The sequence below is a fragment of the Pseudochryseolinea flava genome (assembly GCF_003286915.1).
Lineage (GTDB): Bacteria > Bacteroidota > Bacteroidia > Cytophagales > Cyclobacteriaceae > Ohtaekwangia > Ohtaekwangia flava.
Window position 1 is genome coordinate 1 of sequence record NZ_QMFY01000020.1, and the last position, 57,671, is coordinate 57,671.

Sequence of the window (57,671 nt, forward strand, 5' to 3'; positions counted from 1 at the left end):
TTAAAGACTACTTTTGTTTTAGTACACACAAGCAAGATAACGACTTGCAACTAGAAGAGGACTCACGTTCTCTTCTTTTTTTTTATCCATACACAAAAGAAGAGGCTGCCCTTTTGAGACAGCCTCGGGTTCCAATAGTTATCGAACATGTAGCATTAACGCCTTATTCTTTCAGCACCTTTTCTTTTTTAAGGACACCATTTGTCTGTTCGATGACAGCAATATGAAGACCTGGTCTGAGTGCCTGTACTGAAATTGATCTACCGGGATTTTCAACAGCAATCATTTCTTGACCTTGCACATTGAAAATTTTCACCCGCTTCACTTTCTCATGACCGCCGATGAATAACACATCACGCACTGGATTAGGCGACAAAGTGTACCCCTGCTCTTCTGCTGCTATCTCGATGGTTGTCTGTGCTTCTCTTGCCGAAAGGTTGTTGGTAATGGTGAAGTAGTTGATGTTAAAGCCACCTGTTGATGTCGCAATGCCGATTGAATAAGCACCTGCAGGAAGTGTTACATTGTGCGAAACGTTAGTCCAATTCTGCCATCCGCCGGTATTCGGAATCGTAACACTACCGAGTTGTGTTGTTCCGGCATCTTTCTCCAAACGCAGCGTTGTGTTCGCATTTGGACTTGCTACGCGGTAGATCACTTTGTACGTGCCTGCCGCCGGAATATTTACGTTGTACGCCATCCAATCACCAGCTTCTATCCAGCCAACATTTTGTCCACCGCCAGCGTCTGTTGTTGCTTCCAATTGTACACCTGCCATGGAGATATAACTTTCGGCTTCGACCTTAGACGAGAACGTAGCTGAATTGCTCGCCACGCGAATGGATGTCGCTCTATCATTCCAGCTATTTGCTACCAAGCAAGAATTATCAGCCGTCAACACGAGTGACGCACCTGTGAAGTTGTCATTTTCATACAGGGTTACTCTGTAACCAGAGTTGATTCGAAGTGATGAAATGTCGTCATTCAAAATGCCACGTGAATTTAACGCAGACAAGTTGTAATCACCGACTGGAAGTCCAACTGCAGATCCAGCATAGTTACAATCTTTATACATCGTGGCAACACCAGACGGTGTAGTGCCAGCATATCCACCAACGGCAATAGTCGCTCTAATTGGCGATGGCGCATTGATTGTTGAAGATTTATCGAACACATCATCATAGCAAAAAGCGTATGTCAAACCGTTGTGACTGATATCCGTCTGATGCCAGAACTTGCAATACCAATTGAATGGCGATGCGATGTAGTACCTAGCATCGCTCGCAAAATCCTGCGTCGCGCCGCCGGCAAGATTCAAATCAATTGCATGGCGGTTAATAGCAGCACAAATCTGCGCTTGTACTACTTTATCCCATTGCCCACCTGCGGCGAGTACACCACTTCCTTCCATTGTTTCGATCGTCGTGGGCTTGCGTGAAATGGTTGCTACTTGTCCATCTGAAGTGCGCGTGAATGTAAATACTTGTCCTGATACACGGCCTCTCCAAGTTCCAGCATCACCTGCGTTGAACACGAGGTCAGCACTTGAATACTTCGACCAGATTTGATCGATGTAACCGCCGAAATAATTTGCTTGCGCACCTCCAGCAAGGAACGCTGATGTTTTTGAAGGAAACTTGATAATACCCTTCGCCGCATCAAGACATCCGGCAAAGGCAGCAGGTGCTTGTGATTGCCACTGTGATATGATCTGCGCATGTGTTTTCAGTTCACCAACTTTTTTATAGAAGCCAGAATTTCCCCACACTTCAAGTCCCATCGGATATTGATACGAGTCTACGCGAGTCGTGTTTGCCCATAGACCATTCGCAGCATTCGTGAGTTCGATCATCTCGAAGCGAATACCTTGGTTCGGATCATTTGGATTGGCCAAGTTCGGCGCCGCATATCCACCCGTAGCGCCGAAGAAGTACAGCCACAATTGTGAGTTGAAAGAGATTAAAATCCGGCATCCAGCTATGCCTGGAATGTTAATCGTCTTGTTGGGAATCTCGCTTAAGCGTGCGAAGCAATTGGCATATCGTCCGTTGCCACCAGGACCTTGGTCGCCATTGACCACCGGACCTTGAACAGTATTGTCCCCGGTACTCATTACTCTCACAGCGCTCGTTCTGGTATCGATCCACACGTGATTACCGTTTTGGATACCTACCACGGCCACAAAAATATTCGCATCTGTGTACGTTGAATTATTCGTCAGTGTAAACGGAACGGTAGGTTGACTCCACGCCATCGACGACAATAAAGTGAGTGCGAACAACATCGCCACGGATCGGCCCCGCAAGAGACCTTGAACACGGAACAGTGTAATTGTTTTCATTCGGATTAAGGTTTGGGTTTGATTAAGTTGTTGTAGTTATTGGTTTATCTCAGTAACAATGAGGCTTACCTCGTTGCAATTGATTCATCGTTAGATCATTTTTTTCATAGCAGTATCACTCTCCCGTCTGTTAAACACTCGGGTGATGGGATAATTTTGCTTTCTTTTTTGGCTGTGTGTGGACTTAACTTACTGAATTGGGGATTTCAATAAGACAAATGAAATTTCACATCAAACGATTGAAAAGGCAAATTAAAAGGCTCTGGAACCTCATAAATCGTATACATCAAAACTACATCGGTCGCCATACATCAAGAATACATCGATACTAGTACACGACGGCAAGATGTTACAAATGAATGTTAGCCACATGAAAAAAGCCGCATATTACATTGTCAGGATTTACACACGGCTAACGGAGAAAGACTGCACTCCTCTCCGACTGGTAACGTTAGTCGCCAACGGTATCGCTACAGGTAGGGCGGGCGATGCCAAGAACGAAAAAAGGGCTCACCGCAAAGTGAACCCTTTCGAAAAGGAAACTAACGAGCTCTAAAAATTATAGGCAAGGCCAGCACGCACTACGCGTCCTGTCCACTGGGCATCATATTCAGTTTGTCCACCAAAAGGACCAGAGTAATTTTTCTGATCGAACAAGTTATAGACATTAACATTTGCACTAAGTCCCTTGTAGATGTTTACGCTGCCGTAGAAATTCAAACGAACAAAACCATCAGCATTTGTTTTGTCTTGCACTTGCGCAGGCACATCCGATTGATAATCGCCGGGTGTTTTACGATCCGAGAAATATTGTCCGCTAAAATTAATGCGGGCACGGTTTCCGAAATTATACGTTACGGCAAAATTACCCGTGAAGGAACTCATGAAGAGTAGATCGCGTTTTGAGAAATCAATTTCTTGCGATGTATAAACGGTTTGATCTTTCAATCCAAAACCTCCGAGCTTCTCGGTCGCGTTTAACTTATAAGAAAGTCCCACCAAGAAATGAAGTTTAGATGTTGGCTTCAATACCGCATTCAATTCTAAGCCTGTAATACTTCTGCTATCGAAATTAAATGATACCTCGTCATCAATGATTCTCATTTCGCTTGGTGTTTGAATAGAATCAACAACGACTTCACTAATAAAATCTGTATAGTTATTATTGTACAAAGTCAGGTTCACATCCATTTTTTTCGACACATATCCGAACTGAACTTCCAATGTCTTCAGGTGTTCAGGTTTCAAATCATCATTATACGATGCAGCATCTAAATATTCGCGATATGCAGGAATACGGTAGGCCGTTCCATACAAAAGCTTTCCATACCAATTCTCCGTGAAAGAACCGGTGAGACCAACACGGTAGTTGAACTGATTATCGAAGTTCGACAAGATATCATAACGAATACCCGTAGTAAGATTGAAAATCTTAGAAAGCGTGTAAGTATCTTGTAAGAATAGACCGACCGTGCTTCTTGTAAAGCTAGATTTATTGTTCGCGATCATTGACTCTTCAATATTTACGCTCGTGCCGGCTTCCTCCGTGACCACAGAGCGAATATCATTGGCATGATCATTCAGTAGACTGATTCCGCCTACGATTTCATTCTTAGCAGACTTGTGATAAAATTCGACATCTGCGCCATAGAGTGTTGAGTTCAGATACTCGGTTGCAAGTTCCTTCACCGCTGTGCTGGTGGCATCAACATATTTCGTTTTGTCAATTTCGAATCCAAAGTGATTGTAAAACCCGCGGAACTTCAAGCTTGCATTATCGGAAAGGTCGAGGCTATAAGATGCCGCACCGTATACGGGTGTTCTTTTAAAATTATACTCACCCTTTGCGTCACGATACTTGTATGGATATTCGTAATTGGTGTAGCTACCAATTAGCTGAAGTCCTTTGTATTCATACGATGCGAGAAACGATTGATTGGTTGCCGTTTGGTCATGAGAGCGAACCTTACCGTCTGAATTCAAATCGGGAGAGAATCCATCCGTTTTGAAAACATTTGCATTGGCAAAGAGTCCTTTATAGTCAAACTGCGCGTTGGCTGAATAAGAGTTAAACGTTCCTCCGTCTACTGAGATAGACTTTCCTTGACGTTTCGTAGTAACACTTACAACACCAGAAAAACTATTCGTTCCGTACAGCACAGAACCTGGGCCATTGATAATCTCAACGCGCTCAATGATTTCCACGGGAATCATCTCATCGATGTTAAAATTTCCATAGTAGCTGTCACGCATCGGCACTCCGTCGATCAACAAGAGCACCTTATTATTATAGCGTGATTGTACGCCGCGTACCCACGTAAGTTGGTGACCGGCGCGATATTCTTGAATTTCAAATCCAGGCACTTGGTCGAGCACCTCACGAAGCGTTTGAAATCCATTTTGTTTGATGTCTTCTTTAGTAAAGAGTCGAATAACAGAAGGGGCTTTTTGAATGCTCATTTCCGTTTTCGTAGAAGAGACTACCGTAATGCTCATCAATTCTTCCAAGGATAGCGCGTAAATGTCGGTGGAATCACCTTTGACATCTGTTTGCGCAAATCCACTTGACGCGATACCGGAGAGCGCGATAATGCCAAGTAATCTTTTAATGTTCATGAGGGAAAAGGGTTAAAAAATGTTGTTGATAAAAAATAAACAGCGACATCGTCCAGAATGTGTTCGCACAAATCTTCTCCTCGCTCTGGTAAAAACTGCCTACGACAAAGATGGCTGTCGTATACTGTTGTTTTTCTTGATTTCGAACAATAGCGTCTCACGTGTAAGCCAGACTGTCGTTTTTCGAAAGTTGGAACGATGATACCGGAAAAATCAGGTCGGTATATTTACAACGGTATGGCTACTGCCGATCGCTTACACAAGCTTTTCCGACGGTTTACCCTGAAGAAACTTTTTTAACAAGGATGAAACTACGTAAGCGTTTACATGTAAGGTTTACGCGTAAACCGTTTGTTTAACCAAATGTCAAAATCGAAAAAGCTGAGAATTGGACGCACCTACCGGAACAATCCGGTACAACGGAACGCCTATACGCCAATTGGCGCATCGATTCACGCTCGTTTACACCGGATTTTTCCGGTACAACGTACAGGCTATCCGCGCATTTTCCCCTCGGCTTTTATCTTACATGATAAACGTGCACCTACGTAAACAAAAGTTTCTCAGTGAGGAGCACATGCATATCTTGGCGTAGTCGTTAAAACAAATATCATCCTATGAAGAAAAATTTCACACACGCTTTAATCCTTAGCGCCTTGCTTTTTGGTGCTTGCGGACCAGGTCCTGGACCTGCACCTGGCTCCTATTTTAAAGAGGTCGATGAGATCCAATTAGTCGGTGGTGCTACAGCTGCCGAGATTTCAGCATTCGATCCAAAAACAAAAAGACTATTCGTGATCAACGCGGTAAAGGCCGCCATCGACGTGATTGACATGCGTGATCCGCTAAATCTCGTCTACGAACGGGAGATCAGCATCAGCGCTTATGGACATGGCGTAAATAGCCTTTCTGTTAAAAATGGTCTTCTCGCTGCCGCCGTAGAGTCTAGTCCAAAGACAGCTTTAGGAAAGGTTGTTATTTGGGAAACTACTACGCTCAACGAGAAGGATGTTGTTACCGTTGGATCACTTCCAGACATGCTCAGCTTCAGCCATGACGGTCGTTACATCGTTGTTGCTAACGAAGGCGAACCGAATGAAGACTATACTGTCGACCCAAATGGTTCAGTGTCGATCATCACCGTGCACGGCGGAAGCTTCCAAGTTGTTACAACTGACTTCTCTTCTTTTAATAGTCAAGCCTCGGCGTTAACCAGCAAAGGCTATCGGATTGCTGGCCCTGTAGGTACAACATTAGCCGCCGACACTGAGCCTGAGTATGTTACCATTTCAGACGACGATAAAACAGCATGGGTAACACTACAAGAAAACAACGGTATCGCTAGGGTAAATCTCCTGACAAAGAAAATTGAAAGAATATTCCCACTCGGATTCAAGGACCACAGTGCTCCAGGCAACGAACTTGACGGATCAGACAAAGACGGTGGTGTAAATTTTGCAAACTATCCCGTTCGTGGCATGTATATGCCTGACGGTATTGCGTCGTTCAGCGCCTATGGAACACCGTTGCTCGTAACTGTTAACGAAGGCGATAGCCGGATCAGACCTACTAGCGACGATGCTTTGCCTCCTTATGGTGAAGGTGATCTATTTAATGAAGAAGCACGTATTGCCGATGTAACGTTGGACTCGATCAAGTTTCCTAACTTTGCTTTACTCCAAAGTTCAGCAAAACTTGGACGTTTAAAAATTACCAACCGCATGGGTGATACCGATGGAGACGGTGACTACGATGCATTGTACACTTTCGGTGCGCGTTCGTTCTCGATCTGGAATGGTCATACAGGCGCACAAGTTTTCGATAGCGGAAGCGACCTCGAACAATTCTTAATATCACAGCGTCCTTCTGGTTACGACGATGCACGCAGCGACGACAAAGGTGTAGAACCTGAAAACGTTGCCATCGGTCAGATCGGTCCACGTACACTTGCGTTCGTCGGATTAGAGCGTGCTGACGCAATTGCTGTTGTCGATGTGACAAATCCGCAAGCGCCAAAGTATTTGCAAATCCTTGCAACAGGTGACGCACCTGAGGGTGTTCTCTTCATCAATGGTAAGGATAGTCCAAACGGTATCCCTACGGTAGTAGCAAGCTGCGAGGGCGACGGTAGAATAAATGTCTATCAGCTTAGTGTTACAGAACAATACGAATAAACTGAGTTAAACGGCGAAATTGTTAAACAAATTCGCTCCGACTTGAAAACAAATGGAAGGTGGCAAACGTCACCTTCTTTTTTTGCCTGATTCCGTCAGCGCGATTAGTCGATTGTCGGTTGCCACGAAACCAAAAACGTCCCAATTTGTTATATTTTCAATATATTAGTTAAACGAGGAATGCGAATAGACGCAGTTTCGGATTGTCTAAACTTTTGAATGTGAAAACAGCTCCAATACCACATAACGAAGCTGCGCGTCTGCAAGCGCTACGGCATCTGCAAATTATGGATAGTGAAGCCGAGCAAGACTTCGATGAAATGGTAAAGCTCGCCTCTATCATTTGTGAAACACCAATCTCACTGATTAGTTTGATCGACGAAAACCGTCAATGGTTTAAAGCAAAGATCGGACTTGACACACGTGAGACGCATCGCGATCTAGCTTTCTGTGCGCATGCTCTCGACAGCGACGACATTCTTGAAGTTAACGACGCAACAAAAGACGACCGATTTTTTGATAATCCGTTAGTAACTGGTGATCCGGAGATAAGATTTTACGCTGGCGCCCCACTTACGACTTCGACCGGATTAAAATTAGGCACGATCTGCGTGATCGATCGCAAAGCCAAACAACTCAACGCCGCCCAACAATTTGGTCTGAAAGTACTCAGTAAGCAACTTGTCAAGATGATGGAGTTTCGCTTGAAAATGATTGAGCTGAAAAATCTAAATCAAGCGCTTGAAGAAAAAGAAGCTAAACTTACCGCTAGTGAAAAATTACACAGGCTACTAACAGAAAATCAGCAAGACATTGTCGCCGTGTTCGATCTCGACAACAAATTTCAATACGTATCACCTTCGATAAAAACTGTTCTGGGGTATGATCCGTCGGAACTCATTGGCACTGTTGGTCGCGATATCGTTCACCCTGACGACTTTGCCGGACTTGAAGATCCACGACAAATTGCGAAAAATGGCATTAAGCGAACTCATCCACAATTTAGACTACGGGCAAAAACCGGCGACTACGTTTGGATCGAAGCGAGGTCAAATCCGATTGCTAATGAAAACGGAGAAATCATCGGTATTCAGACTGTGAATAGAGATATTTCAGAACGGATTGCCGCGGAAGAGATATTGATGGAAGCGCAGTCGCGTTATCGTCTCGTATCAGAAAACTCAAGAGACTTCATTGCACTTCATACGCCTGAGGGTTTGTACTCTTATGTATCGCCCTCTGTCAAAGATCTTCTTGGATACGAAGAAAGAGAATTGCTCGGCACGTCGGGATTTGAACTGATTCATCCTGATGACATGCAAACTATTGTCGAACACGCAAAAGAAGATGCGTTGAAGGGGAAAATCGTTGCGAATGCACAATTCCGCATGCGCCGTAAGGATGGAAATTATATTTGGGTCGAGTCGTATACGAAACCAATTTTAGATGATGCTGGAAATGTAACGGCAGTCCAAACGTCGGCGCGCGACATCACTGTTAGAAAAAAATCAGAACTCCAGCTTATAGACGCGAAAGAAAAAGCAGAAGAAGCAACGAAAGCGAAGTCGACATTTCTATCGATGATGAGCCACGAGATTCGAACGCCACTCAATGCCATCATTGGATTAACCAATTTGCTCCTGGAAGAAGATCCTTCAGAAACACAAGTTGAAAGTCTTAGACTATTACGCTTCTCTGGTGAAAACCTTCTCACGATTATTAACGACATTCTCGACTTCAGCAAGATCGAAGCCAACAAACTTACCCTTGAGTATGTCGATGTAAATCTGAAAGATCTGCTTACCAATATCACCCAAATGTTATCGCAACGTGCAGCAGAGAAAAACATCCAAATACATTTCGACTTTGACAAAAAAATACCGCCGCACTTAAAGGCGGACAAGGTTAGACTTGGTCAAGTGATACTCAATCTATTGAGCAATGCGGTAAAGTTTACAGAAAAAGGGGCGGTTGATTTTTCCGTGAGACAAATTACGAGTTCGAAAGGAAATCACACGTTAGATTTTCGCGTAAAGGACACAGGAATTGGTATTCCGAGAGAAAAGCTCGACATCATATTCGAAAGTTTCTCACAAGCAAACCTCGACACGACGAGAAAATTTGGTGGAACGGGGCTGGGACTCTCGATCACAAAAAAATTACTCGACCTCATGGGCACAACGATCCGTGTTGATAGCGAACTTGGCTATGGCACAACATTCGCCTTTACGCTCACGATGGAAGTAGGCGAAGGTGAAAGGCAGGCGACACAAAAAAGTGCGTCGGATATTCATGACAAATTCAAGCAAGAAGTTGTGCGTGTACTAATCGTCGACGACAACCGCGTTAACCAAGTGGTCGCTGGGAATTGGTTAAAGAAATGGGGAATTGAAATCGACATTGCCGACGATGGATTCCAAGCGTTGGAAAAAATCAAAGACAAATCTTTCCATTTGGTATTGATGGATCTTCAGATGCCGGGCATTGATGGATTTGAAACCTCACGGCGATTACGGCAAATCAATCACGATAGTTATTTCAAAGAAATACCCATTATAGCGCTCAGCGCTTCCGCCATGAGTGAAATTAAAGGGCAAGTGACCGAAAGCGGTATGAACGATTTTATAAGCAAACCTTTTCAACCTGATGAACTTCAGGAAATCATTGGCAAGTATGCATTCAAGAAGATCGAAAATAACAACCTGGCACCAAAAACGTCAAAACTCGATTTGTACACCAGTGGCGATCTTGATTTCAAGCGACAACTTTCGTTGCTGATCATGAAAAACATTATCGAACTAAACGAGTCTCTTGCTACCTTCTTGAAAGAGCATGACGGGAAAATATTTCTAAACGCTGTTCACAAAGCAAAGACAGCAATCAAGATGCTAGACGATGATGAATACATCGCAATGATCGATAAGATTAGCAAAAGTATCGAGGCCAATCAGCAACCATCGTCACCTGACGTAGAACTGTTTGATAAATTATCGCGCAAGACAATCGAAGGACTAAAAGAGATTAGTATCGCTGTGATTTGACGACGAGATGGATATTATTGTCGGTAAGAAAAAAAGCCATCTCCTTTCGGAGACAGCCCTTCCTAAACAACTATCCCAAAAAATTATTCTAACGTTACCGTATACTCGCCAACACCTTCCGTTCTTCCGCCAATGGACGCTAGCTCGAAAGTAACTTTCACACTTGTTGGCGCATCCAAGTTTGGCAGTACTTGAACATTGGTGAGCCGCGTTGTAAATGCATGATTGAGTTTGATTGTACCAATACCAGCACCATCCCAATTCCAGGTTGCACCAGGATCACTTGCGAGTGCCTCCACCCCATCCGACTCAAAACTTGCAGGCGCGATGTCAACACCACTCCCGGTAGTTCCAAATGAAAATTCCAGTCCGTCTAATGCTTCCGCGTCTGCACCGTCAGGCTTAGCATCAACAGATACCACAGCCCATGGACTTCCATCCTTTAAAGCCTTCGCTGCCTTTTGTTGATCCGTAATCGTCGCTGGATCATCGCTATCAGAACCCCCACAGTTCACGAATACAAAACCAAGCACGACTAAACTGAGAATAGCATATATATTTTTCATTGTAATAATTTTAATATAGATAATAAGACTTTACAGAAAGGTTATTTCACCAGAATTTTCGCATAGGTCGTTCTTCGATCATCTTGTGCTTTTACGATAAGCATACTTTTTCCAAAAGTTGAAGTTTCTATACGATGCTCACCAACGGAAAGATTCCGCTTGTACAAAAGTTGCCCCGTCGAATTATAGATCGTTAGTTTTACACGCTCAGGTGCTGCGATCAGGATGTATTCAGTGGCAGGATTAGGATGCACCGTTATTAAAGCAATGTCTTTCTCTGTATTAAGCACAGGCCCCAATCCCCGATACTCAAATGCACCGGCCGTGATGGATGAAGCAGTAAGATTCCGCGCTTCACCTGTTTGGTCTGTGTTACTGTATAGTCTCAATAAGTTGGGATTACCAAGACCCACCGCAGCGCTGCGCCATGTTGTAACTTCATGCCACACAATACCTTCTTCAACATTGAGTTCCGCTAATAATAAATCACCCTCGTGAATATTTTTTGTACCGCCATTCACGGTAAGTCCCTCTGGCAATGTTGGAAAATATGAATTCGTAATGGCTAACGTTGCTGGTGTTTCGGCAGACGAAATGGTTACGCCTTCATGTTCCGTAAAAACACTATTACGAATATCGTATTGCGTAGTGGTATGGTTCATAAATAACGCATCGCCATTTCCTGCGCTATTACCATAGAAAGTGCAATTCACTAGCGTTGTGGTACATGCTGCTGCGGAATTGTACATCCAAAAAACACCACCATTGTCGACTGTCGTATTTCCGGAAAAAGTACAATTCACAAATATCGGAGAAACGGATTCCAAACCGATTACACCACCATGATTAGAACTTGTGTTATTGATGAATGCCGAGTTCTTCACGATATGATCTTTCATATTTGAACCATACGCATAAAACAACGCGCCACCCTTCGCATCCAAGGAATTCGCGCCTGCTTTATTATTCAGAAAAACACATTTATCAAAAAGCGTTTCGGTATTCCCCGCTTCAATAAATGCCACCCCACCATTTTGATTTGCCTCATTATCCATGAAGACTGTGGCGTATGCCTCGACTGTAGCGCCACTCGTAATTCGCATGGCGCCCGCGTGTGCATTGGTTTTAGCGCCGCGCAATGTATCGTTTCGCAGAATCAAAGTTGGACCGTTAAACAACGTTAGCATCGCACCCCAATCTTCATGAGCTTGATCGGCGCCAATTAGCGTGAGGTCTTCGAACACCGTTTCGCCAGCTGCTTCAAGAATAAAACGTGCGCCAGTAGCCAAAGTGATGCTCGCGTCAGCTGTCGTGCCCTTAAATGTTTTTACGCCTGTAGCATGTGCCAGTCCCACCTGTTCTGTTAATACAACAGGGCCTGAAATTTCAATCACATCGCCACTTACAGACGCACCGATTGCATCGGTCAGTAAATCATAGGTTGTATCACCGATTTTTATCTGTGCGAAAACACAAATCGGTAGTAGGTGAACCACTACAAAGAGTAGTAACTTTTTCATATTGAATTGGGTTAAGGTTATTAGTAATACGATAAGCTTGATATGCTACTGAACCATGACCTTTCTAATAATGGTCTTGTCTTTCACACGAACGTGAAGCATGTATAATCCAGGCTTGAGTCCATCAATCGAAATTTCCGTTTCCCGAGCAACGAGTTTTTGCTTTTTTATCAAAACACCCGACGAGTCGTAAAGCTTCAAGGAGGTGCTTCTCTTTATGTCTTCTTCAAAGGCAATCGTAATTTTATCAGCCACTGGGTTTGGATACACTTTGAAAACGTTTCCGTCCTCTTCCGTGGCCAAGACAATTTCTTTTGCTTTGATGTTGAGATGATTGATGTTGAACGCACCATCACCCATGAGCAATCGCATGATATGCGTTCCTTGTGGAAGCGTAACTTCCTTTGAAATCGTTTGGTATGATTGCCAACCATTCGTATTGGGCACAACCATCTTCCCTGTAACATCCTCGGTACCGAATTCAACACGCACAGAGCTTCCTGTTGCATTCGCCGACGCAACGCGAATTTCTAGAACATACGTCCCTGCTATCGACACATTCACTGTATACTCTAGCCACTCACCGCCGCTTATCCACCCAACATTAAATCCGCCTTCACCGCAGTTTTCAATATCGACAAATTCATCAGGTCTGTATTTTCCACCGTTGTTCGAACTATCACTGTCGCTATATGCAATGATTTGCCCACCGTTGTCGAAATCCTCAGCTTGAATAATCCCAGGTATAGGCCAGGCGTTGTTTCCATACGGCGTGCCATGGCCTTTCGTAGGCGTGACTTTTTGAATGGTACCGTCTTCATTGTAGAAAAGTTTATCAACACACACCGACCGTAGCCAATCGTTTCCTGATAGCGCACTATTGTGATAGAACGAATACCACTGCCCTTTATACTCAACGATCGATCCATGATTCGTATAACTATCAGTTGGATCCATGTAGACACCACGCGCTGTCCAGGGTCCTAATGGACTTGTACTCGTCGCATAACGCATTCGATTATGTTTGATGCCATCGTCATTATTATCCGAATGCGACAAGTAGTAAATCCCATTGCGTTTGTGAACCCACGTTGCTTCGTGAAAATCTTCCAGCCCTTCCATGGCTTTCATTTCGCCGTCAATCTCCATCATGTTGGATTTCAATTTTCCGCCTTTACAGGTTCCTCCACCGCCGTAGTAGAAGTACGCTTGTCCATCGTCGTCAATAAACACGCACGGGTCGATATGAGACTCCAAGTTCGGAATGTAGCCTTGCACCGTAAATCCGCTGGCAGGACTCGTGCTGGTTGCCACACCGATCTTCCAGGTTGTATTCCATGAGGTGCCACTTGGATGAGGGAAGTAGAAGTAGTAAACACCATCTTTATAAGCACAATCTGGTGCCCACATAAAACCTCCCTCCGGTCGCCCCCAAGACACGTCGGAAGAACGAAGTATTTCGCCGTGGTCAGTCCAATGAGTCATATCATCGGTGGAAAACACATGGTATTGATCCATGAGATCCGCGCCTCTTGGCGGTGCGATGTCATGTGAAGGATACAGGTATAATCTTCCATCTTGCCAAACGTGCGCAGAAGGATCTGCAGTAAACATGTGTGTAATGAAAGGATTAGGCGGAACATCATTTTGGGCCACGATCGTCCGCGGCAGAATACTCATCACCAACATTTGAATGGCGATGAACAGATACCCACTCCGTTGTAATTCAGAAGTTATTTTCTTCATAATCATTTAGCGTGATGGTTTTTTGATTCCGTATATACCCTCTCCATGAAACCAATGTGCACCTTGCCCCGTAAGCCATAAATAGTAGTCGGTGCCAAGGCTATCTTCAATGCCGACAAACTTTAACCCGCTGTCACCATTGAGCGGCACATTGCTTTCGTTGTTCACTTTGTAGATCGCGGTGCCTTCATCTATTTCATCGAACATCGCTACGTAAAGGGCTTGGGCACCTTCCGTCTTTGCACCAGCAATCTGTCTCCACAAGAAATCACCTGCCAGTCTTGGAATCGAATTATAAAGACTAGGATCGTTGTGCATATTTGCCCAACTGAACCCCGGAAAGACTAAAGGAACGTAATCAACGCGATTGGCCTTACACCACTTTACATCTTCGGCAACATTGTTTGGATTATAGTTAGCCATGCCATATCTGCCAACAGCCCAAGGCATGATAATGTCTGCCTTCCGGATCATATCGTGCAGCAAGGAATTACTTTGCGTGTCGCTGCCGAACGTTCTCCAATAATATGGCACCCCCAACATAATCGATACTTTTTTTGTAGCGATGAGTTTGTCCATCAATGCGTTTACATCGGATAGGCTATACGCACGATTATCATTAAACCCAACACCCCAAATCGTCACAAGCGGCTTTCCATTGTGTTGTAGGTAAGTCGGATTTTCTTTGCTATCAAGAAGATCGAAGGTTTCTACAAGCTCGTTCCAATCCGTTTCGAGATAGGCCACATCGGAGGAAGAACAACCACTAAGATCGTACATCACACTGATGGCACGTTCATACTTCTTCGCGGCTTTCAATGCATTGGCGAGAACTTGATTGAAGTGTCGCTTTCCCTTCGTGTTGGTGGGCTTGATTTCGCCGACAAAGCGTTGCATGTGAACACCATCAAGACCATAGTCCTTCATCCATTTAAAATGGACATCAACCGTGGATTCATCGTAGGGGCTATACACGTATGCACTCGCTCCATCGGGGTACTTAAAAGAAGTCTCATAAGTGATGCTATATTCCGATACATCAGGCCACAGGTCAACGTTGGTGCACCCTGGAAAAAATCCACAACCGTTTTTTTGATAGTGGTACCAACCGCGTTTAGATTCGTCTCCTTCGGCGGCATGCCATCCTTGGTATCCTGCCATGACAAGTTTGTGGTAGCTTTGATACTTCGCGTTTGGATCTGGTGTAATTGTGCTGTCTTCTGGTTCCGGTGGCGTTACACCGTTATCATCGGAACACCCCGAACAACAAGCGATCATCGGAAACAGCAGAATGTAAATCAGTTTTATCATTTTCATTGAAATACTTTTTCGTTTTGTTTTTCAAAAGGACGTAGGTTTCCATCACTCAACATTTCAATGCAGAGCTAGCGTCAAAATCTCCGTCTCATTTAGAGTTTAATACTTACCGCGGCTGCGTAGTTAAATTTCGCTTCGGGGACATCGATCAATGCACCGACACGAAAGAAGATCAACTTGCCTTCTCGTAAGTCGGGATCCGAAAAAGTATCCAACTCAATTTGAAATACTTCATTTGGATCAACGATCTCATTCACGTTGACTTCTTTGCGCGCAAGATGCATTGGCTCACCGACATTTGGATCCGGATGTGCATACAACCCGACTTTCAACACATTACTCACGCTGGTTTGTTCTAGCCTAAACGTTGCACGAATGATATTGCCATCTTTCTCGATGTCCAGGTCTTTAATCCTGATGTAGGGTGTCACGCGAAAGTCGAGCGTTGTCTGTCCTTTGACATTCACTTCCTGCGGGTCAACAACTTTGAAATTGCCGCGCTTCGGTTGCACCGTGTAGCTGTTTGCAAATAATCGCGTATTCGCATACGTCCCATCATTTTTTAAAACAAGGTATTGTGGCGTTACATATCCGTTCTCAACAATTTCAATGACGCCGCCGCGAATAATATCTTGTTGAACCAACTCACCTGTTTCATCATCGACAATGCGACCCGACAACCCTGCGTCAGGCTGATCATAATTATCAAGGTCATTCAGCCCACATGACGACAAGAGCACGATCAAAGCGAATAGTAAAATAATCGATGTTATATTCTTTGTACTCATACTTTCTATATTCAGTTAATGGTCGAAATCAATATTGTGGATTTTGCACCAATCCATTCTCACCGATACCTTGCACAGGTCTATAGTAATCTTTCGGCTGAAAAGTTTGTGGATTAAAATTTGGCGCAGCCACACGAATGAAAATGTACTTCGGTGGACTTTCCCGCAGATCTAACACTGGAAGAAGCGCATACTTCGGCCGGTTGTTAAAGTCAACATGATACTCCCTTCTGCGCATCAAATCCCAGAATCGTTTGTTCTCGAAGGCAAGCTCTACGGCTCTCTCGCGTTGGACATTTTCTACCGTCAATGGAATATCTGTAGTATGTGCTGCGCGTCTTCGGGTTGCATTCAAGGCCGCTTCGGCAGTGGCCATATCCCCTAAGCCACTTTCCACAACAGCTTCCGCGTAGTTCAACAAGACTTCGGCGTAACGGAACTCTAGCCAGTCCGTTGTGCTGCTATTCCATTGCGGCAATACAGGATTCGTACTCATAAACTTCTTAAAAGAAAAACCGGTCTTCGTATTATTACCGCCATAAGGATCGAAACCAGAATACAAGTTTGGTGTGGCACCACCATAAGTATGATAGACTGTCCCACTTACATTAATATTCGCTTTGGACAGCAACGTTGCTACGCCATTAGGAGCGACATAGCCAGCTTGAATAATAATCGTCTTATCTTTCCATGTAGAGCCTGGCAATACAACGGTTGCTGCAAGCCTCGCATCTTTACCTTCAAAGATGTCAAGCGGAGAATCAAACTTGCGATACTCTTTCGACGAATTGTATCCGTTGTAGTCACCCACTTGTCCATCGGTTGTCGTCACAATCGTTCCGTCTTCGCCTGGATTATCATAGTATTCAAATTTATCAACGAGATCCAATGTTGGGTTCATTCTTCCTGGATGAGGCCAGCCATTGGCAACTTGCGCGGGCTGATACCAGATGTCGTAATTGTGACCATAGTCTGTTCCCACCAGCGTACGCCCTTTAATTAAAATGGCTTCCGTCCCTACCGTTTGGTTTGGATCACCGAACATGGCACGATAATTTTCCGTTGCCTCTTCCGCATTGGCTGGTGTTCCTCTGAACAGCGAAAACAATCCCGATTCCATAATTGCTTCCGCTGCATCAATCGCTTGTTGATAATAACCTTCTGCTAACGAGGCATCCAAACCCACGAGACGTTGATCAACCGCAATACCAGACAATGGTGCCGTGTTACCGAATTTGGCTATCGACGCCGCGTGAAGCGCTACTCTACATTTCAATGCATAGGCAGACCATTTCGAAGCACGTCGCGCGTCAAAATCTTCACTGAGCTTATCGATCGCTACATCACATTCCGCCAAAACAAAATTCCATGTATCCACTTCTGTGCTACGCGGTACTTTCAAGGCTTCAACATCGCCATCAAATTGCTGCGCCACGGTGATCAGGGGAACACCACCATACCGTTTTGCTAACGTGAAATAGCAGAACGCGCGAAGAAAAGATGCTTCACCCAAATAAGCATCTCGTTCGCTCTCTGAGATATTCAACGTTGGAATTACTTCAAACAATAAATTGATGTCCCTGATCACACGATAGCCTTGATCTTTTCCATCTTGACTATCCCACCAACGTAAATCTTCATTGTTAATAAAATCACCACGTTCCGAATGCAAAGCTTCATCTGTCAACATTGCCCCTACAAATCCGCCGTTGTTCGGATCTTGCACATTATAGTTGAATCCTTGCTTCGGCGAATAGGTAAAATCTTCCATCGGCAATTGATAGTACAAGTTTGCCATGTACAACTTTGTTCCCTCGGGATCGGAAAATAAATCTTCAGCAGTAATTCTGTCTAAGGGTTTTAAGTCGAGCACATCGCTGCAACGTGTAGACGAAAATGCCAATAGTACAAGAAATAGTATTTTGATATTTTTCATTTTGATGCTGATTAGAAGCTAAGATTAAGACCTACGTTATAAGATTTGATAACCGGGTAGGTGAAGCCAGCTCTATTACCACCACTACCCTCCAGTTTTTCAGGATCGAAAGGTTTTACAAAAGAATCGGCGAATGTGTGTAGGTTGAATCCACTCACATACAATCGAAGACTTTGAATGCCCACTTTTGAAATAAAGCTATGACGGAGCGTATATCCGAGCTCCACACTCTTTATTCTTAAGTACGATGCATCCTTTCTCCACTTGGAACTTTCGGCGTACATTCTCCCAACCGTTTCAACAGTCCTTGATGCTGGCCATTCACCTTTCACCCATTCGCTGTCTGGATCATAAGGATCAGCCTTGTGCCAACGATCGTAGAAGTAAGCAGGCGTATTTCCCCGGAACGCAAACAATTCGGCGTATACTTCAGAGAAGTACAAAGTATATTTTGCAGCACCCTGCAAAAGAATATTCAAATCAAAACCTTTCCATGCTGCATTTACGTTGAGACCGAAATGAATTTTAGGTGTGCCGTCATAAAATATCGGTGCTTCATCCTGTCCATCGATAACGCCATCGTTGTTGAGATCTTTGTAACGAAAATCACCTGGTAACTCTTTACGAATATTTCCTTGATCGCCATTTTGCATAGGCGCATAAAGCAGTTCTTCTTCATTTTGAAATTGCCCCGTGTACGTGTATCCCCATTCAATATCATTCCAACGATCGGCCTGCCCATTCCGATAACGATCCCAGCTATTGAGGAATCCACCACGCTCAACATGCAAATTTTTTGTGCGTGCATAATTGAAATTTCCAGATACGCTATACGTCAACTCATCAAATCGATTTTTATACGTAAGCGTGAATTCAATTCCTCGCGTGAGCTGACTGTTGATATTCTCTTCCGGCAGTTCACTACCGAAGGTGTTGGGTAAAGAAACATTTCTTCGCGTAGGAATACCTTCAAGCTTTCTATTGTACCAGTCGAATTCAAAAACAATTTTGTCATCGAATAATCCCACATCGTAGCCTAAGTCAAATTGCTTGGATGTTATCCAACTTAAATTTTCATTCACAATGGGCGGCGCACCTACCCCAGTGGTGAGTGTACCATCTGCAAATTCGTAAGAACCACCGCTACCAATAACATATCCAGGCACGAATTGAAATGGAATACCGCCTCCTGAACCAACCATCCCGTATGAGCTACGCAACTTAAGATTCGATATGAAAGCGAAGCGCTCCATAAATTTTTCTCCGGTAACACGCCAACCTACCGAAGCGACGGGGTGAAATCCCCAACGGTTACTTGGGCCATAAGCATAGCTTCCCATGTAACGCCCGGCGAGCTCTAAAAGATATTTACCCTTGAAATCATAATTCAAGCGACCAATGTAGGATAGCGATGCCGATTGATTTTCCAGTCCATCGTTTTCCATACGCTGACGATCAGCAAAACGAATTTGATCCTTCGTATAAAATCCTGCATAGTATCGCGTGAGATTCGACCAACGATCGTTCCACTGATTCTGTTCAACAACAAACACAGCGTTTACGTGATGCTTTCCAAAAAAATTATTATCATAATTAATATACCCCTGAAGCGTTACAGCATTGTTGTTACTATTGTAATTTCCAAGATTACCTGTTCCCAATCTCTGCGGCACGGGAACATATGGGTTTGACTCGTTCTCATCATACGTATAAAGATTGTAAGGCTTGAATAGCGACTTACCTTGATAATTGTTCGCATCATAGGAAGCAACACCCTTCAGCGATAGTCCTTTCACAAAGGGTACCTTATACTGAAGCGAAAATGAAGATTGCAAATTACGCGTCATGCCTTCTCCATAGCCAGTCAGATCTCTTTCCGACAACGCCAGTGGATTTTGAGTCGACAACACCGGCGCATAAAAACCAGGCGTGTTATTGGCATATGGCTTTTCAATTGGCAAGGTCACACGTGTTCCTTTAAAGATGTTAAAGAAATTTTCGCCAGGTTCCCAACGTTCATCAAATCTACCGGCAACGAGGAACTGACCTTCTAAATTCTTGGCGAGATTCATCGTAACGTTCGCGCGAATATTGTATCGCTTGTAGCCCATGTCTTCACTTTTTAAAAGTCCTTGTTCGTTCACATAACCTAGGCCGATGAAGTATCGCATAAAATCATTTCCGCCTGAAGCCGAAAGATTATGCTGAATCTGCGTAGCATATTTTTTCATGGTAAGATCATACCAATCTGTACTCTCATAACCTGGTGCGCCGTCGATATATTTTTGAATTTCCTCTTTCGGCAAATAAGGTTGTCCTCCTGGACGAAAGAGTTGTGCGTCGTTATACATTTGAACATACTGCGCAGCATTTGCCATCTTTGGCATGTCCGTTGGCGTCATCGCACCGGCAACTACGCTGTAATTGAAAGTTGGTCTACCAGAACCTTTTTTTGTGGTGATCAGAATTACACCATTCGATGCACCAAGACCGTAAATCGCCGCCGATGCATCTTTGAGTACGGTGATACTTTCAATATCGTTTGGATTGAGTCGTTGAAATTCATTTCCACCTTCACGACGGATACCATCAATTACATAGATAGGCTCACCAAATCCACGAATGTTGATGGAACTATTGAAGTCTCCAGGTTGCCCTGAATTTTGTCGGATGTTAACAGCGGCTAACTTCCCTTGAAGTTTCTGCGCCAAACTGGTATGCGTTGTGGTTTGAATTTCTTTTGTTGAAATGGTACTGATGGCTCCGGTGAGACTTTCTCTTTTTTGTTCCGCATAACCGACAACAACCACCTCATTGAGTGTTGCTACATCGGCTTCGAGTCTTACATCGATAACCGTTTTTCCATCGACGACAATTTCTTGCGTTACATACCCGATAAAAGAAAACACAAGTGTCGATGATTGGTCCGCTACGGTCAGCGAAAACTTACCTTCGCTATCGGTTACCGTTCCATTCGTTGTTCCTTTCTCGATAACGTTAACACCAGGCATGCCAGCACCAGCGGCCTCTGTTACTGTTCCACTTACAGAAATTGCATGGGAAGAGCTAAGCACATTCCCTGGTGGCGATTGTGTTGAATGATGCCCTTCAATGTTCAGATCGTTCGCACCTGTTTGCGCTTGTAAGAACGATCCGACACCAATCATGAAGAGCAAAAACATGGAGATTTTACGCATGGTTTGATTTGGGTTTATGGTTTAATTATTCATTGGATTTTTCTTGGCTTCATCTTATTTGCTATCAATCAGCCTTAACATTTTCCGTCGGTTTGTGAACCATTTCAAATTCAAGTGTCCCTCCTTTTAAGAGGTCTTGATATTGAATGAATGGTTTTGACAGCGTCGTGCCGTTGAATTTCACTTTCTTCACGTATTTATGAGAAGGACTATTGTTGATGGCTTTGATTGAAAGGCGTTTCCCATTTTGAAGATTGATTGTCACTTCGTCAAACAGTGGTCTACCCAATGTAAATGTTGGATCACCAGGCGCTACTTGATAAAGTCCCATACTGCTCAGAATAAACCAAGACGACATTTGGCCACAGTCTTCGTTGCCTGATAATCCATTGGGATCATTGAAATAAAGTGTTGTTAGAATTTGATCAACTAGTTGTTGTGTCTTCCATGGTTGCGAGACGAAATTGTAGAGATAAGTGATGTGATGACTCGGTTCATTGCCATGTGCATATTGACCAATCAACCCAGAGATATCAGCCGAAGAATTATTACCATCGACAGAAGAGCTTGTTGAAAATAAGCTATCAAGCTTCACTGCAAATTTCTTTTCACCACCATAAAGTGATATAAGGCCTGGAACATCATGAGGAACAAACCAAGACCACTGCCAAGCATTCCCTTCTACATATTCATCTTTTCTATGATTAGAATATCGCGGATTGAATGGCGACTTCCATGTTCCATCTTCGTTCACACCACGCATGAAACCTACCTGTTTATCGAAATACTTCTGATATCGTTTTGATCGCGCATAAAATTTCTTGTAATCTTCTTCCTTGCCCAATGCTTTTGCCATCGTGGCAATACACCAGTCGTTGTAAGCGAACTCCAACGCTTTCGACACGGATTCATTTTCCTTGTCGGCTGGAATAAATCCCAGCTTCTCATTGTAGAATTTCGCTTTCGGCATTAACCCCTCTTGCACTTCATGATCTGCAAAAGCAATTGACGTATCATAAGTAGACGCGTGAACGATAGCTTCGTAAGCTTTGTCTATATCAAAATTGCTATGGCCTTTCATGTAGGAATCGACAATGACCGGAACGGCATGATATCCAATCATCGTTCCTGTTTCATTGGCGGCAAGTTCCCACATAGGCAACGCTCCGCTCTCGTCATATTTTTGTAGTAGCGAGCGAATCCAGGCTTCGTTTTGAGAAGGATTGATGATGGTCATGAGTGGATGAAATGCGCGAAAAGTATCCCACAACGAAAACACGGTGTAATTTGAATTACTCCCGCTACTGCGGTGTATTTGCTTATCCATCCCACGGTAATGACCATCATAATCCATAAAGAGATTGGGACTGATCGCCACGTGATAGAGTGCAGTAAAAAATATCTTCTGTTGATCTTTTGTTCCGCCTTTGATTGAGATTCGATCAAGCCACAGCTTCCATGCTTGTGCTGCATTTTCTTTAATCTGATCAAAACTCCAGTTCGGAATTTCCTTTAGTACATTTTCTTTTGCGCCATCAAAACCTACCGCTGAAATACCAACCTTCACCAACACTTCACGCTTACTGAGATGATTGAATTTCAAGAGTGCCTTTGCGCCTGTATTGCTGATTTTACTGTCAGTAGAAGCGAGCACTTCTCCATTTGCTAATTGAAAGGAGAACGATTCAGAAAAAACCGCATGAAAATATACATGGTGCTCGCGTGCCCAACCTTTTGTCAGTTTATATCCTCTGATCTCATGATCGTTAATGATCTCAATTTGATTGATTTCGTTGCGATGGCTTTGCAACGTGTGGGCTACATCAACAATGATCCCTGCATCATTTATGTTATTGAATGTATAGCGATGAAATCCTGCGTGCGTTGTTGCGGTGAGTTCCGCTTTCACGTCATAATCTTTGAGCACCACGGAATAGTATCCGGGCGTTGCGACTTCTGTACCTGTTACCTTTAATGATGCATAACCATGATCTGGATTTTCAGCTGTGCCTTGCGTGAGTTCCTGTTTCCCAACCGTCGGCATGAAAAGAATGTCGCCATAATCGCCAATACCGGTACCGCTAAGGTGTGTGTGTGAAAAACCTAAGATAGCAGGATCGGAAATATGATACCCAGAGCAAGCATCCCAACCGTTGAGTCGAGTATCAGGACTCAGTTGCACCATTCCATACGGAACAGTCGCCCCTGGAAAAGTGTGACCATGACCACCCGTTCCGATGAATGGATTCACGAGAGAAAGCTTGTCCGTTTGTCCAAATGTTTGAACGACACTAAAAAAGAAAAGAGATAACGAAAGAAGTTTGTGCATTGCCGTTGATTAAAATACTGGCGTAAACCTATCGGCAGGTGCTTAAAATCGAATTAATATCTGCTTAACGAGGAAATTCAAACGATTTTTTAAAGCAATTCTTCAATATTTTAGATAATTTGGTAAAAAAGTGGTGGCGTGTTGCGAACACTATATGCGAAGTTTTTTCTTTCTCATAGTCTTCCTGAATCTTCCTTACCTCCTTCAAGCACAACAACAACGGATCGATCCCCAATATGGTCTCGCGTTTGCCTCGCATGAAGTGACTAAAGATCATCGAACGGGCTTAAATCTTAATCCCGACACTCCTTATATTATAGAGCAAGATTTTTCACTCTCGTTCGACTTTACATTGCAACGGCTTACCAATGCTTACGGCTACATCGTGCGCATCATCGCAAATGACACACTTAATATCGATTTGATGTGTACACCAGAGCACGATGATGAATTCAACGATCTCACAATGGTAATCAACAATAAGCCAATGCCACTCCGTTACGAATTTGCGGATGTAGGATTCCAACCCAATCAATGGACAACCTTCGACCTACACTTCTCATTTAAAAAGAATACGATTACAATTCTCTGGAAAGGCAAATCGCAGTCATATCCGTGCAACCTGCAACATCTCAACGCATTTCGTTTCTATTTCGGTGTGAATGATTACGCAAAGTTCAGTACATCCGACGCACCACCAATGGTCATCAAAAACATAACGTTGAAAGAAAATAATACACTCAACAAAAAGTGGTTGTTGCAGAAACACAATCACTTAGAGGTATACGATAGCGTTGCGAATTCCACCGCAACTGTTGTCAATCCAAGGTGGCTCATTGACAAACAAACAAAATGGGTACATCGCAAAAGTTTTAACATTGGAAAATATCCGTCTATTGCATTCAATAACGAAGCAGGCATTCTTTATGCAACAGATGAACGTAATCTTTATCAATATGATCTTCGCAACGGATCTGTTGATATCAAGCAAAACAAAAAAGGACATGTTGTATTTACTGACGCTAATCAACTACTCTATGTTAATAACACACACGCCCTGGTGAACTACGACGTGTTCAGTAACAAAATTGCAACGTATGATTTCACCACCAACACATGGGGCCATGCCGACACAACGTATCTTGAACCTAACTATTGGCACAATAACAAATTTTATAATGCTGTAAATAAATCTTTATATGTATTCGGTGGTTATGGACACTTCACCTATAAAAACAATTTCTTTCGCTACGACGAAAAGTCAAACCAATGGGAAACGGTAAAAACTTCTGGTTCAATTCCACCGCGTTATCTTTCCGCAGCCGGCATTCGTGAATCAACTGGCGATGTACTGATCTTTGGCGGTTACGGAAGCATGAGCGGTAAGCAAGAGCTTTCACCACAAAGTTTCTACGATCTGTACAAATTCAACCTCACCTCACATGCAATCGAAAAAATACGTTCTTATGCGCCAGCCGAAGCAAGGGAAGACATCGTATTTTCCAATTCGCTCATTATAAATGAAGAGAAAAAATGTTTCTATACATTATCCTATCCTAAAAACAAATACGACAGTTACGTTCAATTGCGACAATACGCGTTAGAGAATGGAGAATCAAAAATCGTGGCAGACTCGATTCCGTTCCGATTCCACGACGAAGATTCATTTTGTGATCTTTTCCTCTCCCCTGCTACAAATGAATTGATTGCGGTGCTCGTATACGAAGATGAAGGTCAGTATCAAGTGAATGTTCATGCTATACAATATCCGCCAATGCAAGCTGGCGATGTGCTCCAAGCACCAACGAACAAAAACAGTTCTTCCTTGGTGTTTGCAACATTATTCCTGTTACCTACTGCCATCGTCGGATACGTCGTTTGGAAGCGTCGACAAAGGGTAACCGTTCGTAATACAGTTGCCCCAATTCCATCGGAACATACAACAACGGCAACACTACCGCTGCGAGACGAAAGTAAAATCACTTCCGCGATTCTATTGCTTGGCGGCTTTCAAGTCTTGGACAAGAAGGGCGTCGATATCTCATCGAAATTCACGATGACACTGAAGGAACTTTTTACAATCATCCTCTTACACTCCATTCGACATGAAAAAGGAATTTCGGCTACTGAAATTCAAGAACATCTATGGCCCGAAAAGGACGAAGTGAGCGCTCGCAATAACCGTAATGTAAATATCAAAAAGCTTCGGGCCCTCCTGGATGATATCGGTGGTATATCGGTCGAGAACAACAACGCTTATCTTAACCTCACCATTGACGATTTTGTTTTTTGTGACTATCAAACTGTCTATCGATTACTCCACGACAACAATCCTGCTTTGGCAGAAGGCGATAAAATAAACATTCTCATCAGGCATGTAACGCGGGGAAGCTTACTACCAAACATGCAATCAAATTGGCTTGACAACTTCAAATCAGAAATTTCAAATCAAATTATTGATGCGTTATTAGAATACTCTCAAAAACTAGATCCGAAGACAAACGATAAACTCCTGCTCGAAATCGCCGACGCCATTTTTGCATACGATACCATTAACCAAGAGGCGTTGGTTATCAAATGTTCTGTGCTGAACAAGAAAGGAAAATATTCACTAGCAAAAACATGGTACGACCATTTCGTGAAAGAATATAAAAACTTATACGCAGAGAACTATCCTAAAAGTTTTGATGAAGTTATTTCGTAGCCGCTAACCTCGCCAGTCTCTAAAATCGTTATCACTACCCGTTACTACATATTCTTTATTTCGATATTCAATTCCCGTATTCATTAATTCGTTATTAAGTATAAATTAATGCAGTCAGTTTATGTTTGTCGGTATCATCATGTGATTCTATGTTAAAATGTATTGCTATTACGATCTTCTTCGCGTCGCTTGTAACCGAAATTCAAGCTCAACAACATCAGCTCTGGTACGACAAACCGGCCGCCAACTGGAATGAAGCGCTTCCCATCGGAAACGGGCGTATTGCTGCAATGATCTTCGGTGGTCCTGGTCAAGAAAGATTGCAACTCAATGAAGAAACGGTTTGGGCAGGCGAACCAGGCAATAACATTCCATCGACTGCTTTTTATGAATCGCTACGTACGATACAAAAATCAATCTTCGATGGAGACTACCAATCAGCACACGATCGAGCGATGACAGTCGTACCACGGCATGCTCCCTCTGACAATAACTACGGAATGCCCTATCAGCCCGTGTGCGATGTACTGATAACCTTCCCCGGACACGATAACTTCAAACAATACAAACGGACATTAGACATTGGCCAAGCCGTGAGTACGACAACCTACGAGGTTAATGATGTTATGTTCACACGTGAAATTTTCAGCTCATTCACAGATCAAGTTTTTATTGTGCGCATGTCCGCGAGCGAGAAAAATAAGATCACATGTAAAATATCTTTAACATCGCCACATGAAAAATACTCAATACGTTCGTCTGTAGACAATATAATTTTAACTGGAACATCTGGATCACACGCCAACAAAAAGGGCAGCGTATTATTTACAACAATTGCGAAAGCAATTAATGTTGATGGACAAATTTCTACTATCGACAATAGTATCGTCATTGAAGGCGCATCAACCGTCACGTTATTTATTTCGATCGGAACAAACTTCAAAAGTTATAACAACGTCAGTGGTGATCAACTCAAGAAAGCTACTGACTACATATCATCTGCGACACAGAAAAAATATAGCGATCTTAAGTACAGTCATATAAAATATTACAAAAAGTTTTATGATCGTGTTTCGCTATCGCTTGGCAGTAGCGAACCTGCGCGTAAGCCAACCAATATTCAGCTGGAAGAATTCAAAGACACAGAAGATCCAACACTTGTTGCGCTCTACTATCAGTTTGGAAGATATCTGTTGATTTGCTCTTCTCAACCAGGAACGCAGCCCGCGAACTTGCAAGGAAAGTGGAACAACTCACTGTCACCACCGTGGGACAGTAAGTATACGATCAATATCAACACAGAGATGAATTATTGGCCAGCGGAAGTCACCAATTTATCAGAGCTTCATCAACCACTCTTCATGATGTTGAAAGACTTGGAGCAAACGGGAAAAGTAGCCGCTGAAAAATTATATCGAGCACGTGGATGGGTTGTACATCATAACACAGACTTATGGAGAATAGCAGGGCCAGTGGATGGTTCGTACTACGGATTGTGGCCCATGGGTAGTGCATGGCTTTCCCAACATATTTGGCAACATTATTTATTCACAGGCGATAAAAACCATCTTCAAAAATATTACACAACACTGAAAGGCGCGGCGTTGTTTTATCACGACATTCTCGTTGAAGAGCCGAAAAACAAATGGTTAGTGGTGTCGCCATCGATGTCGCCAGAGAATGAACATCGTCGCGGAATCTCTATCGCAGCGGGCACAACGATGGACAACCAATTGGTATTTGATGTTTTCTCCAATTTCATTGACGCGTCAACAATACTAACACAAGATGAAGCACTACGAGATTCAATTATTCAAAAGCGGAATCGTCTTGCGCCCATGCAAGTTGGGCAATTTGGTCAACTCCAAGAATGGTTAGAGGATTGGGACCGCGCCGACGACAAACATCGCCACGTGTCGCACCTTTATGGGCTTTATCCTTCAAATCAAATTTCAGTCTTTAGACATCCATCGCTTTTTCAAGCAGCACGCACATCATTGATCCACCGCGGCGACCATTCCACCGGATGGTCGATGGGATGGAAAGTAAATTTATGGGCACGACTACTCGACGGCGAAAGAGCGTATCAACTTATTAAGGCACAACTCACGCCTGTACACGAGGGAGAATCTCACGGCGGAACGTATTTGAATCTCCTTGACGCACATCCACCATTTCAAATCGATGGAAACTTCGGATGTACATCAGGAATCACAGAGATGCTGGTACAAAGTCATGATGGTGCAATTCATCTCCTTCCTGCACTTCCAGCACGTTGGTCTTCCGGATCTGTAAGCGGGATCAGAACCCGGGGTGGTTTTGAAATTGATCTCTCATGGAATCATGGCCGCACACGCGAATTAAAAGTAACTTCTACCATTGGTGGCATCTGTAGGATACGAAGTACAATTCCGTTACACGATGATCGATTGAAAAAGGTCGACTTGAAAAACACAAACGAATTACTTCGCGTAAATGAAATCAAGCAACCTGTCATTTTAAAACTTACAACGGAACAATCCTTTGTGGCGCCCGTCGTATATGAATACGACTTTACTACAGAAAGAGGAAAAGTATACGCTTTTGTTGTAGCAGAATAAGCTTAGCTTGTAGTACGATAGGAATTCGCAAATGAAAACAGTGAAATTTAAAATATCCGCAGGAACAAACGACCTTTCCTCATTTGTGACGGGACACGAATTGTTTTTGATCATTAAAATTAATTCTAGCTATTTCTGCTATACAATGGTGATAGACTAGAAGAAGGAAGACCTTATGCGATCATTTATCCGTTTCACATTATACTACCGGTAAAATATCTTCGAAAGGAAATCATCGTCGAGGCAAAACTCATTTAACAGAGTTTTCCTCAGATGCTAAACTGTAAGGCAACTTTCGGTATTTGATTGAACAGTTGGTTGCGCAATGCATTTGCCTCTTCTATCGCGCGTTTACCTGTCGCCGTCAATAAAAATATTCGTTTACGACGTCCCCCGCGTTCATTGGTTGGGTCACCAAGTTTAGACGACACTAATCCTTTATCTTCTAATCGCGTGAGCACAGCATGTACGGCACTGATGTTGAGTGATCGTCCCGTTTGTCTTTCAACTTCATCCATCACCGCAACACCGTAAGCTTGTTTGTATAAAATTCCTACCGTGAGCAAAATAAGCTCTTCCAATTCACCTAAATATTCACCCTTCATAAATCAATCGTTCTTTAATACAGTAGCTGGGTTTGTTCGTGTTGCTTTCCATGCCTGAAACGCAATGGTGGCAAAGGCTATTCCCAACGCAGCAAAACCGACCAATACAAAAATCACAAAATCGATGTCTACTTGATATGCAAACGTCGACAACCACTGTTTCATCAATACATAGGCCAGTGGAAATGCAATCACAATGGCGATCAATATCAACACAAAGAATCGTTTTGTGAAAAGTAAAAATATTTCCGCATCCGAACTTCCTAACACCTTACGGATACTCATTTCCTTTTTACGTTGCTCCACGGTGTGTGTCGACAACCCGAACAATCCCAAACATGCTACTAAAATAGAAAGCGCAGAAAAAATGATCGTGATCTTGCTCAATTTACTTTCCGCTTTATATAGGCTTTCCAAACTGCTGTCGAGGAAAAAATATTCGAAAGGCCATCCTGGATATTGCTCCTCCCACTTTGATTCCAAAAAAGAAATCGTACTATTCATATCATCCGGAGACACTCTAACCGCCATATATTTAATAAAAAGATTAAATGCTCGAGGATTTAAATTCAAATCAATGACCAACGGTTTTATCGGTTGATGACGTGAAGCGAAATTAAAATCTTTGACAACCCCAACGATCTGTTTATTCAGCCGTCCATTAAAAGATTTACCGATCGCGGTTTCGTTGGTCCATCCCATTTGTTTTACCAACTGCTCATTCACCAACAATGCGAGACTGTCGTCTGTGTAGATCTCTTCAGAATAATCTCTGCCAGCGACCAGGGGAATATCGAATGTTTTCAAGAAATCATGACGTACGTTGAGCCTCGGTATAGGGCGCGTTTTTTCCATTACATCAAAACTATAGTTCCCCACTTGATGCTTAGCACCAAGCACATCTTCCACCGCAGTAACTTCAAGTACGTTCTTGTTGCTTTTAAATTCAGCTTTAATGGCTTCGAAAGTTTGTGCAACCGGCGTGCGGAGTGTTTGAATCATGATCACATTTTCTTGCTGAAAGCCAGTATCATTTTTCTGAAGCATCATCAACTGATCCATCGAAATTCCCGTACCGACTAGCAAAATAATCGACAAAGAAAATTGCACGACAACCAACACTTTTCTAAACATCAATCCCTTCTCTCCGCTGGATGCAGATTTCAAAGCGGTAATTGGTTGAAACGATGACAATACAAATGCTGGATAAAGGCCTGCAAATATTCCCACAACCAACGGAAGCAAGATGAGTACTGCAACAAAGAACGGGTCCAACAATGTTGAAAAAGGTATATCCTTCTCGGCGAATGTATTAAAGAATGGTAATGCGGCTATAACGATCCCTACTGCGACAACGGCAGCCAACGCACATACGGCTACCGACTCAAATAAGAATTGCGTTATCAATTGCCCTTTGTAGCTGCCAAGTGTCTTTCGCATGCCGACTTCCTTCGCTCGTTTAATTGCGCGCGCCGTACTTAGATTGATAAAATTTATCCCGGCAATCAATACAACAAAAAATGCTACGCATCCAAAAATATACAGCGTCGACATCGATCCGTTGGGTTGAATCTCATAGTCGTGATTCGATTGTAGATGTATATCAGCAAGCGGAAATAAAGTTAGCGTAACATCATTGATAATCTCCTCGGGGAAATACTTACGAATGAACGCAGGCATTTTCGCTTCCAGTACGGGCGCGTCGCTTGGGTTGCGTAGGAGTAAATAAGTCCAACAAGGATTCCAATACCAGCCCGGCCAACTTGTGCCGTAATAATGTGTGAGTGTCGAAAAGGAGATCAGAAAATCAAATTGAAAATGTGTGCTTTGCGGAACATCTTCGAGAACTCCCGTAACGAGTAAATTATGTTCACCTTGGAAAACCAAATACTTTCCCATCGGATTTGTATCACCGAAATACTTCTTGGCCATGCTTTGCGTAATGATAACCGAGTTGGTATGATCGAGTGCAGTTGCCTTACTACCTGTGATGAGATTAAAATCAAATACATCGAAAAAAGTGGAGTCCGTAAAAAATGCACGTGACTCGTAGAACTCTTTTTCATGATCGATGGTGGACATCGCCAATGCCGGCGATTGAAAATTAAAGAATCGAACGTATTGCTCTACCTGATCCGGAAAGTCCACTTGCAACGCTTCGGCTACTGGAAACGGAAGACTTGCTGATCGCTCACCGACACCTTCGCTTTCAAGAATTTCATGCATGCGAAAAATTCGATCAGACTTTGTATGCATGCGATCAAAACTCATTTCATCTCTTATATATAAAGAGATCAACACAAAACAGGCGAGGCCGATTGCAAGCCCAAAAATATTGAGTGCTGCATAAGCTTTCTGACGAAGCAAGTTTCGCTTGAAAACTTGAAAGTAGTTTTTGTACATCATAGCAGGACGATATGGTGAGGTACGACGTTTAAGGTTTGACCACCGGAAGAAGCGAAGCACATTCCAACCAAAGGCCAGGTCCGCGCGAAATTTCCCTTTCGACTTGCATTGGCGTTCATATAGTTCATACGCATCCCCTTGAATCTCTTCAAGAAGATCCGTACGGCAGTACCAACACAAAAATCGATCAGCCCACTTTGGCGGTGTAGGATGGTGCATATTAATTCTACAAACGTGAAAGTAATTAATATGTTTCACATTTGTAGAATATTAACCGAAATAAACCAGATAGGTTAGCCGAAGTGAAAAAAGTATCACGGTTTTAACTGGATACTTCATCAGATGCTACATCACGACATCAGCGCTTCGAAGACCAAAATTTATCTTCATCAAGCGATTCGATGTAAAGCGCTTCGACCTTTTCTCTCGCCCAGGGTGTTTTACGAAGGAAGGCTAAACTTGATTTGATACTCGGGTCGAAATTAAAACAACGTATGTTGATGCGCTTGCCGAGCTCCTCCCAGCCGTAATATTCCACAAGGTGTTCGAGAATCATCTGCAGCGTTTTTCCATGCAAAGGGTTATTCGGTTGTTCCATTATTCAGCGTCAATTATCTCTTGAACTCTTCCGATTTGACCATCTTCAAGGCGCACCTTGATGCCACGGTGATGCTTGGGTGCACTCGTTAGAATATCTTTTACAAATCCCTCAGTGAGTGTTCCCGTCCTTTGATCTTTTTTTAATACGATCATCACGTGCGTTCCTTTTTTAATGTTGGCGCGAATTGTGCCGTTCATAGCATTATATTAGCCCGCAAAGATACATGTGCGAAATTTACCAACAGCAATAGAACGAATCCCTTCGATGATTTTTACCCTCGTTTAGTCGGACAAATAGCAACCACGGCGACCAATTTTCTATTTTACTGAACCGTCAAGCTTCGGCGTAGCGCCCACTACCTGCACTATTCGTGCACCCTCCTTGCGCGATCACTGTGTAGATGAAGTCTGCTTCACTAGGTAGCGAAGCCACCAACACCGCCCGGATCTTACGAGTTTTTCGTTGTCTATTCGATGGAGAAAATGTTGATGTCATCAGATTTTCTTGTCCCTTGTTTTAACGCGTCCATCATATTAGTGTATGTTTCAACACTTAAAAAAATCATGCCCTTTGCGCGTCAGATCCTCAACATTTGTTCGTGAAACGTGCGGACAATCGATTACATAAAACATATTGACACACGCGCACACTTACCACGCTTGTCGTGTGAGTGCACGGCGTTTTTTTTGTTGCGTCGATGGTTTTTTATATTTTGGTCGAAGCCACCGAGCTATACAAGTTCCCTTTCAATATTGACAATGCGTGATTTCTCTTCATATTCTGATTTAGAAATCTGGTCTTCATTTCGGGCCGGTGATGAAGATGCATTCGCTTACATTTACCAACATCAAGCCTCATCGTTACTCAAATACGGTTACCAAATCGGAAAAGATAAAGCGCTTGTTGAGGATTGCGTTCACGATTTATTTATTCATCTCTCCTTACATCGTGCGACAATCAACGACACCACTTCAATTAAATATTACTTATTCAAAAGCTTGCGTCGAAAAATCATCGAAGCTTTAGATCGGCAACAAACTGGCGAACGCCATCTGAAAACATATTTCTATTGGACGGAAAAAAAATCAAAATCGTTCGAAGAGAATTTGATTGCCGAACAGACTACTGAAACACAAGTTCAAAATCTTGCGCGTCATTTGAAGGACCTCCCTCCGCGTCAACAAGAAGCGTTATACTTAGTGTACTACTCAAACTTAAGCTACGAAGAAATCGCATCGATCATGTCGCTGCAGGTTCGTACCGTTTACAACCACGTGCACACGGGCCTAGAAACATTGCGATCCAAAATGAAAGAACCTGGTTTTGAACGAATCATCCCATTGCTCATCCTCGCCCTAGCTTTGCAGTATTCTGCTCATTAAAAATTTCAAAAAATAATTTTCAATAGACTGGTAAAAAGCGAGGGCACGCCCCTTTGCATTAGTGTATGGAAGAAAGATATAATCAATATACAGTAGCAGACTTTGCTGCTGACGAAGACTTTATTCGCTGGGTGAAAAATCCATCGCAAGCAGATATTGTTTTCTGGGAACAGTGGATCAGCCAACATCCGACCAAAGCTTCTTCCGTAAAAGATGCGCGAATTCTTATTGAAGCGGTGCAATTTCCTGAATATCCGAACTTAAAAAATTCTATTGATCAAGTATGGCGTCGCATCGAAAACTCACGTCAATACTCCACAAGACCTTTACCGACAACATTTGAGGAAGAAGAGGTGCATCCATCAAGCTCGGTGTGGTGGAAAATTGCTGCGACATTCACCGGATTATTGATGATGGCCGGCATCGCGTATTATTTTGTCCTTCCGAAGAATCAAATTTATCAAACAGCCTATGGTGAAACACGACGCGTTGTTTTACCGGATGGATCCATTGCTACGCTAAACGGAAACTCATCGCTTGAACTTGGTAAATGGGAAGATCAGCGCGAAGTATGGCTTGAAGGTGAAGCATACTTCTCGGTACAGAAACGTGAGGATGAAAAAACAAAAACGCCAATCAAATTTATCGTTCACACCAGCGATGTTGATGTGAATGTATTGGGCACACAATTCACCGTTTCTGACCACCAGCAAACACGCGTGGTCTTAAATGAAGGCAAAATTGAGTTGATGTTGATCGACAAAAAAGAACGTATTGTAATGCAACCTGGTGATCTTATTGAAATCGACAAAGGTGACAAGCAACTTGTAAAACGCACGGTAAATCCGGTGGTATACAGTTCTTGGAAAGATAATGAATGGATTCTAGATGGTATCTCGCTTAAAGAAATTGCCAAGCGACTCGAAGACACGTATGGTCTAAAAGTGGTTGTCAAAAAAGACCCTGACCCAGCAGTAAAAGTTACCGGTGTTGTTCCGACGGATGATCTCGACAAACTACTCATTGCATTGTCGACAGTTTTTAATATGGAATTTAAACGCCAAGGAAACGAAGTGATCATTGAATAACGTAAACAGGCTCTCTATGAAAATAAACGTGTACAACAAGATGAATTCAATTGGAAGCAGCGACCCTTTTCAAACAGGGTAAACAAAGGACAACTCCTACTCCCAATTAACCAATAGCATATATTTTATCGAACAACGCATAGGCGCGACACTAGGCCACTCACCTAAGCTCGCGTTATGGAATGATTTTGTCTCAACCCTAACCTAACTAACAATGAAAAAACAACTATTCATCAGCGTGCTCTTGCTCGTGCTTATGAGAATCAGCCCTCATGTTGTGCATGGTCAAGAACTATATGCGTCTGTAACTGCGCCAACCCAACGCAGCACGAGTCACTTCAAGTCGCTGAAGAAAGTAATGGATGAACTTCGTGCCCAACATGGAATTTACTTCATGTTCAACAGCAAAGACCTTCCATTGCTCGAAGTCGATACACGTGTGAACATGTCGGCTCCTGTAGAAGACGTGCTTCGTCAACTGCTCACACCAATTGGTTTGACCTACAAGAAAGTTGATAAGATCTACATCATCGTGGAAAGCAAAACCTCAGAGATTGGTGCGCGGATCAAAGAAAAAATAATTACAGCACCAGCAACGAAAGGAAAACTTGCGCCCTATCTGTCGACTGAAAAAGAAGCCCATGCAGAAACCATGGCGCAAATTTCAGCATTCGCGATTTCAGGCAAGATCACCAATGAAACAAACGAATCGATGCCAGGCGTGAACGTACTGGTGAAAGGTACGACGATTGGTACGGTAACGGATGCTGAAGGAAGTTACAACCTTGATGCCCCAGATGGAAACGGTACACTCGTGTTCTCTTTCATCGGTTATACAACGCAAGAAATTTCCATTTCCCAACGTGCGACAATCGATGTACAATTACTTCCAGATATTAAGTCGTTAAATGAAGTAGTTGTTGTTGGTTACGGAACACAAAAACGTTCAGAAGTAACCTCTGCTGTTACATCGGTAAAGGCAGCAGATTTCCGTCAAAGCGGTGCGCGTAACGCGATGGACCTTTTGCAGGGAAAAGTTGCCGGTTTAAGTATCACGCGTACAGGTGGAACCAACCCTAACAGTGGCGTTGTAATGCAATTAAGAGGTGTGGTATCACTCACGGGGGCAACCTCACCATTGATTGTTGTTGACGGAATGCCAGGCGCTAACCTTGACCTTCTTCAGCAAGATGACATCGAGTCAATCGACATTTTGAAAGATGGATCAGCCGCCGCAATCTATGGAACGCAAGCAAATGGTGGCGTGATTTTAATTACTACCAAAAAAGGCACAGGTGGCGCTCCGCGGATCGATTACAATACCTATTTCAGAAAAGAATATATTCAGAGACGTCCTGACTTTTTAACCGCGAGTGAATTTCGTCAGAAAGTAAACGATGGCACGATCGACGCTGATGATTACGGTAACACCATCGATCAATTCGATCAACTTGTAAACCATGACAATGTTTCGCAATACCATAACATCGCCATGTCAGGAGGAAGCGAAAATGCTACCTATCGTGCAAGTGTGTTTTATCAAGATCTCCAAGGTATAGCGCTAGAAAATCGTCGTGAGCAATACGGTCTTCGTCTTTCTATGCAACAGCGCGGCCTTCAAGACAAATTCACCGCGTTAATCAACTTGGCAACAAACTTTAACGATGCTAACCTTCTTGGCGGTGGCGGTTGGGAAAGTCAGCTTATTCGCAATCCGACTTTGCCGATTAAAAATCCTGATGGAACCTACTATTTTGAAGGTACCAGTACAAACGAAGTTGCGCGACTAGCGCAAGAAACTTATCACAGGAAACAACAAACAACATCGATTGACGCTAAGGCTAGCTTAGAATTTATCCCTGGCTTGAAGGGCTCTATTTTTGGATCCGTTCAGCGGAATAGTTGGATTGACGGATCTTATCGATTAAAAGCTTCAGAGTCATCTGTAGAAAGTGGAACACCGGAAGGAAAAAATGGTGGATACGCTTACCGTGGTACGATGCTGGAGCGTCGATATGCTTTCGAGCCTACCCTTGAATTTGTTCGCAATATCGACAACAACCACAACGTAACAGCTATTGCCGGATATAGCTGGCGCTATGAAGTATTCGAAGGTTTTGATCAAAGCAATACTGGATTCATCAACGATATTTTCGAAGAGAACAATATTGGCGCAGGTACCGCTTTAGGACTTGGACGCGCCGGCATGGGCAGCTATAAAAACGACAACACATTGATCGCTTTCTTCGGACGTATCAATTACGCATTCAATGAAAAGTACATGGCACAGTTTATTCTCCGTCGTGAAGGTTCATCACGATTTGGAAGAAACTACAAGTGGGCAATGTTCCCTGCAGTCTCCGCGGGTTGGAATATCACGCGCGAATCATTCATGGATCAATTCGATTTCATCGATAATTTGAAATTGCGTGCCGGCTATGGTTGGACGGGGAACTCAGGTATTGGTAATCTGCTTTCTTTAGTGACCATGGGTACGGGCGGAAATTATATCAATCCAGACGGCGTTTGGAGACAAACTTACGGTCCGAATAGAAACCCGAATCCAAATCTACGCTGGGAAACGAAAAAAGAATTTAACGTCGGTATTGACTTCGGTTTATTCAATAATAGACTTGGTGGTGCGATCGAATTTTATTCGCGCCGTACCGAAGACTTATTGGAGACCTATACATCGCAACAACCACCTTTCGTTCGCGATAATATCTACACCAACGTTGGTACCATTGGCACTGACGGCGTGGAAATAACCCTCAATGGTGTAGTAATGTCTAAAAACGACTTCACTTGGAGAATGGATGTGGTTGGAAGCACCGCGAAAAACAAGATGATCAGTTTCTCTAACGAAGTATACAAAGCTGACTTCAAAGATTACGGCGGCATCGGCGGTTATGGTGCACTCGGAAATGCAATTCGAACTTTTGAAGGTGGTGACCTCGGAAACTTTTACGGAAAACGTTTCGCTGGATTTGATGAAAACGGAAAATGGTTGTTCTATAAACGCGACGGAAGCAAAGTACCTTTCGACCAAATCAATAATTCAATCGATCCGAAATTATCTGACCACGTAGTTATTGGAAACGCTATTCCGAAATTCTATCTCGGATGGACAAACTCGTTTACCTACAAAAACTTCGACCTCCGAATCTTTATGCGTGGACGCTTTGGTTACGACATCTTAAACACGATGGAGATTTCTTACGGAAACAAAGTGTCTAAAACAAATCTTCTGAACAGTGCTTTCGACGAACATAACGAGTTGAACGACACTTACCAGTACTCTGATTACTACCTTGAAAAGGGCGGATTCTTAAAGCTCGACGAAGTGACTTTCGGTTATACGTTCAAGAACATTGCGCCATCATACATCAAAAATCTGCGCCTGTATGTGAACGGATCGAACCTTGCCATCTTCACAAAATATAAAGGAAACGATCCTGACTTTGTGAACGACATCGGCCTCGGTCCTGGTGTTGATGGACGCGGTCCATACCCAAGCACACGAACATTCTTAATTGGATTAAATGTCGGATTCTAAAATCGACTCAACTATGAAATACATCAGATATTATTTTGTCTTCGGTTTGATTCTTTTAGGCGCAAATGCCTGTACAGATATATCCGAAAACGCCTACGATCAGTTGATCGCAGACAACTTCTACAATAACAAGAATGAAGTTGTATCGGCAGTACTAAGACCTTACACACACGCTAACGCATGGACAACACCAGGACAAGACGGGTGGTGGCGCATTAGCGAACTCTCCGCCGATCAGCTCGCATGGCCTGTGAAGGGACGACACGGGCAAGATGGTGGTAAGTGGCTTCGTTTGCACTATCACACATGGACCGTCGATGATGGTTTTATCCAGAATCCTTGGGTACTGATGTGGTGGGGACTCGGATTGTGCACTGACCCTATTGAAAACTTAGAGAAGCGTCCAGTAGAATCAATGGGCCTCACGCAAGAAGAAAAAGACTCCTTCATTGCAGAGCTTAAACTTCTACGCGCATTTCACTACTTAAAATTGATGGACCTATACGGAAATATTCCGATCGTGACAAAAATCGGCGAGCCGCTGAGCCCTGCAACGGAGCCCCGTATCAACGTTTTCAATTTCATCGAAAAGGAAATTAAAGACAATATTGACAAAGCACCAAAGCTATCGAAAGCAATGTTGGGTAGAATGTCGCAAGCCGGTGGTTATGCAATGTTGGTGGAGCTTTACTTAAACGCTGAAGTTTGGACAGGCACACCACGTTGGGATGACTGTATCGCAGCAGCGAACAAGTTGATCAACGGAGAGGCTGGTGGTCAATTCGATCAAGTCATGGCATTGGATCCAAACATCACTGATCCATTTAAAACAGGAAACCATACGTCGAGAGAAACGATCTTCTCGATTGCTTATGAATTTCAAGTATCGAACTTCCAACCTCAATGGCCTGGTGACTTCTTCCACTTTAATCAACGCGATATCTACGGCGGTGGTAGAAACGGTAACGACGGCGTCGTATTGATCCCCGGCGTGTATACTACCTATGATGATGCTGATCTTCGAAAATCAAACTGGCTCCTCATCGGTGAGCAACGTCGATTCGATAACCCAGATGCAACGGTGAAAGGTGGCAGTGGAAACGAATACGATGGTCAACCGCTTGTATTCGTAGACAACATTCGACAAAATAAAAAGGCAGCCAACGAAGGAACAGATCCAGAACTTCTTCCATCAAACATGAATTTGGGTGAAGAGAACAGTGGTGTTCGCTTCAACAAATACAAACTTGGTCCACTTACAGATCCAAGCTACAACAGCACCGATTGGAACGTGTACCGACTCACATGGGTGTACTTTGCAAAAGCGGAGGCTATTATGCGCAAGAATGCAGGCGTAGCAACTGCTGAAGCTGTACAGTTAATTAACGATTGTAAAAAGCGCGCTTTTGATCCGGCGGATTGGCCAACATTCGAATACAACACCACAACGTTGACATTAGATGAACTGTTAGCGGAACGTGGAAGAGAATTTATCTTCGAAGGATTCCGTCGTCAAGACTTAATTCGTTGGGACAAATTTACGACGGCCTCATGGTGGGATCATCAACCAACAGCAGCGACAAAGTCATTGTTCCCAATCCCTCAAAGACAACGTTTGCTCAATCCTAACCTTGAGCAAAACGACGGTTACAATTAATTTTCGTTAGCGTATTTTATATCTTGGGTTTATTGAAAAAGCTGCTTCCTTACGGGGCAGCTTTTTTTTATGAGCCTCTGCCGCGCATATCCAATTCCATCTTGATATCAGCCGTGACAAATGGTGAATCTTCTACCGCTACATACTTGAATCCGAATTTCTCATACAACTTCAACGCCGCCGCTAACTTATGGCTGGAGAAAAGAATAACCTTCCTTGCTTTCAATTCCGCGGCACGCTGCATACAATGTTCAACCAACGCTTGGGCTATTCCTCGACCACGATGCGAGGGGGCCACACACATCTTCGCCAATTCATAAATACCATCGTGCTCCTTGAGCAACGCAGCCGACCCAACAATTTCGTTATTAACACGCACCAAGAAAAGCTCTCCACCAGGATCAAGAATATATTTCTCCGGCTCCGATAGCATGTCGCGATCAAGTTGCTCCGCCAAACCGTTACCTTCAAGCCATTCAAGATTTAATGATTCGAACTGCGGACGATATTGTTTTTCGTAAGTTATAATTTCAAATGCCATTGATCTCATTTTTAATGCTTGGATTCTATTTCGTCAGTGCGTCAACTACACAGCATCATCGAGCGCAGATTTTGTATGTTGATAAAACGCGCCCCATTTTTCCAATTCTAAAATCATGACTTGCGTCGATTTACCCAAGTCCGTTAAGCTGTACTCAACAGTAGGTGGTACCGTCGCGTATACTTCGCGTTTTACCAACCTGGCGGATTCTAACATGCGAAGCTGCGCAGTCAACACCGTTGGTGTTATCCCCGTAATCTCGCGTTCGAGTTCTTTAAATCGCTTAGGACTATTTTTAACAAGCGCGTGAATAATTGGTAACTTCCATTTTCCTCCCAATAGCTCGACAGCAACTTCTACTGGGCATCTTTTTTCAATGTTCTCCATTTTTTATCCTGTTGATGTTCACCATTACTAGCGTAAACCATAGTAACTCCTATTAGACTGACTACTTGTGCAAATATACAATCACGCCGTATTTGCACGAAAAAGGCATGAATACAAGGTTCTATATATTGATCACCATCATCTTACTCACCATGGACATCGCACAATCACAAAATACGCCCACCACACTAACGCCATCGTTAGTGGACAAACTCATTTCTGGCAGAGATTTCTTTGACGGCTTGGGCAAAATATATCCGCCATCATCGAACGTAACGACTGCGTCAGAAAACATCAATGGTATCAGCACATACTGGTTTGCCCCTTCTCAAACGGTCAACAATAATATTATTGTCTTCCTACATGGCGGTGGTTACGCTTGGGGCTCCATCACATCACACCGAGCGATGGTTAGTCACATTGCTGAATCGCTCGCAATAAAAACATTACTGATTGAATATGCTTTGTCGCCAGAGCGCCCCTACCCTCATGGATTAAACGACGTCGTTACCGTATATCGGGCATTGTTAAAAAAATTTCCGTCAACATCATTTATACTCATCGGTGACAGTGCCGGTGCCGGTTTGTCTATTGCCACGATCGATAAGCTACAACAAGAAAAACTTCCACTACCCATCGCAACAATACTGATATCTCCCTGGATAAACCTAGAAGCGAATACGGCGTCATATACTACACATGCTGACATTGATCCCATTTTATCAAGAGAGAGTGTATTGGAGTACGCTGCTGCCTACAACCCCAATCACAGGCAAGACGCCAATACAGCGAACCTGAAATTCACCTCTTTTCCGCCTACGCTTATACTGGTTGGTACACGCGAAATACTTCTTGATGATAGCAAGATATTTTTTGAAAAGATCAAGCTTATCCAGAGAAATGCAGCGCTTCAAGTTTACGACGGAGAAACACACGTGTGGCCACTATCGGATATCAACAGTAAATCATCGCAGAAGGCTTTAAGACAAATGCGTGAGTTTTTAAATAGGTTATGAAGGTCAATCACACATCTGATAGAATACCCGAAAAATTCCTTTTGCTAGCTTAAGGATTTTCTAGCATCATACCGTCATCATTTAAGATCGGCATACTTTGCTTTGACACTCCCACAAAGAAAGTCGCTGAACGCCCGTATCATTTCGTCACTGACCCATTAAGGTGAATAGTCAGATTGGGCATGTTGTATTTCGTTTGTCGCACACTTAAACCAACATGTTAAACCTAGGGGTAACAGTAGGCTGTTGCCACCATTCAAACCATTCACCTATGAGTTACAAACTTAAACCCATGCTCAAGTTTGCTGCGTTGCTATTGCTCTTGCTGCAGCTTTCATTTTCATCGATCGCACAGATTACATGGCCATCGAATCAACTTCTTCCTACGTTCCCGGCGCCAACACAAACACAAGATCTCATCATCTTGAGAGAGACGTCCACACGATGGGAAGCTGAAGGTTCCGCGCTCAGTCACGGCACTGGACGATTAGAAACCGATGGCTGGCTTTGTCAAACGGGCATCGATGCAGCAAATCAACACATGGTCTATGGTCCCTATGTGAACACCATTCCCGCAGGTCCCAATGTAGCGGAGTTTCGCATGAAAGTAGATAACAACACGGCTAACAATGATCCTATCGTTGACATTGATGTACGCAACGCAACTACGGGACAGATACTGGCTTCGCAGATCATCACACGGCAACAGTTTCCGATCGCTGGTGACTATACCAATTTTACACTCCCTTTCAACATGCCGGCAGAAAATCAATCTTTAGAGTTACGCATCTATTGGAGAGGCACGTCTTACACCAAGGTTGACTGGATTGCCGTTCAACAAAACAGTTCTTCCGCCGAGATGTATTTGTTTGCATCGCTTAAAGGAATCGTTAACAGGACACAGCCTAGAATATTTTCGTATGAAGGTGACGCATTCGCCGAAGGTCAATACACATGGCTGCAGTCGTTGGGATTAAATTGGAATGAACCTGCAGATAAGTGGAGCCTCATCACAAAATATCGCAGTGAACTTTCCGGCGTTATTGTATATGATCCCGCACAAATTCACACCGTCAATCTTGCCACTGTACTCGCAAAAGATCGTAAGGCATTGATAGCTTCGCCTTCTCTCCTTGCGAAACTTACTGCGGCGCCTTACAATTTGCCGATCTTGCTCGATCTGCGTGGTCAGTTCACAAGTAAAATGCAAGTGTATCAAACCCTATACAATACCTATTGGCCGACGTTGGATAAACGTGTGTTGGTTGGGCTGAATCCAGAAATACACAAAGCAGCACTGCGCGAATATGCTACTTCTATGGGCCTCGCTACCATTTGGCTCGACCCTAACATCGCGAACGAAAGTACATTGCTGAACAGTTTTCTATCATCCATGCCTGCGGGAGCGAACTTCATGGGATGGTGGCCAGAAGAAGGCCCTGGTGTTCAACGCGCTTCTACCTATGGCATCTCTACAATTGCCAGCGACTGGGCCACCAATCTCACCATGCATAGTGGAACATCGCGTACCGTGAATGTAAAACCGATGCCAGCAAAACCTGCGCTCCAAAATAAATTGTATGTCGCCTTCATTTTAAGTGATGGTGACAACTTGCAATATGTGGAACACTTGATGCGTAAGCTTTGGAATAATCCTGATCGTGGTACTGTTCCGATGGGCTGGACATTATCGCCAGCAATGCTCGACGCCATGCCAGGTGCGCTCAACTACTACTATCAAACCGCTACCAACAACGACAACTTAATTTCCGGTCCCTCTGGATATGGATACGCATATCCTAATAGTTGGCCAAACCAAACTGCACTCAACCAATTTGTTTCTAAGACGGAAGATTACAATCGTCGTGCAGGCTTCAGAGTGATTACGGTCTGGAATACGATCACGGGAGGCATCAACCAAAATGTAGGACAAAGTTTCGCGACGTATGCGCCTACAACGCTTGGGCTAACAGGACAAAACACAGGTGGCGGTTTAACCATCTACAATCAAAGTTTACCGGGCATGGCACTGTCGTGCAATTACTGCACGAATGAACAAGCGATGAAAGATCACATTGCTTCTGCTGCGGCGGGATGGAATGGCGCTTCACCCCGGTTTATTGTTATTCAAGCACAACCATGGCAAGGTGTCACGCCAACTAGCTTTAAGAATGTCGCTACTTCATTAAATGCAAACTATGTCGTTGTCCGACCTGATCACATTTTTCAATTGATACGTGAAGCAAATGGTCTTCCGATTGATCCCGGAAGTAGTCCCACTGGACAAGACATCACCAACCTCTCCGGAACATTAACGGCGCAATACCAAACCGGCTCTCCGGCTGGAGAAGACTACATGAAGTTGATCGACAACAACGTCAACACAAAGTATCTTACCTTCAATGCTTCCGGATGGATACAATACCAAACGACTTCGAGCTACGCCGTAACGAGCTATTCGATAACATCTGCCAACGACGCTGCAGAACGCGATCCGCTCAACTGGACCTTGCAAGGTTCAAATAACGGCAGCACATGGACGACGATCGACACGCGATCGAATGAAGATTTTCCAAACAGATTTCAAAAGAGAATGTTTACATTTACAAATACCACAAGCTACAATTACTATCGCTTAAATCTCACCAACAACAGCGGAACAATTCTTCAACTTGCAGAAGTAGAATTATTTGGAACAAGTGCGTCGGCCTGGTCAACACAAATTGAAGCGGAAAATTTTGCGACCATGAGCGGCGTGCAAAATGAAACTTGCACCGAAGGTGGCACAAATGTAGGATGGATTGATACTGGTGATTGGATTGTATGGGATGTGAACATTCCAAGTGCAGGAACCTATACAATCGACTATCGCGTTGCGAGCCAGAGCGGCGGTGGATCACTTCGTTTGGAACAAGCGGGGGGTGCGAATGTTTTCGGTTCGCTTACGATTCCAAGTACAGGAGGATGGCAAAACTGGTCTACCATTTCTCATCAAGTATTCTTAAACGCAGGGCAACAACAAATTGCCATCGCTGTACCGGCTGGCGGATGGAATATCAATTGGCTTAAGATACAACAAGGCAATGGTGCACGCATAAGTCAATCGTCCGCAGTGCAGGAAGAGGAATCAATTTCAGTTCATCCTAATCCGGCCACTAGCCACCTCGTTGTGAACGGCATCACTTCGCCGACCGAAGTCACCACTTACAATACTTCCGGAAAAGCGGTAACCGAAACGATGAAGGTTACATCAACGCAACACGAAATAAATATCAAAACACTCAAGCCAGGGCTTTATATCATCAAGCTTAAAAACGGCAAAACGCTAAGATTTGCAAAAGAGTAACTCGCGGCGCAACTAGAATGTTCAACATAAAACTCAGGGATCGTTAGTCATTAACGATCCCTTTTGTGCGTGTAGCATTTACAACGTAGAACCTTAAAAATACCCTCTGTAGCCACTGGTAAAATTCGTCACCTCACCGCTTTGTCTTTTATACCAAACAATTAAATCCTATGAAAGTCAAACTTACCTTCATGTTATGTTGTTGTGTACTGCTGTCAATTTCATTTGTCTCGCAGGCACAAGTGGATATCACCAATTCAGGAGGCACGATTAGTGCACAGTATACCGACTCTCCAACGAATGAAGACATCACCAAATTAATTGACAACAATAGTAGCACCAAGTATCTTACTTTCCACAATGCGGGCTGGGTACAATTTCGCGCAGGTAGCCCTTCCATTGTAACGAGCTACGCAATCACGTCTGCTAACGATGCGGCTGAGCGCGACCCCTTGAACTGGAACTTTCAAGCTTCCAACAATGGCACGACATGGGTGACACTGGACACACGCAGCAATGAAGATTTTCCAAACCGGTTGCAACGAAAGACGTATTCTTTTTCGAACACAACGGCGTACACCTATTTTAAACTCAATCTCACGAACAATAGCGGTACTATTCTTCAAGTGGCTGAATGGGAAATCTATGGTACTGCGTCGCCTGTAGCAACAGTCTATCAACATTGCAGCTACGGAGGATATGCCGTTGCGTTGACACCAGGAACGTACACGTTGTCAGCATTACAAGCAAGAGGAATGGTAAACAACGATGTGTCATCTGTACGAGTAACGGCTGGTTATAAGATCATCTTTTTTGATCAAGATAATTTCGCCGGTACATCCTTAGAAAAAACTGGCGACGACGACTGCCTTGTCAATGAAAATTTCAACGACCTCACAACCTCCATTCGTGTTGAACAAGTTACTGGTGGTGGTGATTGGAGCAACTTTGTGTTGCCAACAGTTGTATTTCAAGACTTATCGCCATCTTCTGCAGGAAGCATAACATTTCATCGCGCCATTCCTGATCCAGTGGCTACAATGCGTAACTCCATTTTACCGATGCTTCAAAAAATCTATTCCGGTCCAAACGACAATGTTAGAACCTTCACAAAGCTCACGTTAATTATCGAAGACTACGATGGTGTTGCTGAAGCGTGGGGCGGTGGTGGCGAACGCAGCATTCGTGTGAGTACACGTCACATTCAAAATGTGTACAACCAATCCAACAACGATGCAACTGTACGCACAGAGATTCTCGGAATTCTCTCACATGAAGCTACACACACGGCACAGCATGAACCAAAAAATGCTGGTGGATATCAAGGCGGTACCGAGTTCTTTGGATTCATTGAAGGTGTTGCTGACTACGTTCGTATTTCTTTGGGACTACACCCAACACGCTCGCCACAAACCGGCGGAAATTGGAAAGATGGCTACACCACTTCTGGTTTCTTCTTGAACTGGATTGTCAACAACAAAGGTGATCGAGACTTTGCTATCAAGTTTAATCGCGCGGCAGGTACGTATGCAACATGGTCTTGGGATATTGCATGTCGTGACATTTTGGGAATCGGTGTACAGACACTGTGGAACGAATATCAAGCGTCATTAAGTGCATCAAGAATTGCGACAAGTGCTCCATACGCAATGGGTATTACCGCTGATTGCAGACATGATGAAGAACACATAGCACCAAATGAAAAACAATCCATTCAAGTTTTTCCAAATCCGGCAAAAGGTAAGCTTGAAATTACACTACATCACATCGAAGCAAATGACCGTACAGAAGTACAATTTGTATCGGCTACATTTAAAAAGACGACATACATCACCGGCGCAAATGGAACTGTCAACACCGACGACCTTCCTGCAGGTATCTATGTAATGATCGTGCGTGACAAGAAGGGAAATTCGCATAAGCAGCGGGTTATTATTGAGAAGTAGTGGGAGTCGCGCGTTATGGGATAGAGAGACTGTCGGATGGACAGTCTCTCTTTTTTTGAGCTCGTCAAACTCCCGCAATCAGAGCATTATCTTAAATGTTTTATCTGTCCATAGAATCACGACAGAAAGAACACACACGGCTAACGATTGGTAATAATGTTCATATTCCTGATGCGCCATATGCGTAGTGAATGCACCAATCGCAAATGGAAAAAGAAATAACACGCCAATTATTTTCAGACTTGGCTTGTATACCCCTGCAACAACCAACAACACACCAATAAGCTCAGCAATACCGATAGCGATAGTCCACGTTTTATTAAAACCGAGAGACTGCATGCTCTCCATCATCGATTGCTTTTGAAAGACTTTAAATAGCGATGCATAGGCGAACACGTAGAGGTAATACGCATAGCTCGTCCAATGAAGAATTATTCTTGCTGTTTCCATGTTTGTTATTCAAATTTGTTCAGCAATATTCTAGAGAAATAGAATATCAGAACAGAACGAACAAAATTGTGCGTTTCACAATATGCAAGCATGAGAAAAAATTCTTCAACCAATACGATTAACGAGCAACATATCAACCAAACCTGTGGTATAGCTTACACGCTTTCTGTAATCGACGGACGATGGAAGATCAACATCTTAAGTTTTCTGTTGAACCAAGGTCGACTTCGATACAGTCATTTAAAATCAAGACTCCCTGGTATTTCCGAACGTATGCTTACCGCCAATCTAAAAGCCTTGGAGAAAGATGGATTAATCGCCCGCATCCATCACACGACAGTGCCGCCGAAAGTAGAGTATGAGTTAACGCAACTTGGATTGTCGTTTAAAAAGATTTTGGTATTGATGGATGAATGGGGCGAAGCGCATCGCCCACACACATCAGCACAGTAACAAATCTATTTAGACATGATCATTCCTTCTTCTGGTTTCCACTTGTCATACTCAGGTAGAAAGCAGCATCCGACGCCGCTTTTTTTCTCAAAGGACATCTTGTTCGAAAAGAAAATTGACGACCTGAATAACGCCATACCAAAAAATTACAAATTAACAATGAAGCAAAAGATGCGCTGTTGCACGCAATGGAGTAAGCGGCGTCTTCCTGATCCTCAGTTCGCACACTTAACGATTCTGGCCATCGCCCTCGAATCTGGCTTTAACTCAAAATCTTCCTTCAACGGAATCTTCATGAAGTCTACCGGTATGGCACCGAAAACGTTTAAGGAAGAATCACAACAGATCGTTCTAGCGGACAAAAACACGATATTTAAACTATTCCACTATTCAGGTATATTTCGAGAATGTTCAGACTTGCAATATTATTATTCGTCTTCGGTTTTCACAGCGCCTTCGCACAAGTAGATTCAATTGGCTTTCTGCAATGGAGAACGGGGCATGACGCAAAAACGGCACAACTCATTCCAGCGGAAGGAAACGATCCCATTGTTCGTGAAGGAAACAATGTCTGGATACATGTCAAATTTAATGTTTATGAATATGGCGAAGTCTCGTTTCCGATTGATCGCACCACGCGCACCGACGAAGAAGCCAAGCGCGTAGATCTCTCTGATAGAAAGTATGTGAAACTGACGTATACGGCAAACCAACAAGTAATTTTACAACTCCGACAAACTGGTGAACACGGTGGCGTTCATAATCATGTAATCTTACCTCCCGTTGAACGTCCAACCTCTATTGCAATTTTATTGAAGTCATTTAAAGGTGGCAAGTCGATGATCGACTTAACGGATGTGGCTAAATTTAATTTTGCTTTCTTGTCCAACAACAAAGAAGATGGTTATGCTGAATTGTTGATTACACAGATTGTGCTAACCGATCACAAGTAAAAGAGGACGTCAAAGCACGCCCTCTATTTCTGTCTTCAACCTTTCTTTTTCCTTCGTAACAGGAATTGCTAACGGGGTGGCTACTGCTAAAGATAACGTTTTATATTGCAGCGTCGTCTTGTTAGAGACTGCTGAAACAATACTGATTGTGTCGATATTATCCTTTACGATCTTCTTACCCACATCGTCCGCAGCGATCTGCATAAAAAGCGATGGCAAGAAGCCCAACGTACGCAAAACATCCCAGCGATTATTTTCGGGTACAGCATCCGCATCAACATTAAGTTGAATTTGAAACTGAAGCACTTTCTCCAACTCCACACCAACGTTTTTGATAGCCCGCTTCAACTCCAACGAGCCCACCGATTTTTGATTGGAAGACTTCATGCGCACATAATTCTCGGGCTCTATTAGGGTGAAAGCAACAACTTCGCTGGTTGTTACAAACGTAATTTCGGATTTTGCGTAGGGATCAAGCAACCCGAGCACCATCAACCGTTGCTCATGCAGATGATTCTGCGCTTTCAAAATACTCCCCCTGATCACATGACCGTTTCTAAGCGATAATTCCAACTTCGGTAAGTTGGAACTATCTTCAAAGTCTTCTGCAACGGCAGCAAGTTCAGCAAACCAAGAATCGAAATTCTTGAATCCTACATCCTTGAATACATCTAATTTCATTAGAGCAATTTTTCAACGTAGTCCGCAATTTGCGAGTCAGGCTGCGAGGTGAACGTATTCCCTGCCAATTGCATTGTTAACGTAAGTGTTTTATTGTTAAGCGCCATTGTTACCGCATCACGGCTATCTGTATTTACAAGTGCAATCACTTCCATCTTGTCTTTAAGCGCCTCTTTCCCCATATCATCTTTACAGATTTTTTTAACGAACGACTCGAGGTCATCGAACACAATATCCAAGCGACTCAAGGGATACTGATCGTAGGCAGTAAACGTATTCCAGTCGATATCTAACTTGATTGGATATCCAGCGATTTGATTAAGTTTTGATTCAAAGGCAGGAAGTTTCTCTGACTTGATGCTTTCGGCTAAACGCTTTTCTGCTAATCCCATGTGCTTTTAGTTTTAATTGAATGATTGTGTTGTAAAAGTATACCACCCGAATCCACGAGAAATCACCTCTTAAAATGATTTATTTAAATACCTAGAAATGGGGAGGCAAAAAAAGGCAATAAAAAATCCCTGGAATTGTGTTTCCAGGGATTCACCCGCGTACATGAGATAAACGTTATTTCGTTTTCTTCTTCTGTTTAATGATAATACGCGATACAAAATCAGCAGAGGTATTGGCAGACTGTATTTCACCATACGATACAGAAGACGCTTCTGCGCGTTTGATACTTTCTTTACTTGCTCCCTTATCGGTAAAATAGTCTGCAGCTTTTGTCGCTTGTTTTGCGTCACGCGTCTCCGTACGCTGTAGATAGAAGTGCGAGATCATATGATAGACCAGGCCTTTCCCGTGTGGAAATCGCACAACCACCGATTCGGCACCGTATTTTTCACCCAACTCTTTTGACCGAATCAAAACTTTTACTTTTTCTTTATCCAAAATTTCGATTGGGTAAGAAGATCCTTCCAGCCACCACACTGGATCTGCCTTCTCATCTAAAAATCCCGTGATCACAGAATCTTGTTTATCGAGTGCTTCAATGCGTACAACCTCATCCGCAGTGGGTTTATTATTGTACGCTATGGTGTTGGGGAATGCTACTTCAATAACATTTTTTAGCGCCCAATCCGTTGTGATCAGCTGACCACCTTCCGCTACAAAGGTAGCCAGTTTCCTTGCTGCCTCAGGCGGAAATGACGACGCACAGTTTACAAAAATGGTTTGATGCGGCTCTAGCTTCGCGTCCATCAATTGATGATGGTCAATCCCCGCGAATGGAATCTTCAAACTTTGCAACACCCGAGCAATGTGATCATACGTACCATTCACAACGATGACATCGTTCTTTTTTAACTCATCAAGAATTTTAATATTCTCCTCCCCTTCTCTGTTCAGTCTTTCTCTTACCATTTCGTTTGCGAGCTTGTAAGCTTCTTCCATTTGTGCTTGTGTTTTTGTGGTGAATAAAAAGATAATACCGATAGCCAGAAATGTTGCCATACGACATCCGCTCGTCGCGTGCATGCGCCCGAAGAAAACTATGATGTTCATAACCTGTTTTTTGGAATAACTTAACGTCAATTACCGCGAATAGCTTCAGACAATGAGTGCGTTGGTATTTTGACTAAGTGAATCCTGGAAATGGATAAGGCAATTTTCGGACAACGGTGCTGTACTTAACGGCTGCGCTAGAAAAAAGGTTACTGTTTAATACAAAAGCTCATGAGCTAAAAGATGTAGCTACATCTCACCCTACAAGTTATAAACCGTTATTTCACCACTCGATTTTCGCCAATAAAGTTTGTCACTCAATTTTTTTTTCGCATAGTCGGGGTTACTAAATATTTCCTGAACTTTCTTCTGCATCAGCGCTACGTCGTCGGGCATATCGGCGCGCACAAAAACAAAAACATCTTGCGTCGGAATGGCAAATATCAAGTCGCTGGCATTGACGGCTTGTGCTATACTTGTCCAGATCTCTCCGGTTAACACCAGGCTTGACTCCAACCGATCGCCATCCGTGAGCATCCCCATATTCTTCGTGATCATGTGAATCGACAACTTTTGACTGATACTCCTAAAAAGGTTTTCGTAAGCCTTATTAAGAAGATCATAAACAGAAACATTGTCCTTGATCACATCCATATGTTTCTTCTGAAACCACTCATAGTGTGTACCCTCGTCAATTCCAAAAACGATCGACAAGTCTTCATCGAAGGGAACCGGAAACAGAACGGGCATAGCACTCTCGGGCACTTGGTGCTCCTTTCCATCTGATGTCACAATCTTATCCACCGGGCCTTTCCCCTGTTTGACAATCGGCACTATTCTTTCAATGCGATCCTTAAACAGTTGCTGTTCACGACGTGCATCCTCCATCATTTGCTTAAATGCGGGAGAATCTTCGAAAGTATCTTCTGGTGATTGGCTCATAATTATGATCAAATATACAAACTATCACCGTTGTTCACCACCAGCATTTGCTCACTCGTGATCTTCATACGTATCACCTGTCGACAACGAAACCAGAATTGTAATACAAATCACCCAGATTTTCCAAACACATCTTCTCAATCTTTGCATGCCGTTTATCAGATAGACTGAACCATCGTCAAAAACGCTGGACAATTAAACAACTTTTTTACCTACCGCCTGCATCAAAATGTGGCAGCACTTCCATTTCTATTTTGTAGTTACAGCCATTGTTATGTTTCTTGTTGCTTCGATAAAAATATATGTCTACATATTATACAACATTATTAAAAACGCAACACGAGTTACCCACGCTACTGGTCGACTTATGTACATTCGTCGGCACACAATCGCACGGCTCATTGGGTTGGTTCGACAACATCGGCGCTGAAGACATCCCTTCTGCATGGGATCCTTCGGCAGCTGAAAAACTAAATGCTCACGGATTCGCTTTCATTCAACTGCCCGACGGATCTTTTATTGCGCTACTCAACACCGGTACAACGGGAGCGCCATACGCCGTGGTCTTATTAGGGTCAGAGGGAGAGTTTCGTACAATCGCCAACAGTTTAGAAGAATTTATCATCCTGTGGTCTAAAGGCGAAACTGGCGTGCATGACCTTGATGATAAAAAAATCGACGGCCGTGATAATTTAGTCGCTTGGATAAAAGCGCGTCGCATGAAGGCACCCAAAGCTAAGGATTTCGACTTCGGTGCATGGCTTGACAATGCATCAACGGCAAAGGTAACGGACACGATATACGCTGAACGCACTCCTACCGATGCGTACGAAAAACTTGGCCCTAAGATGCGGACGTTGGTGGATATGATGGGACGTCGCGCCGATGATGAAGCGCTCATAACATGGGTGACGCAAACACTTGGAAAAAAAGTGCCTGCCCACACTTCGAACGACAGTGTGAACGTTACAGCACCCAAGTTGGGAATCGAACTAGTTTTCTCACACAACGTCCTCAATGAAAAATATCCACCGATTAAAAAAAGTGCAAGATCATTTATCCCCTATTTATCACACGCTTGGATACGTGAAAAAATTGGCGAGCCCATTTTTGGTATCGATCTAAAGAATAGCACCGAAGAAGACGCGATTCGCTCACTCGGGCAACCAGACGGACGCAGACCGCAATTCGCGACGGACACTGAACCCGTGATCGCATATTGGCACAAAGTCGTGGATCAGGGAGCCGATATCGTTCTCGTTATAGAGTCAGATGACGGAATAAGCATCGATGTCACGGTGAAAACATCGTCAGCGCTGGAAGAATATCCAGAAGTCAGTACACATCTGTTCGTCGCGTGGGCCTGCGAGAAAGGTTTGCTGGATGAGACTAGATTTGTTGAGCACGCCGCGCTATTTCAAAAAGTAAAAACACGGCAAGCCCGCGGCGCTGAACTTGTCGCTACGGCACTAACGCGTGGGCTATGGGAAAATCATTTGATCAACAAGCCAGGCTTACGTCGTACTGCATATCAATGGTTTCACAACATGAAAAACCTTTGGATTACCGCTGACTTGAAAAAAGTATTTGGCGCAAGAAAAGGTCCGTACGGTCACGACGAACCGGCGGTAGATAACGACCACTGGGACAACGTAGATCTTGCCAGCAAAGCTTTTCACAAAGTATTTGACAAGTGGTTAGATTAGACCGACGATTACTCCTAATATCCATTGTGAAAAGATTTCGAACGTTATTGTTTATTTAAATACATCCTTGCAAACCAATAGCCACCATGCGTAATATCCTTATTCTTTTTATTTGCCTCGTTTTTTCTATTTCATCACTAAACGGGCAAATCAAAGTAGATCTAAAAAAATTCAACAAGAAAAGCGGCACAACCGCAGTAGCAAAAAATAATACACTTTCCGTGTCGTGGCCTGCGGGAGAAAATAAAACAGGCCAGCTACTTCTCGACCTTTCCGCTGAAAGCCCGATAATAAAAAGTATTGTACTACAAGAAGGGAATACCAAGTCACCTATCGTCTCCGACGTCGATCCTGCGTTCATTCTTACGGTAGGAAAGCGTGACCTTGTATCACAAAACGGTTGGAATATTTTCTTCGATAAGGTTCCCAACAAACCGTTCAAATCTTATAACGTCGCCATAAAAAAACAAGCGGCGTCCGTTTACAGTGTTGGCACCCGAACGCTGATTTCCGTTGGCACACTAAGTGCGCCTGGATTTACAGGCACCTTAGAGATAACACTATACAATGGAAGTCCTCTACTCAACATTGCAGCGGTTATGTCGACGGATATTGATTCAACGGCAATCCTCTATGATGCCGGACTGGTTTCTAAAAAGCCAAGTTGGAATCGGATTGGCTGGAGCGATGTTGACGCACAAATAAAAAACGCGCCGCTTTCGGCCAACGATAAGGCTACTGATCTGATGGTGAAATACAGGACTATTGTTGGCGAGCACGATCATGGTAGTTTTGCAGTCTTCCCTGCTCCACACCAATATTTCTATCCACTCGATGAAGCTTTTAATTTGAAATTTGTCTGGGCAGGAAGTCAGTATCGCAACATGATCGATGGTTACGGTATCGGCATCCGCCAAGATCTTTATGGTGACAAAAGATTTGTTCCGTGGTTCAATGCTCCCCCTGCAACAAAGCAACGTCTTAATTTCTTTGTGTTGTTGAACAGCGGAAATACATCGACCGCATTGGAGGCTGTAAAGAAATTTACCAACGCAGACCGTTACCAATCATTGCCCGGATACAAGACTTTGACAAGCCACTTTCACAACGAATTTATTATGAAAGTTGTGCGCGCAAATAAACCTGTTCCGGCACAACCTGCTTTCATTGACGTTTTCAAAAAGCACGGCATCGACATTGTACACCTTGGTGAATTTCACTACACGGCACATCCCAAAGGTCCCGACAGTCTTCGTCTTCAAGAATTACATGCATTATTCGAACAATGTGAGCGACTTTCATCAAATGACTTGTTGATGCTTCCAGGTGAAGAGCCGAACGAATTTTTTGGCGGTCATTGGTTGCAATTATTTCCACGCCCCGTGTATTGGATCATGTCGCGCGCTCAAGATAAACCGTTTGTAAGCAATGATCCTGTGTATGGAAAAGTTTATCGCATCGCCAATGAAGAAGAAATGTTGGCGTTGCTAAAAACTGAAAACGGACTTGCATGGACAGCACACCCACGTACGAAAGGTTCGACTGGCTACCCTGACAAATACAATACGTCGAAATTCTTCAAAGACAATCACTTTCTCGGCGCAGCATGGAAAGCAATGCCAGCGGATCTGTCACTTCCGTTTCTTGGCAAACGTGTTCTAGAACTCATGGACGACATGAACAATTGGGGCGACCGTAAGAAGGTTCTCGCAGAAGCGGATCTTTTCACCATTGAGAATGAAAACGAAATGTATGCACACTTGAATGTCAATTACATTAAACTTGACAAGCTCCCTGCTTTCAAAGATGGTTGGCAATCGATAAACGACGCCCTGCAAAACGGCCAATTCTTCTCTTCTACTGGCGAAGTATTGATTCCGGAATTTACCGTAGACGGAAAATCATCCGGTGAAGAAATTGCAAGTGCAGACAAACCACTAAATGTGTCGTTCAAAATCAAATGGACATTCCCGATGAACTACGCTGAAATCATTTCAGGTGATGGTAAGAATGTTTATCGCGAAAAAATCAATCTCGACAATACCACCGCCTTCGGTGAACAAACCGTAACGAAATCAATCAACCTTAGCGGAAGAAAATGGGTTCGCCTAGAAGCGTGGGACGTCGCTGCTAACGGAGCCTTCACACAAACGATCTGGATCAAATAAATGAAAACTGCTATTACAACGCTTGCACAGTTTGTCTTTGTTTTAGCAACTGTTTTTGCTTCTACGGATGCGATTCCGCAGGTAAAAGGTGACACGATTGAATTGGCCGACCCGACAATTTTTCCTTATGACGAAAAATTCTACCTCTATGGAACGGTCGAAAAAAGTTCACGTAATGGATTTCAGGTCTACGTTTCGCGTGATTTGAAATCATGGGAACTTTCGGAAAAGAATGATGGATACGCGCTTAAAAAAGGCGATGCCTTTGGTCGTTCCGGTTTCTGGGCGCCACAAGTGTTCTTTCACCATGGGCAGTTCTACATGGCCTACACCGCGAACGAACAAATTGCCATAGCCAAAAGCGATAGCCCGCTGGGTCCGTTCACACAAACCAAAAAAGATTCGCTGTCGTCGACGATGAAGCAAATCGATCCATTTGTTTTCATTGACGACGATGGAACGAAATATCTTTATCACGTTCGACTAACAAATGGTAATCGCATTTTCGTATCCGAGATGAACGATGATCTTTCGGGGGTAAAATCCGAAACAACAAAAGAGTGCGTGAGTGGAATCGAACGATGGGAGAATACACAGAGCGTACCGTGGCCAGTAACAGAAGGCCCGACTGTGATTAAGCAAGATGGAATCTACTACATGTTCTATTCAGCAAATGATTTTCGAAACCCTGATTACGCCGTCGGATATGCTACCAGCAAGCATCCTCTCGGTCCGTGGACAAAATATTCAGGAAATCCAATTCTGGTAAGAGACATGTTCGGCATCAATGGCACTGGTCATGGCGATCTTTTCAAAGTAAAGCGACAGTGGTATTATGTTTTTCACACGCATCATTCCAATGCACGTACAGGGCCAAGAAAAACAGCACTTGTAAAAGCAACTTCGGCCTCACAAAATAATGGCCGATGGAAAATCGTCCCAAGTACATTTGAAATACTAAAAACCGGAAATTAACATCCTTTGTCCGTCATGTCAGTGAGCCGCGTCATCGCGCTGTCTTTCAAATTTGCGTATTGCCTGATTAATGCTTAGATTAGTAAGAGTCCATCACGTTCTATCCATGGAATTGATGGGCTTTGTTGTTTAGGTCATCAATCATTTTCTTTCGCGAGTAGTTCGAACACATAGTCAGTCAACTGAGATTTAGATAGTAGCTGTTTAATAATCATGGTATTGACAACACGTCAGAAGTTTACGTTCCGCTTTTCAACACCCAATTTTGTGTTGCTATTGTGCGCACTGCTTACCATAAGCGTTGCGAACTCCAAAGCAAAACAACCGATGCTTGAATATCAGGTAAAGGCAGTTTTCTTGTACAACTTCGCACAGTTTGTAGAGTGGCCCAAACAAGCATTTACGACAGATAATGCGCCGCTGATCATCGGTGTTTTAGGAGCGGATCCATTCGGAAGTTACCTTGATAAAACGGTGAAAGGCGAAAATGTTAA

40 protein-coding genes and 1 pseudogene (1 of these 41 running past the window's edge) are annotated in these 57,671 nt (G+C 43.4%); 19 read left to right on the top strand and 22 right to left on the bottom strand.

Translation table 11 applies throughout. The features are described 5' to 3' along the window. Positions 1 to 163 precede the first annotated feature (163 nt). Positions 164 to 2,341 (bottom strand): beta-1,3-glucanase family protein, encoded by a 2,178-nt coding sequence (locus DQQ10_RS24615; protein ID WP_112749606.1) that lies wholly within the window; start codon positions 2,339 to 2,341, stop codon positions 164 to 166. Positions 2,342 to 2,711: 370 nt separating this feature from the next. Here DQQ10_RS24615 and DQQ10_RS24620 point away from each other — a divergent pair, with 370 nt between their 5' ends. Beyond that, a complete protein-coding gene (locus tag DQQ10_RS24620) occupies positions 2,712 to 2,897 on the top strand; it encodes a hypothetical protein (RefSeq protein WP_133259758.1) in 186 nt (61 codons plus the stop codon). Here DQQ10_RS24620 and DQQ10_RS24625 read toward each other — a convergent pair. After that, positions 2,894 to 4,957, bottom strand: coding sequence for a TonB-dependent receptor (locus DQQ10_RS24625; protein WP_112749608.1), 2,064 nt, complete (start codon positions 4,955 to 4,957; stop codon positions 2,894 to 2,896). The two genes, DQQ10_RS24620 and DQQ10_RS24625, sit on opposite strands and share 4 nt — an antisense overlap. Before the next feature lie 617 nt (positions 4,958 to 5,574). Here DQQ10_RS24625 and DQQ10_RS24635 point away from each other — a divergent pair. Both DQQ10_RS24635 and DQQ10_RS24640 read left to right on the top strand, forming a co-directional pair. Next, positions 5,575 to 7,131, top strand: a complete 1,557-nt coding sequence (locus DQQ10_RS24635) for a choice-of-anchor I family protein (protein ID WP_112749610.1) — start codon at positions 5,575 to 5,577, stop codon at positions 7,129 to 7,131. A 221-nt stretch (positions 7,132 to 7,352) separates the two neighbouring features. Further along, positions 7,353 to 10,172, top strand: coding sequence for a PAS domain S-box protein (locus DQQ10_RS24640; protein WP_112749611.1), 2,820 nt, complete (start codon positions 7,353 to 7,355; stop codon positions 10,170 to 10,172). A gap of 83 nt (positions 10,173 to 10,255) precedes the next feature. Here DQQ10_RS24640 and DQQ10_RS24645 read toward each other — a convergent pair whose 3' ends face one another. The 8 genes from DQQ10_RS24645 to DQQ10_RS24680 all read right to left on the bottom strand — a co-directional run bounded on the left by DQQ10_RS24645 (position 10,256) and on the right by DQQ10_RS24680 (position 23,571). Further along, positions 10,256 to 10,738, bottom strand: coding sequence for a hypothetical protein (locus DQQ10_RS24645; protein ID WP_112749612.1), 483 nt, complete (start codon positions 10,736 to 10,738; stop codon positions 10,256 to 10,258). Between the two features lie 41 nt (positions 10,739 to 10,779). Further along, a complete protein-coding gene (locus DQQ10_RS24650; RefSeq protein WP_112749613.1) occupies positions 10,780 to 12,258 on the bottom strand; it encodes a T9SS type A sorting domain-containing protein in 1,479 nt (492 codons plus the stop codon). Positions 12,259 to 12,303: 45 nt separating this feature from the next. Then, entirely contained in the window at positions 12,304 to 14,004 is a 1,701-nt protein-coding gene (locus tag DQQ10_RS24655) for a family 43 glycosylhydrolase (RefSeq protein ID WP_165824114.1), read from the bottom strand. A 6-nt stretch (positions 14,005 to 14,010) separates the two neighbouring features. Continuing rightward, positions 14,011 to 15,321, bottom strand: a complete 1,311-nt coding sequence (locus tag DQQ10_RS24660) for a glycoside hydrolase family 71/99-like protein (RefSeq protein WP_112749615.1) — start codon at positions 15,319 to 15,321, stop codon at positions 14,011 to 14,013. A 92-nt stretch (positions 15,322 to 15,413) separates the two neighbouring features. Further along, on the bottom strand, positions 15,414 to 16,109 hold the full coding sequence (locus tag DQQ10_RS24665) for a DUF3823 domain-containing protein (RefSeq protein WP_112749616.1): 696 nt from the start codon (positions 16,107 to 16,109) through the stop codon (positions 15,414 to 15,416). 28 nt (positions 16,110 to 16,137) lie between these two features. Next, entirely contained in the window at positions 16,138 to 18,045 is a 1,908-nt protein-coding gene (locus tag DQQ10_RS24670; RefSeq protein WP_112749617.1) for a RagB/SusD family nutrient uptake outer membrane protein, read from the bottom strand. An 11-nt stretch (positions 18,046 to 18,056) separates the two neighbouring features. Next, positions 18,057 to 21,242 carry a SusC/RagA family TonB-linked outer membrane protein gene (locus DQQ10_RS24675; protein ID WP_112749618.1) on the bottom strand — a complete coding sequence of 1,062 codons (3,186 nt, stop codon included), beginning with the start codon at positions 21,240 to 21,242 and terminating at the stop codon, positions 18,057 to 18,059. A 64-nt stretch (positions 21,243 to 21,306) separates the two neighbouring features. Further along, positions 21,307 to 23,571 carry a GH92 family glycosyl hydrolase gene (locus DQQ10_RS24680; protein WP_112749619.1) on the bottom strand — a complete coding sequence of 755 codons (2,265 nt, stop codon included), beginning with the start codon at positions 23,569 to 23,571 and terminating at the stop codon, positions 21,307 to 21,309. A 154-nt stretch (positions 23,572 to 23,725) separates the two neighbouring features. On the opposite strand from DQQ10_RS24680, the gene DQQ10_RS24685 reads away from it, so the two are divergent. Both DQQ10_RS24685 and DQQ10_RS24690 read left to right on the top strand, forming a co-directional pair. Further along, positions 23,726 to 26,275 carry a Kelch repeat-containing protein gene (locus DQQ10_RS24685; protein WP_112749620.1) on the top strand — a complete coding sequence of 850 codons (2,550 nt, stop codon included), beginning with the start codon at positions 23,726 to 23,728 and terminating at the stop codon, positions 26,273 to 26,275. A 149-nt stretch (positions 26,276 to 26,424) separates the two neighbouring features. Then, positions 26,425 to 28,875, top strand: a complete 2,451-nt coding sequence (locus DQQ10_RS24690) for a glycoside hydrolase family 95 protein (protein ID WP_112749621.1) — start codon at positions 26,425 to 26,427, stop codon at positions 28,873 to 28,875. Positions 28,876 to 29,144: 269 nt separating this feature from the next. Here the strand turns inward: DQQ10_RS24690 and DQQ10_RS24695 are convergent, their stop codons facing one another. The 5 genes and pseudogenes from DQQ10_RS24695 to DQQ10_RS24710 all read right to left on the bottom strand — a co-directional run bounded on the left by DQQ10_RS24695 (position 29,145) and on the right by DQQ10_RS24710 (position 32,684). Further along, positions 29,145 to 29,480, bottom strand: coding sequence for a PadR family transcriptional regulator (locus DQQ10_RS24695; protein ID WP_112749622.1), 336 nt, complete (start codon positions 29,478 to 29,480; stop codon positions 29,145 to 29,147). A gap of 3 nt (positions 29,481 to 29,483) precedes the next feature. Then, entirely contained in the window at positions 29,484 to 31,886 is a 2,403-nt protein-coding gene (locus tag DQQ10_RS24700) for an ABC transporter permease (protein WP_165824115.1), read from the bottom strand. 33 nt (positions 31,887 to 31,919) lie between these two features. Further along, a pseudogene (locus tag DQQ10_RS28475) lies at positions 31,920 to 32,105 on the bottom strand (permease prefix domain 2-containing transporter); the annotation flags it as partial. A 139-nt stretch (positions 32,106 to 32,244) separates the two neighbouring features. Further along, positions 32,245 to 32,484, bottom strand: coding sequence for a VF530 family protein (locus DQQ10_RS24705; RefSeq protein WP_112749624.1), 240 nt, complete (start codon positions 32,482 to 32,484; stop codon positions 32,245 to 32,247). Then, the gene (locus tag DQQ10_RS24710) at positions 32,484 to 32,684 is read right to left on the bottom strand and encodes a YwbE family protein (protein WP_112749625.1); all 201 of its coding nucleotides are present in this window, start codon (positions 32,682 to 32,684) and stop codon (positions 32,484 to 32,486) included. The genes DQQ10_RS24705 and DQQ10_RS24710 overlap by 1 nt, the downstream gene beginning before the upstream one ends. Positions 32,685 to 33,245: 561 nt before the next feature. Between DQQ10_RS24710 and DQQ10_RS24715 the strand changes: the two genes are divergently transcribed. The 4 genes from DQQ10_RS24715 to DQQ10_RS24730 all read left to right on the top strand — a co-directional run bounded on the left by DQQ10_RS24715 (position 33,246) and on the right by DQQ10_RS24730 (position 40,170). Continuing rightward, on the top strand, positions 33,246 to 33,869 hold the full coding sequence (locus DQQ10_RS24715; RefSeq protein ID WP_112749626.1) for an RNA polymerase sigma factor: 624 nt from the start codon (positions 33,246 to 33,248) through the stop codon (positions 33,867 to 33,869). A 65-nt stretch (positions 33,870 to 33,934) separates the two neighbouring features. Continuing rightward, positions 33,935 to 34,957, top strand: coding sequence for a FecR family protein (locus tag DQQ10_RS24720; RefSeq protein ID WP_112749627.1), 1,023 nt, complete (start codon positions 33,935 to 33,937; stop codon positions 34,955 to 34,957). Between the two features lie 214 nt (positions 34,958 to 35,171). Continuing rightward, positions 35,172 to 38,513 carry a SusC/RagA family TonB-linked outer membrane protein gene (locus tag DQQ10_RS24725; RefSeq protein WP_221409788.1) on the top strand — a complete coding sequence of 1,114 codons (3,342 nt, stop codon included), beginning with the start codon at positions 35,172 to 35,174 and terminating at the stop codon, positions 38,511 to 38,513. A 13-nt stretch (positions 38,514 to 38,526) separates the two neighbouring features. Further along, on the top strand, positions 38,527 to 40,170 hold the full coding sequence (locus DQQ10_RS24730) for a RagB/SusD family nutrient uptake outer membrane protein (RefSeq protein ID WP_221409789.1): 1,644 nt from the start codon (positions 38,527 to 38,529) through the stop codon (positions 40,168 to 40,170). 67 nt (positions 40,171 to 40,237) lie between these two features. On the opposite strand, the gene DQQ10_RS24735 is transcribed toward DQQ10_RS24730, so the two are convergent. Together DQQ10_RS24735 and DQQ10_RS24740 are read right to left on the bottom strand one after the other, a co-directional pair. After that, positions 40,238 to 40,711, bottom strand: coding sequence for a GNAT family N-acetyltransferase (locus DQQ10_RS24735; protein ID WP_165824116.1), 474 nt, complete (start codon positions 40,709 to 40,711; stop codon positions 40,238 to 40,240). 45 nt (positions 40,712 to 40,756) lie between these two features. Further along, on the bottom strand, positions 40,757 to 41,098 hold the full coding sequence (locus DQQ10_RS24740; protein WP_112749630.1) for a winged helix-turn-helix transcriptional regulator: 342 nt from the start codon (positions 41,096 to 41,098) through the stop codon (positions 40,757 to 40,759). Between the two features lie 107 nt (positions 41,099 to 41,205). Here DQQ10_RS24740 and DQQ10_RS24745 point away from each other — a divergent pair, with 107 nt between their 5' ends. The 3 genes from DQQ10_RS24745 (at position 41,206) to DQQ10_RS24765 (ending at position 47,406) form a co-directional block, all read left to right on the top strand. Further along, positions 41,206 to 42,114, top strand: a complete 909-nt coding sequence (locus tag DQQ10_RS24745) for an alpha/beta hydrolase fold domain-containing protein (RefSeq protein WP_112749631.1) — start codon at positions 41,206 to 41,208, stop codon at positions 42,112 to 42,114. Between the two features lie 271 nt (positions 42,115 to 42,385). Next, entirely contained in the window at positions 42,386 to 45,460 is a 3,075-nt protein-coding gene (locus DQQ10_RS28160; RefSeq protein WP_221409790.1) for a carbohydrate-binding protein, read from the top strand. 170 nt (positions 45,461 to 45,630) lie between these two features. After that, complete coding sequence (locus tag DQQ10_RS24765; RefSeq protein ID WP_112749632.1) at positions 45,631 to 47,406, top strand: basic secretory protein-like protein; 1,776 nt, start codon at positions 45,631 to 45,633, stop codon at positions 47,404 to 47,406. A gap of 78 nt (positions 47,407 to 47,484) precedes the next feature. Here DQQ10_RS24765 and DQQ10_RS24770 read toward each other — a convergent pair whose 3' ends face one another. Further along, positions 47,485 to 47,856, bottom strand: a complete 372-nt coding sequence (locus tag DQQ10_RS24770; protein WP_112749633.1) for a DoxX family protein — start codon at positions 47,854 to 47,856, stop codon at positions 47,485 to 47,487. Between the two features lie 90 nt (positions 47,857 to 47,946). Here DQQ10_RS24770 and DQQ10_RS24775 point away from each other — a divergent pair, with 90 nt between their 5' ends. Genes DQQ10_RS24775 through DQQ10_RS24785 form a run of 3 tightly spaced genes read left to right on the top strand, consistent with a single transcriptional unit; the run spans position 47,947 to position 49,262 of the window. After that, positions 47,947 to 48,309 (top strand): winged helix-turn-helix transcriptional regulator, encoded by a 363-nt coding sequence (locus DQQ10_RS24775; protein WP_112749634.1) that lies wholly within the window; start codon positions 47,947 to 47,949, stop codon positions 48,307 to 48,309. 15 nt (positions 48,310 to 48,324) lie between these two features. Beyond that, complete coding sequence (locus tag DQQ10_RS24780) at positions 48,325 to 48,777, top strand: AraC family transcriptional regulator (protein WP_112749635.1); 453 nt, start codon at positions 48,325 to 48,327, stop codon at positions 48,775 to 48,777. Then, positions 48,717 to 49,262 carry a hypothetical protein gene (locus DQQ10_RS24785; RefSeq protein WP_112749636.1) on the top strand — a complete coding sequence of 182 codons (546 nt, stop codon included), beginning with the start codon at positions 48,717 to 48,719 and terminating at the stop codon, positions 49,260 to 49,262. Before DQQ10_RS24780 ends, DQQ10_RS24785 begins: the two co-directional genes overlap by 61 nt. 9 nt (positions 49,263 to 49,271) lie before the next feature. Here the strand turns inward: DQQ10_RS24785 and DQQ10_RS24790 are convergent, their stop codons facing one another. The 4 genes from DQQ10_RS24790 to DQQ10_RS24805 form a co-directional block, all read right to left on the bottom strand. Then, on the bottom strand, positions 49,272 to 49,943 hold the full coding sequence (locus DQQ10_RS24790; protein ID WP_112749637.1) for a hypothetical protein: 672 nt from the start codon (positions 49,941 to 49,943) through the stop codon (positions 49,272 to 49,274). Beyond that, the gene (locus tag DQQ10_RS24795; RefSeq protein WP_112749638.1) at positions 49,943 to 50,335 is read right to left on the bottom strand and encodes a hypothetical protein; all 393 of its coding nucleotides are present in this window, start codon (positions 50,333 to 50,335) and stop codon (positions 49,943 to 49,945) included. Before DQQ10_RS24795 ends, DQQ10_RS24790 begins: the two co-directional genes overlap by 1 nt. 175 nt (positions 50,336 to 50,510) lie before the next feature. Continuing rightward, positions 50,511 to 51,446 carry a hypothetical protein gene (locus DQQ10_RS24800; protein WP_133259759.1) on the bottom strand — a complete coding sequence of 312 codons (936 nt, stop codon included), beginning with the start codon at positions 51,444 to 51,446 and terminating at the stop codon, positions 50,511 to 50,513. 201 nt (positions 51,447 to 51,647) lie between these two features. Further along, complete coding sequence (locus DQQ10_RS24805; protein ID WP_112749640.1) at positions 51,648 to 52,328, bottom strand: hypothetical protein; 681 nt, start codon at positions 52,326 to 52,328, stop codon at positions 51,648 to 51,650. A 302-nt stretch (positions 52,329 to 52,630) separates the two neighbouring features. On the opposite strand from DQQ10_RS24805, the gene DQQ10_RS24810 reads away from it, so the two are divergent. From DQQ10_RS24810 to DQQ10_RS24825, 4 genes are all read left to right on the top strand, one after another. Then, on the top strand, positions 52,631 to 54,034 hold the full coding sequence (locus tag DQQ10_RS24810) for a hypothetical protein (protein WP_112749641.1): 1,404 nt from the start codon (positions 52,631 to 52,633) through the stop codon (positions 54,032 to 54,034). A gap of 86 nt (positions 54,035 to 54,120) precedes the next feature. Further along, positions 54,121 to 56,202 carry a CehA/McbA family metallohydrolase domain-containing protein gene (locus tag DQQ10_RS24815; RefSeq protein WP_112749642.1) on the top strand — a complete coding sequence of 694 codons (2,082 nt, stop codon included), beginning with the start codon at positions 54,121 to 54,123 and terminating at the stop codon, positions 56,200 to 56,202. Continuing rightward, positions 56,203 to 57,177: a glycoside hydrolase family 43 protein gene (locus DQQ10_RS24820; RefSeq protein WP_112749643.1), complete on the top strand. Its 975-nt coding sequence runs from the start codon at positions 56,203 to 56,205 to the stop codon at positions 57,175 to 57,177. A 213-nt stretch (positions 57,178 to 57,390) separates the two neighbouring features. Continuing rightward, positions 57,391 to 57,671, top strand: partial view of a YfiR family protein gene (locus DQQ10_RS24825; protein WP_112749644.1) — the 5' portion only. 295 nt of this gene lie beyond the right edge of the window; only the first 281 of its 576 coding nucleotides appear in the window; it begins with the start codon at positions 57,391 to 57,393; its stop codon lies beyond the right edge, outside the window.

Bases quoted from the DNA above. Each gene is read 5' to 3' on its own strand.
- DQQ10_RS24735 (WP_165824116.1), bottom strand. From the start codon at position 40,711: ATGGCATTTGAAATTATAACTTACGAAAAACAATATCGTCCGCAGTTC.
- DQQ10_RS24785 (WP_112749636.1), top strand. From the start codon at position 48,717: ATGTTCAGACTTGCAATATTATTATTCGTCTTCGGTTTTCACAGCGCC.
- DQQ10_RS24680 (WP_112749619.1), bottom strand. From the start codon at position 23,571: ATGCACAAACTTCTTTCGTTATCTCTTTTCTTTTTTAGTGTCGTTCAA.
- DQQ10_RS24695 (WP_112749622.1), bottom strand. From the start codon at position 29,480: ATGAAGGGTGAATATTTAGGTGAATTGGAAGAGCTTATTTTGCTCACG.
- DQQ10_RS24655 (WP_165824114.1), bottom strand. From the start codon at position 14,004: ATGAAGAAAATAACTTCTGAATTACAACGGAGTGGGTATCTGTTCATC.
- DQQ10_RS24810 (WP_112749641.1), top strand. From the start codon at position 52,631: ATGTCTACATATTATACAACATTATTAAAAACGCAACACGAGTTACCC.
- DQQ10_RS24710 (WP_112749625.1), bottom strand. From the start codon at position 32,684: ATGAACGGCACAATTCGCGCCAACATTAAAAAAGGAACGCACGTGATG.
- DQQ10_RS24740 (WP_112749630.1), bottom strand. From the start codon at position 41,098: ATGGAGAACATTGAAAAAAGATGCCCAGTAGAAGTTGCTGTCGAGCTA.
- DQQ10_RS24670 (WP_112749617.1), bottom strand. From the start codon at position 18,045: ATGAAAAATATCAAAATACTATTTCTTGTACTATTGGCATTTTCGTCT.
- DQQ10_RS24690 (WP_112749621.1), top strand. From the start codon at position 26,425: ATGTTAAAATGTATTGCTATTACGATCTTCTTCGCGTCGCTTGTAACC.
- DQQ10_RS24645 (WP_112749612.1), bottom strand. From the start codon at position 10,738: ATGAAAAATATATATGCTATTCTCAGTTTAGTCGTGCTTGGTTTTGTA.
- DQQ10_RS24730 (WP_221409789.1), top strand. From the start codon at position 38,527: ATGAAATACATCAGATATTATTTTGTCTTCGGTTTGATTCTTTTAGGC.
- DQQ10_RS24800 (WP_133259759.1), bottom strand. From the start codon at position 51,446: ATGAACATCATAGTTTTCTTCGGGCGCATGCACGCGACGAGCGGATGT.
- DQQ10_RS24665 (WP_112749616.1), bottom strand. From the start codon at position 16,109: ATGAGTACAAAGAATATAACATCGATTATTTTACTATTCGCTTTGATC.
- DQQ10_RS24705 (WP_112749624.1), bottom strand. From the start codon at position 32,484: ATGGAACAACCGAATAACCCTTTGCATGGAAAAACGCTGCAGATGATT.
- DQQ10_RS24770 (WP_112749633.1), bottom strand. From the start codon at position 47,856: ATGGAAACAGCAAGAATAATTCTTCATTGGACGAGCTATGCGTATTAC.
- DQQ10_RS28160 (WP_221409790.1), top strand. From the start codon at position 42,386: ATGAGTTACAAACTTAAACCCATGCTCAAGTTTGCTGCGTTGCTATTG.
- DQQ10_RS24620 (WP_133259758.1), top strand. From the start codon at position 2,712: ATGAAAAAAGCCGCATATTACATTGTCAGGATTTACACACGGCTAACG.
- DQQ10_RS24615 (WP_112749606.1), bottom strand. From the start codon at position 2,341: ATGAAAACAATTACACTGTTCCGTGTTCAAGGTCTCTTGCGGGGCCGA.
- DQQ10_RS24780 (WP_112749635.1), top strand. From the start codon at position 48,325: ATGATCATTCCTTCTTCTGGTTTCCACTTGTCATACTCAGGTAGAAAG.
- DQQ10_RS24790 (WP_112749637.1), bottom strand. From the start codon at position 49,943: ATGAAATTAGATGTATTCAAGGATGTAGGATTCAAGAATTTCGATTCT.
- DQQ10_RS24650 (WP_112749613.1), bottom strand. From the start codon at position 12,258: ATGAAAAAGTTACTACTCTTTGTAGTGGTTCACCTACTACCGATTTGT.
- DQQ10_RS24775 (WP_112749634.1), top strand. From the start codon at position 47,947: ATGAGAAAAAATTCTTCAACCAATACGATTAACGAGCAACATATCAAC.
- DQQ10_RS24795 (WP_112749638.1), bottom strand. From the start codon at position 50,335: ATGGGATTAGCAGAAAAGCGTTTAGCCGAAAGCATCAAGTCAGAGAAA.
- DQQ10_RS24820 (WP_112749643.1), top strand. From the start codon at position 56,203: ATGAAAACTGCTATTACAACGCTTGCACAGTTTGTCTTTGTTTTAGCA.
- DQQ10_RS24625 (WP_112749608.1), bottom strand. From the start codon at position 4,957: ATGAACATTAAAAGATTACTTGGCATTATCGCGCTCTCCGGTATCGCG.
- DQQ10_RS24815 (WP_112749642.1), top strand. From the start codon at position 54,121: ATGCGTAATATCCTTATTCTTTTTATTTGCCTCGTTTTTTCTATTTCA.
- DQQ10_RS24685 (WP_112749620.1), top strand. From the start codon at position 23,726: ATGCGAAGTTTTTTCTTTCTCATAGTCTTCCTGAATCTTCCTTACCTC.
- DQQ10_RS24745 (WP_112749631.1), top strand. From the start codon at position 41,206: ATGAATACAAGGTTCTATATATTGATCACCATCATCTTACTCACCATG.
- DQQ10_RS24805 (WP_112749640.1), bottom strand. From the start codon at position 52,328: ATGAGCCAATCACCAGAAGATACTTTCGAAGATTCTCCCGCATTTAAG.
- DQQ10_RS24675 (WP_112749618.1), bottom strand. From the start codon at position 21,242: ATGCGTAAAATCTCCATGTTTTTGCTCTTCATGATTGGTGTCGGATCG.
- DQQ10_RS24765 (WP_112749632.1), top strand. From the start codon at position 45,631: ATGAAAGTCAAACTTACCTTCATGTTATGTTGTTGTGTACTGCTGTCA.
- DQQ10_RS24700 (WP_165824115.1), bottom strand. From the start codon at position 31,886: ATGATGTACAAAAACTACTTTCAAGTTTTCAAGCGAAACTTGCTTCGT.
- DQQ10_RS24725 (WP_221409788.1), top strand. From the start codon at position 35,172: ATGAAAAAACAACTATTCATCAGCGTGCTCTTGCTCGTGCTTATGAGA.
- DQQ10_RS24715 (WP_112749626.1), top strand. From the start codon at position 33,246: ATGCGTGATTTCTCTTCATATTCTGATTTAGAAATCTGGTCTTCATTT.
- DQQ10_RS24635 (WP_112749610.1), top strand. From the start codon at position 5,575: ATGAAGAAAAATTTCACACACGCTTTAATCCTTAGCGCCTTGCTTTTT.
- DQQ10_RS24660 (WP_112749615.1), bottom strand. From the start codon at position 15,321: ATGAAAATGATAAAACTGATTTACATTCTGCTGTTTCCGATGATCGCT.
- DQQ10_RS24720 (WP_112749627.1), top strand. From the start codon at position 33,935: ATGGAAGAAAGATATAATCAATATACAGTAGCAGACTTTGCTGCTGAC.